Source organism: Zobellia russellii, from assembly GCF_018728565.1.
In the GTDB taxonomy this organism is placed as follows: Bacteria; Bacteroidota; Bacteroidia; order Flavobacteriales; family Flavobacteriaceae; genus Zobellia; species Zobellia russellii.
Genome location: NZ_JACSOI010000001.1, coordinates 1,036,784 through 1,094,454, shown reverse-complemented (window position 1 = coordinate 1,094,454; position 57,671 = coordinate 1,036,784). Strand labels below are relative to the sequence as shown.

The following is a 57,671-nucleotide window of genomic DNA, read 5'->3' as shown; positions in this document are numbered from 1 at the left end:
AGAGCTTATTAATCAAATTGGAAAAGGGGACTGGAAAACCGCGCAGAAAATTTTCAGATTATCCATACTTGGGGTTTTTATCCTTTCTGCAGTAGGTTTTGTATTTCTTGCCCTATTTGGCCTATGGTTTTATGGCGTATGGACCAACCATGAACTAGAAGTACCTAAAACCATGTGGTACCTCTTTATTTCTGGCATGTTATTGAACGCATTGTGGTATACCACAGAAATGGTCTTTAGAGCGGTAAACGAACCTCGTAAAATGGGCGTATACGGCCTTGTAGGGGCGTTAGTTTCTGTTGGGCTTACCTACTTGCTATCATTACAATTTGGTTTAACAGGAGCTGCAATGGGTGCTATTTCTTTAGACCTCATTTTAGTAGTGTTAGTTATGCCAGAAGGTTGCAAACTTATGCGCATGTCCTTAAAAGAATTATACACCCACGGTTTGGAAGACCTACAAACTCTTGGGGTCCAAGCAAGACATAAATTACAAAGTATTAGAGCGAAAGTTTAAAACAAAATACCCCTTTTCATAGCGAGAGGTAAAAACAGTAACATGAGCAAAGAGAACGTACATATTCTAAAACAACTAAAAAGAGGCATGCTTATAGCATTGGTTCTTGCCGTTGTGGGCGAAATGATTTTCTTTCCCAGTCTGGCCAATTTTTATGGCTGTGTTATGGCGGTTATTGCTTACGGCGTATTTACCTATTTTTTAAAAGAAGCATACATTAGATACTACCCCTTTGCCTTTCTCATGTACCTCTCTATGTTTATGTACCGGTTTTTACCGTTACTAGCAACTATTGTTGAAGGCAAGCCCATTACATTTGGTTTTGAACGACCCTACGAGACCTTCCTGTACGAGATTTTATTGTTTTTAGTTTCCTCTTTAGCCTTTTATTTAGCTTGTAGAAATCCTGAAAAAATACTTAAGAAGAAAAATAACTTTATACAACTAAGTCTTAAAAAGGTTGGATTTTTCGAAACTACCCCCCCAATACTTTGGGGAATGGGCGTTATTGGTTTTGTAATACGCATTTATAATTTTAGCGCAGGTGACGTAGAATATGGAGACGTAGGCGGTAAATTTCTACTAGGTTTAGATTACCTCATGTATGCTCCTTTATGCTTGTTCTTCCCATCCCTATTGAAGCTGAAATATGAAAATCAAAAAGCACTATTTATTTATGCTGCTCTTATTTTCATCATAAATATTGCTTCTAACAGTCGGGAAAGCATAATAACACCTATTGCTACGGTTTTCATTTTATTCTTTCTCTTTCTTGTTCTCAACAACCTCAAGCTTACTTCTTATATCTCTCCTGCCAAAATGTTATTTTCAGGAATATTTCTACTATTAGCATTAAGCCTTCTATCAAATGTCTCGTTAGCGATGTTACACACCCGTAATGTAAGAGATGATATTGACAAATTAGAATTGTTTCAAAAAACAATTGAGACAGTGCAAGATGAGGCCCTTATGGAGCGTATAAAAGCCACGAGGGAAAGAAAACGCGGAAAATTAACAACTTACCAACAAGGTTGGACCGAGTATTATGTAAATAATTTTATGCTGGCGAGATATGCAAACATGCGAATTACAGATGAGACGATATACTATGCGGAAAAAAAAGGATATGCCGATAAAGGTATGCAAGAGTTATTTAAGGAAAATATTCTGGCAATTTTCCCAACACCTTTATTGAGCTTATTTGGAGTAAATATTGACAAAAGCAAACTAGAATTCTCACGCGGAGATTTCTTACTTGGCCCATCCGCACATGGAGGGTACAGAGTGACTAGTCATATTGGAGATGGACTGGCAACCTTTAGTTTTTGGTATTTTCCTTTACAGTTCTTAACGTACTATTTAATCTTTATACTAATCAATTCTTTAATTTTTTACACAAAGAAAGGGGTCATTTATGCTCCCTTTGCCATCATGAAAATATTCTTGTATTTAGGAATGTTCCGGAATGCAAACGGCATTACAAATGACATATCATACATCATAAGAATATTTCTTCAAGGCATTGTCACCTATTTAATAATTTTTTATTCTGTCAGATTTATAGTGCGCTTTTTGAATTTTAATGATGTGAAAGCCAAAAATATTAAAATTACATAAGCCGTTTTTATATCCTTAGTTGAAGGATTAATTATAAAAATAATTAAAGTCCACCTTAATGAATAAATGTTACAAGTGAAGTTTTCTGTAAAAAGAAAACCTTTCAATAAGTAAATTCCTAATTGTAGAGTATATGAGACACATTTTATTTATTGGTTACAACTACTCACCTGAACTGACAGGTATCGGTAAATATTCTGGGGAAATGATGGAATGGCTGGCTGAACAAGGCCACCAGTGCACCGTACTCACGGCTTATCCCTATTATCCTTATTGGAAAATACAGCAACCCTACCGAAAGAATAGGTTCTGGTATAAAAACGAAGTACAACATTTTGCTTCCGGAGGTACACTTAAAGTGATGCGTTGCCCCATGTATGTACCAAACCAACCCAGTGGCCTTAAACGGATGCTGTTAGACACTTCATTTTCTATCTCTGCCTTAGCACGAATGCAACCTTTACTTTTACAAAAAAAATACGATTGGGTTATTTCAATTTCCCCCTCATTTCAATCAGGGCTTTTAGGGTCTCTTTATAAAAACCTTAGGGGAGCTAAGCATTTGCATCATATACAAGATTTGCAGATTGAGGCCGCTCAAGATTTGGGTCTTATAAAAAACCCACGTCTGCTAAAACTATTATACGCAACAGAACGGTACATCTTTAAACATAGTGATGTGGTTAGTAGTATTTCAGATGGTATGATGGATAGAATTGAAAAAAAAGCAGAAAAACCGTTGCTATTTTTTCCAAATTGGACAGATACAAATAGCTTTTACCCCATAACGGAAAATTGCGGATCCTTAAAAGAAAAATTTGGCTTTGCCCCAGACGATTGGGTAGTATTGTACTCTGGTGCCATTGGGGAAAAACAAGGCTTAGAAACCATTCTCCATACAGCAAGATCTTTAGAAGGCCATAAGCGGTTAAAGTTTGCTATTTGCGGCACAGGACCTTACAAGGAAACCTTAATAAGCTTGGCAAATGAAATGGGGTTAACAAATATGCACTTTCTCCCGCTACAACCTAAAGAAGATTTTAATGACTTTTTAAACATGGCAAACTTGCATTTAGTTATTCAAAAAGAGAAAGCCAGTGATTTGGTTATGCCCTCCAAATTAACCACTATATTATCGGTTGGTGGCTTGGCTTTAATTACGGCTAACAAGTCTTCTAGCCTACATAAAATAGTTACAAAACATAAGATGGGTCTATTAGTAAATGCTGAGGACCAACAAGCTCTAAATGATGGGGTTTTGAACGCTTTTCTGAGTAATGAAAATAATTCAATCAAAAAAGCAGCTAGAGCCTATGCAGAAGAATATTTAGCTATTGGCAAAATAATGAAATCTTTTGAGCACGAAATTAGAACATAGCTCCTACTTTTTACTCAATAAATAAAAAATTAAGCATTAAGCTCATGAATAAATATTTAAGTGAAAAACTAAAAGCTATTTCATTTTTATTAATGGTCATGGTTGTAATTTTACACTCTTACAACTTAGAAGTAAAATTAGACTCAAAAATTGTAGTGGTCGATGCAGGTCTAAACTCCTTTATTCAAAATTTCATTTGCAAAGGCATTACAACCATAGCTGTTCCTTTATTTTTTATAATTTCCGGATATTTGTTTTTTCTAAATATCAAAAATGGGTCTTTAATAGAATTCATAGCTAAATATAAAAAACGAATAAAAACCCTGGTCTTACCCTACCTTATTTGGTCTATATATGGACTCTTATTTGTTTTCATCCTTCAAACCATACCTATCTCCCGACCTTTTTTTTATAATGCATTAATATTTGATTACTCATTCTCCCAATTACTTACAACAATTTTCATTCATCCTATACCCTATCAATTATGGTTCATCAGAGATTTAATTATTATTATTTTTTTGACGCCGCTCTGGTATAGATTACTTAAGAATACAAAACACTACGTAATATTGCTATTTTTAATTACATGGTTTATTGAATTCAACTTTATTCTTTTCTCCCATGAGGCATTACTCTTTTTCCTGGCAGGTGGCTATCTAGGGCTAAATAAGATTAGTCTGCAACACTTCAACTTTAAAAAAAAGAGCTTATTATTCGTAATGGCTTGGTTCATGTTAACCTTTATTGAAACTTTGCTATTACATCTTAATTATCAACAGGAATGGGTAATAATCGCAGTTCATAAAATAGAAATTTTGACAGGGATTATAGCTTTATGGGGTATTTACGATTTTTATTTTGAAGGTGAAAAGAAAGATATTTCTAGTTACAAGGTTTATTTCTTGTTTCAATTTTCTTTTTTTCTGTATGCTTTTCATGAACCTGTTTTATCGATTTTCAGAAAGGGGTTGAACAAGCTGATTGGACATTCTGAATTTGAATCATTTACAGTATTCCTTTTAGCTCCCACACTAACAATATTGACTAGTATTATATTAGGCTATTACGTAAAAAAAATAACTCCTAAACTCTATTTTTTACTAACAGGTGGCAGATAATATTTGAAACAAAACGAGAATATGACAAAATTAATAACCAATTATATATCTAGTTTTGCTGCTGTGTTTGAAGAGTCTTTTAATCATTAGGGCACTAGCTGTTGATAAAAACGTTACTAACAACAAACTAAATAAATATAGTAGAATATTATTGTTACCATCATCAGGTAAAATTCCAATTTTCGTATATACTTTCTTAAGTACATATATTAGCCAAGGGTGCAAAAAATAAATTGCAAAACTAGTTTCAGAAATTACGTCTAAAATTTTCCACTTAAAGGTGTATTTTTCAAGTGCTACAAATAGGAAAAACACACAAATTGTTTTTTGAATCAATTGCAAATCCACACCACCATATTCAAAGAAATATTTGTTATACGCACCTTCATGCCCTAGTAGCTGTTGAATTAAAGACAACCCAATTATTACAACAAGCATAAGTAATAACTTGTTATCAAGAAATCTTTTAATGTTGGTAGAATAGAGCGACGTCAATACTCCGATTAAGTACATTGGAGTGAAATAGAAAAGCGAATGAAAAGGATTAAGGTTTAATAACGGTCTATGAACAAATAAAGCTAATACATAAAGTAAAACCAGTATACTTAACTGTTCTTTCAACTTTAATCGTATGAATGCCATATGCAAAGGGGAACACAAAAAAAGTAACATGGCAAATGGGATATACCAGTAGATTGTAGAAATGCGCCCAGTGTAATAATACTTCAATATAGTCATGAAGGTTGTATCACTAGGTTTAAAGATACCTACCTCATATAAATTAGAAAACTCTTCACTTGAAAGCTGATTTACCGGTGCAAAATAACCGTATGAGGTGATTAAAAAAAATACTACTGCAATAGTTCCTAATATTAAATAAGGTAGAGCTACATTTTTAAATTTCTTAGACATAAACTGGCGAAACCCATACCGTTTATAATAAACATGATGAAACATAAACCCTGATACAAATACGAAGAATGATGTTCCAGAACCCATTAAATTACGAACAAAAGTAGAGAGTATGTCAGCTCCACTTAGACCAAAAACATATAAATGACCCGCAACTATTAGTAATATTGCAAGTCCACGAAAGTTACTGATGGATTTTAAAAACATATGAACTATTGTAATATTCTTAACCTCTTGTGAACGACTAAAACGGTCAAATTAGTCAAGATTAATTTGATAATTTTTAGCTAAAAACTGTCTAATTTTTGTTTTATCTGAACCACAAGCTTTTTTTACCTCAAAGATTTTGGCATCCACTAAAGTGCGGTACCACCAGCCTTGTAAGAAATGCCATAAAAAACCTTCTTTACCTTGGGTAAAACCAAACTTAAAGAAATAGCGATAAACAAAATAGAGGAACGATCGCCAAAACAAGGGCATATTAGCATACTTCTTTTTCTTCTCACGTTTGGATTGTGCATCTGCAGATAGTGCATACTGCTCTGCTTGTTTGGTCTTAGGTTTTAATAATTGATATTCCAAGTCCAATAAATCAACAGCTTCCCTTATAGAATAATTATTATGCTTTTGAATCCACCAACCCAAAGGATTTAAATTATGATCTACAAAATAGCCATCAAACATTATACTTTCTCCTTCTGTGAGGATTATATGCTCATCCATCCAACGCTCTTCACAAAAACCATGACGATACTTAAACAATCGTAACATATTCATTTGCAACATACCCTTGGTCATCAATGTGTCCAGGAAGAACATTTTTCGTTCAAAAACAACACCCGAAAATTTAGGTTCTAAAGCGGGTAATTTCGTTTTGATTTCGATGATAAGGTCATCCATCAAATATTCATCGGCATCTAAACGAAAAACCCAATCTGTAGTGATGGGTAAATTTTCAAGTCCCCAATTGAATTGCTTAGCATAATTGTTTTCCCATTTATTTTGGAAAACCTTAGCTCCTAATGATTCAGCTATTGCAACTGTACGATCAGACGAAAAAGAATCGACCAAAAAAATTGCTTCTGAAAACTGCTGTGCATTTTTGATACAACGTTCAATATGTTGTTCCTCGTTATAGGTCAAAATTATAATTGAGATGCCCAAATTCATATTTTTAGTAGTTAATTCTTAATGACTCTATTTTTAATAAATTTCGCAGGATTACCACCAACCACTGTCCAAGGGGCTACGTCCTTAAAGACAGCGGCTCTTGCTCCAATAACTGCTCCTTCCCCAACAGTAACTCCAGGCCCTACAAATACATCTGCAGCAACCCAACTTTTCTCTTTTAAGACAATAGGGAATGAAATCAAAGGATGACTTTTTTCCGAGATATCATGTGTAGCTGTACATAAATATGCTCCTTGCGAAACCACACAATTCTTACCAATGATAATCTTATTCTTATTATAAATCTCAGTTCTGGGCCCAATGCAGCTGTGCTCATCCATTTCTAAATTCCATGGAGCCCAAATTTTAGCAGAAGAGTAGACCATTACCTTTAGTGGAACTTTAGCTCCAAAAGCTCTTAATATCAAATTTCGAAGTGTCCGGAGCGGTGCTCCTGGAAGCGCATAGAAAATTGTCCGATTGACTATATACCAAATAATTCTTTTAAGATGATTAGGTTTTGGTTCTCTATAATTAGATAAATCCATTTCAAGTATTTATTTTTTACTTGTTCACTAAAGCAAAAGGCTTTAGTTCTTATTCATTTTTTTAAACATGCTTTCCCATTCTGAAACAATAGTATCCAAGGAAAAATATTGAGCACGTTTATAGGCCTCCTGAGACATCTGATAACGCAATGTCTTATCCGTTATTAATATTTCAAGTTGTTTAACTGTATTGGTCTTTTGATACGGTGCGGGAGTTATAAAACCAGATTTTCCGTTTTCTATGATATCATATATAGCCGAGTAACTTCCATATACAATGGGGACCACTCCGTAAATCATACCTTCAATAACCACCAACCCAAAGCCTTCTAAATCTGAGGTTAACAACAATATGGAGGCTTGTCTATAATATTCTATTGGAGCTTCTTTTTTAAAACCTTCAAATACTACTCTTTCTATCTTATTTTTATTAACGTAGGATTCTAGATTTGATTTTTCAGGACCATCACCTACTAAAATTAACTTCCAATCCGGGTGTTTTACTGCTATCTCCTCCCATGCTTCTACAACTCTGTGAACTCTTTTATTTGCATGATCCATTCTACCAACATACAATATGGAATTCTCTTTGCCTGTTTCGTTTATACGCTCAAAACCATCAGGAGCATCTATGGTAATTGGATTAGCAATTGCCCTAATTTTGTAATTTTGTTCAACTTTTGATAATTTCAAAAATGTATTTATAAAGCTTTTTGAAAGCACTACATATTGATCACTGTGTCTATACACATATTTCAAATTCAACCCAGTTCCATAAACCATAGCCTTATGCGCTCGTTCGTAGAAGAACCTCTGTATACCGTTTTTAGAGTTATTTTTGCGATCAAGTATAGTTAACAAGCGTTTATTCTGGTCAGGCACTCCGTGTAGAGCAGAAATCAGTATGCAATTTCGGTTCTTTCTAGCCTTGTTGATAAGAGAGGTAACATAATAGGGCAAACACCATTGATTGATAATAACATCAATCTTTTTTGCATCAATAAAATCTTCTAATAACTTGGCGTTTATTTTTTTACGAAGAGGAAAACTCAATTCCAACAAGTCAATTGATGCATTTAATTCTTCGTCTTTTAATTCAGGATGAGGTTGTTCAAATGAAGCTATTGAAACCTCATGCCCTCTCCCAACAAATGCATTAGCCAATACGGTAGTTACCTTTTCGGTTCCTCCATAATTCGGATACAATCCAATTACAAAAAGTATATTCGCCATCGTACTTTATGATTTAATTCCACTTAAATATTGCTGTGCTGCTTGCTCCATAGTAAAACATGTTCGGTACACTTCTTGTGCAGCCAACGCCATCCCTTCTTTCTCGTTTTTACCTAATAAAAACCACTGTTTTAGTAAATCATAAGTGTCTTCTTGAGTATCGTTCTTAACTATACCGCCCATTCCTTTTTCAATTTCCCGCCAGATATTTATCTTATTACTGATCAAAACTGGTTTGTTGCAGGCCAGAGCTTCCACAACGGCTATTCCAAAATTCTCTTGATGACTAGACAATACAAATGCTTCGCTTTCATAAAAAGCGCCCCATTTGGCATCTCCACTTAGCATACCTGCAAATATGATATTTGGCGAAGCAGCTCCCAAGGCTTGCATTTCTTTACCATACTCATGCTCATTAGGTCCTGCAATGATTAATTGCGGCACTTCTTCTAACTCTTCTTCTAATTTACAGTAAGCATTGATGAGCATATCTACGCCTTTTTTAGGGTGTATTCTACTTAAAAATATAAGAAAGGGCTTTCCGTTCCATTGTGGCAAATGGGAGGCAAATGCCTCGCGCATCCCATCTTTATTAGCTGGCGGCGGCTGTATGCCGTACCCTACGTTTATCTCCCTTTTAGGTTTGTAATTTGGAAATGTAGTGCGAGCGAGCAACAATTCTTCTTCGCAAGTGAATAATATACCATCTGCCTCATTCACTACTTTGTTCTCTAGCACCTTCCAATACACGTCATTACGCAATGCCTTTAACTTCCGGTCTTTTGCCGTTTGAAAATAGGGGTCTAACATGCCATGCGTCATGACATAGATTTTAGGAGAAACGGCGTGGGTCTTTCTGTATGTTAACATGGCCTTTATGGCTGCATGGCTTTGGTATAACCATAACCCGTTTACCACCACCACATCATACCTACTAAAATTAGCCAGCAACCAAGGAATGAGGTCTTTGTGGTACCCCCAAAGCTTTTTGCTTTTACCCAAAGCATGAATTACAAATGAGTCTTGTCCCAAATAATCTGCTTTAGGATCGTCCAAACAAACCACTTCACTCTCAATACCCATTTTCTGAAGTTCTGGAATGGTATTACGTATGCCTTGGCAGACGCCCCCGTGTTTTGGGTCCATACTAGCTATGACTTGAAGTATTCTCATTTTGTACTCAAATTTTGATATAGTTCTAAATATTGTTTTGCTATGGTTTCTACAGAAAACCGTTTTGCATTTTCTATTCCTAAATCAATTAAATTAGTTCTATATGCATCATCTTCTATAACTTTCAAATATGCTTCCCGAATTGATTCTACATTTTTAGGGTCTACATAGGCTACGGCACCTGCGCTAACATCTATAAGCGGTTCCATTTTAGAAGTAACAACTACCCTACCCGTTTTTTGACCTTCAATGACCGGCATACCAAAACCCTCATATTCAGAAGGGAAGTTTACAATATCACATTTAATGTATTCATCCCTAATATCCTCATCAGACAAATCGCACTGGTTGGTATATTCTATTTTGTGTTTTTTGAGAAGTATTACCTGATTTTCACTTAGCTCACCTATAATCCTAAGTTCGCAGGATACACCTTCTAATGCTTCTACGGTACGCGCTAAATTCTTATTCCAACCAGTACCTATATGAAGAATAATGGGCTTGGGTTTGTTAAACGGTTTGGCTACGAAAGTAAAAATAGGATCAACGGCATTATAGATAACCGTTAGTTTATCCGTTTTTATTTTATTTAGAATACCCTCCTTAGTTTGATTTGAAATACAAACCACCTCGTCAGCAATCTTTATTGGTAAATACAACCAGAATAACCATTTATAAAATCGCTTAATAGGATTCTTCACATTATCCAAAAAAACCAAGTCATGAATCGTCAGAACAGTCTTTACTCCCCACAATGCCAAAAGTACATCGTGTATATGTCCAGTAACATGATGTATAGCTTGTTTTTCCCTACTCTGATATGTGAAAATATTATTCTTAATCACATCATGAGGCATTGAACCTCTGCAAGGGGTTTCATAAATCTTGATTTCCACAGATTTCTCAAGTTCTGCAATCAAGGTCCTAAAAACACGGTGTATAGAATAACCTATCTTGGGGTTTCGAAAAAAGTAACTGATTTTCATTTTAAAAAATTAGTTCTATTCATTTTATCCTATTTATTAAAAAAGATGATTTCATCACCTTTTTTATCCGAATTATAGCAGAACTTAAGCTAGTTCATCAGGGAATTTTGAAAACATTATTAAACACATAATCTGGCAAATATAACGTCAGACCAATCCTACTTTAAGCGGGTAAATATCAATTATTTAAGAAGTAATCTCAAACTATTCACCGATTATTTCGGGGATTAATCAAACTTTTATAGACTTGCTACTAAATGCAATTTAAATTTCCGCATTTCTTGGTAATTTGGCATGTTTAAAGAAAAAATATAAACCATATTTCTTTGGGAATAAATTCACAAAAAGAGAAATAAATAATCGCATAACTTATTATTAACCTTGTCATAAAATACCTCTAGACTATTCCTTGTCCTTAACTTTCTACAAGTTCTTTCCCATTCGCACCTAAAATCGTACTTTTCATGAACATTAGGCTTATTCCTTTGACATGAAGCAAAAACTGTTCGACGATTTTGAAAAAGTATCCGCTAAAGCGTGGAAACAAAAGATACAATACGAACTTAAAGGTGCCGATTATAACCAAAACCTGGTTTGGGAATCTCCCGAGGGCATTAAGGTAAAACCCTTTTACCATGCAGATGACCTTCAAAACCCAATTGCCCACACCACAGAAAAACAAACCCCTTGGAAAATAACCCAATCCATACCGGTCAATGATAGTTCCGAGGCCAATAAAAATGCACTTAACGCTCTAAAAGGTGGTGTGGAAAGTATCCTTTTTACCCTCCCCTCGCCTGCTATAGATTACAAAACACTTTTAGCTGAGATTGCTACGGACCAAAAGATTAATGTTCATTGTGAGTTTAAAAGTATCTCTACCGCAGATAGTATAAAACTATCGGAAACTCAACCTGCGGAAGCAGCGGCCGTCTCGTTTCAAATTGACCCTATCGGGCAGTTGGCCCGTACCGGAAACTGGTTCACGAGCATGGCCGAAGACCTGCAACTGACCCACAAGCTATTACAGGCATCCGCTTCAAAAGAACACAAGAACAGTATTAGCATAGATGCGGCACTATACCAGAACGCCGGAGGCAATAGGGTTCAACAGCTGGCCTATGCCCTGGCCCACGCCAATGAATATCTTAACTGGTACGGTTCTACTATGGAAACCATTACTTTTAAAGTGGCCGTGGGCAGCAATTATTTTTTTGAGATTGCCAAAATCAGGGCCCTACGCCGACTTTGGAAACTACTAGCCACAGAATACGGGATTACTGCCAATTGCCAAATTGAGGCCGTACCCTCCAAAAGGAACAAAACCCTTTATGACTACAATATGAATATGATCCGTACCACTACGGAATGTATGGCAGCTATTCTGGGCGGTGCCGATCGGGTGTGCAATCTTAATTACGACTTTATCTACCACAAGAACAATGCGTTCGCGGAACGAATTGCCAGGAACCAACTCCTTTTGCTCAAAGAAGAAAGTTACTTCAATGCCTTGCAAAACCCTGCGGAAGGTGCCTATTATATTGAAAGTATTACGGACCAGCTGGCAGAGAAAGCGCTGCTACTCTTTAAGGATATTGAAGCCAACGGTGGATTTCTAAAACAATTAAAATACCATATCGTCCACAAAAAACTAAAGGAGAATGCTCAAAAAGAGCAAGAGCGGTTCAACACTTCCCAAGAGATACTGGTAGGCTCCAATGCCTATATAAACGGAAGCGAACGGATGAAAGACCAACTTGAAGTCCATCCTTTTGGAAAACAACGTCCTGTAAAGACCCTAATAGAACCCATTTTGGAAAGACGTCTTTCCGAAGGTTTGGAAAAAGAGCGATTACAAACCGAAGGCTGGCAAGCACGATAATCCGTTGGGTAGTATATAAGAGCGATACATGAGAAAAGACATACAACATATTTCCTATAAAAAAACGGCACCGGATACCACTGCAATCCAACAAACGGATTTTGAGCATCTGGATTTTGCGGCCGGAATACCCCCATTTTTACGCGGACCCTACAGCACCATGTACGTACAACGCCCGTGGACCATTAGACAGTATGCGGGATTTTCCACCGCAGAGGAAAGCAATGCCTTCTACCGAAGAAACTTAAAAGGGGGCCAAAAAGGACTTTCCATTGCTTTTGACCTGGCCACACATCGCGGGTATGATAGTGACCATGAACGGGTAGTTGGTGATGTGGGCAAAGCAGGGGTTGCTATAGATACGGTAGAGGATATGAAAATTCTCTTTGATGAAATTCCTTTGGATAAAATGTCCGTTTCTATGACCATGAACGGGGCGGTACTGCCCATAATGGCGTTTTATATTGTTGCGGCGGAAGAACAGGGTGTTGCTCCAAAAGCACTCACTGGCACTATTCAGAATGATATCCTTAAGGAATTTATGGTACGGAACACCTATATCTATCCGCCTGCACCTTCCATGGCTATTATTTCTGATATTTTTAGGTACACCAGCAAACACATGCCCAAATTTAACAGTATTAGCATTTCCGGTTACCATTTGCACGAAGCAGGTGCTACGGCCGAACTGGAACTGGCGTACACTTTGGCCGACGGACTGGAATACATTAGAACCGGACTAAAAGCGGGACTTGATATAGATAGCTTTGCTCCTAGACTATCATTCTTTTGGGGCATTGGTATGGACCACTTTACTGAAATTGCCAAATTACGGGCGGGCAGGGTGCTATGGGCCAAACTCGTAAAACAGTTCAACCCCAAGAACAGTAAATCCATGTCTTTGCGTACGCATTGTCAAACCAGTGGTTGGAGCCTTACCGCACAGGACCCGTTCAACAATGTGGCCCGTACCACCATAGAGGGCTTATCCGCTGTTTTGGGCGGTACACAGAGCCTGCACACCAACGCATTGGATGAGGCCATAGCCTTGCCTACGGATTTTTCGGCACGGATTGCGCGGAACACCCAACTCTTTCTAAGGGACGAAACTAAAATCACCAAAACGGTAGACCCTTGGGCGGGCAGTTTTTATGTTGAAAAACTTACGGAAGACCTTACCCATAAAGCGTGGGAGCTTATTCAGGAAATTGAGGAAATGGGCGGGATGACCAAAGCCATTGAAGCCGGAATACCCAAATTGCGCATAGAGGAAACCGCCGCAAAAAAACAGGCCCGTATAGACAGTGGTAAGGATATTATTGTGGGCGTAAACCAATACCAAACCAACGAAGATGACGGACTTCAGATATTGGAGGTGGACAATAATGCGGTACGGAAAAAACAATTGGAACGCCTAGAGCGTATCAAACAGCAGCGGGACGATGAAAAAGTGGCCACGGCACTCCGCAAACTTACGAATGCCGCACACACCAAAATGATAACCGGAGAAAATCATACTACGGACCCATCACAATCGGGTGAAAATTTATTAGCTTTAGCTATAGAAGCCGCTAGGCACAGAGCTACTTTAGGAGAAATTAGCAGTGCACTAGAAACGGTATTTGGCAGATACAAAGCAACCATTCAATCTATTTCAGGGGTGTACTCAAAAGAAATACAGGAAGACGAGAGTTTTAAAAAGGCCTGCAGGCTTTCCGATCAGTTTGCGGAACAGGACGGGAGAAGACCCCGTATCCTCATTGCCAAAATGGGACAGGACGGGCACGATCGTGGCGCCAAGGTTATTGCTACGGGCTATGCTGATCTGGGTTTTGATGTAGATATAGGCCCACTTTTCCAGACACCTGCGGAAGTAGCCAAACAAGCGGTTGAGAACGATGTTCATATTCTAGGCATCTCTTCTTTGGCCGGCGGTCATAAGACCCTGGTTCCCGAAGTTATTGCCGAACTTAAAAACTACGGTCGCGATGATATTATGGTGGTCGTGGGCGGTGTTATTCCTAAACAGGACTATCCCTATTTATTCGATAAAGGGGCCATTGCGGTTTTCGGTCCCGGAACTAAAATTGCCGAAGCTGCCATACTCATTCTGGACATCTTATTGGACAATTCATAAAAACCACCTTTACTTTTAACAAAACACGGTCAAATAACTACTCCTAATAGTATTTTGATAATCAGCCATGTATAAAAAATCTAACAATTTCATTTAAAATTCGTAGTAAAAATACTACATTTTAACAACCCGTTAACACCGTTTTGCCTATAAATTGAACTATATTTAAGATTACTACCAAACCATTAACACCACTTTTTTCTTGAGAACACTACATTTAAAATACCGGAATACACATTAGATTATGGGAAAAAAATTGATATCCATATCCAGCGTGTTATTTTTAATTACTTGCGTAATTATATGGAACCTCTCCGTACAGCGCATTAAGCTTTTTCATAAGAATATTACCCTAGTTGAAGAAATTAAGGCAAAAAACAAGCTTAAAGATGCAGAATCACGCCTCTTTGAACTCTATAGTATCAGCAAGAAAAACGTCATTTTCTTGAGAGACCTTATAGAAATGGACCTCAAAGCAAATGCTCCATTAGAGGTTCCCCAAAAGAAGCTAAGCCAATTTCTAAAAATAGACCCAAACTACTTTCAGGCGCGCTTTATAGATTTGAAAGGCATGGAAGTCATACGGGTAGAGCATAAAGATTCGGTTATGGCCTCTACTTCGCAATTTAAAGGTAAGCGAGACTATTTTAAAAAAACCATGGAGCTGAACAAAGGAGAGTTCTATATCTCCAACATGGACCTCAACATTGAAAATGGTAAGGTTGAGGTGCCGCATAGACCCACAGTGCGCTTCTTCACCCCTATCTATATAAACAACGTGCTTAGCGGCATTGTAGGGCTTAACCTGAATGCGAAAAATTGGCTGGACACTTTTAACAACCAAGAGATTACTTTCTTGAATTCCAAAAATGAAGTTTTCCATAGTGCGGATGACGAAAAGCTATATGCACAATCTACCATAGACCTAGACAAAAAAGACCGTCATGGAAACGCTTTTTATTACCAAAGGAAAGTAAGCTTGGAAGGAAACCAGACTTGGACACTCTACACCAAACCTGATATTTTATCCATTCAGAACCAAATGGCAGAGTATAAGAAATCTACTTATATCACGGCAGCCATTCTGACCATTGGTATTGTCCTGTTCCTATGCATCATTTATATGCTCTACAAAAAGAACAGCTATATAGATACTCTAAACCAGACCATAAAGAATAGACTTAGCGAACGCGATACGCTTTTAAAAGAGATACACCATAGGGTAAAAAATAATCTACAGGTCATTACCAGTTTGCTCAGTTTGCAATCTAGTTTTATTAAGGACGAGAAAATAAAAGGGTTGTTCAGGTACAGTCAGTATCGCATCAACTCTATGGCTATTATCCATGAGATGCTTTACCGCTCCAAAGACCTTAGCCGCATTAATTATGGGGATTATGTGCACCAACTAGCCTCAAAACTTATAGCATCTATGCGAGGGTCCGAAAAAAAAATAGATCTTAAAATTGAAGCGGAAGAATTGCACCTGAACCTGGATACCTCAGTACCGTTGGGCCTTATGATCAATGAAATCATTACCAATTCTTTAAAATACGGATTTAAGAACAAGGACGAAGGCCTAATTTCCATCAAGTTTGAAAAATTAAAATACCCTAATTTCCTGTTGCGCATTGGCGATAATGGAACGGGCTTTTCGGATGAAATTGATTTTAGGAATACTAAATCGCTAGGATTGAAATTAATCCATATGCTCACCTTACAATTAAAGGGTACCGTAGAAAAAGACAACACAGAAAGTGGCACACACTATATAATAACCTTTCAAGAAATTGAACAGATATCCTAACACTATGAAACTAAAAGTCCTAATTGTAGAAGATAACCTGATCATACAAATGTTTATTGAGCATATCATTACCAATGTGGGCAGTACCCACGTTAAAACTGCGGATAACGGCACCGATGCATTAGCTGTTGTAGACCATTATATGCCAGATGTAGTTCTGTTGGATATTGGCTTGGGCGGAGACCTCAACGGAATTGAAACCGCTACCATTCTTAAGGAGAAGTATAAAATCCCTTTTGTCTACATCACCGGAAACTCGGATTTTAGCACCTTGGAAAGTGCCAAAAAAACCGAACCGTTACACATTCTAAGGAAACCTATAGACGAGCATGAGCTCAACAAGGAATTTGAGATTATATGCCAGAAATTATTGGAATCCAAACTGGAAAACTCCCAATAAGTGCCTGAACACCCCTGACTATCACCTATTTTCTGAAACGGCAAACACTTTAAAAATTAGGCTACTACGGCATTCTACGCCATTTTTTTTCACCGAAGAACAATTATTGAACCCTTGAAGCTTATTTTTCTAGGAAAATAAACTATCTTTGCACCGCTTTTGAAATGGTCGCGTAGCTCAGCTGGATAGAGCATCTGCCTTCTAAGCAGACGGTCCCAGGTTCGAATCCTGGCGCGATCACTTTAAATCAACAACCACGTCCTTAAGGCGTGGTTGTTTGTTTTATGGAATGATGCAAGACCACCGGTCTTGTAATCTTGGAATAAAATAAAGAACTAGAGCGATAGCTCGTGATTTACAATTTGCAATATTTAGCCACCTAGGAACACCAAAGGTAATCCTAGTGCCATCACTTTAAATGAGAAACCACGCCCATTATAGCGTGGTTCTTTGTTTTATGGAAAGATGCAAGACCACCAGTCATGTAAAAAAATTAAGTTAAAAAGTGTTGAACAGGTAAACCAAAACCTCAAAGCACTATAATTCATAGTATTATCTATATTTGAGCAGAAAATTATTAAAATATAGCTCAAAATTTCATTAAATTTGAGCTATAAAATGCAAAATTATAGCTCATGGGGTACAAAAATTGGAATTGGAAAACAAAAGAGTGGCCTCATTTTACTTTTAAGGAAGAGGCTCTTGAAGCGTTAGAACGCAGTTTTTTACAAAAAAACGGTGTGGCTCTAGGAGCTTTCAAGCATGTTAAACAATACGAAAAAGACCAACTTCTAGTTCAAATACTTTCCGATGAAGCCATAAAAACTTCTGAAATTGAAGGTGAATTTCTTGATAGAGCCAGTATACAGGAATCTATCAAAAAGAATTTGGGGCTTGAGTCTACTACACGAAAATTACCCCCTGCCGAATTTGGCGTTTCTGAAATGATGGTTGATCTATATAAAACCTATAATCAGCCACTTACCCATGAACAAATGTTTCAATGGCATAACATGTTAACTAGTGGCAGAAGGGATTTGGTAGATGTAGGACGGTATCGCACCCATGACGACCCTATGCAAATTGTCTCAGGCCGGCTAGATAAACCCACTGTACACTTTGAGGCACCGCCTTCCAAAGTAATGAGCTCTGAGATGGATAAATTTGTTACGTGGTTCAACAGAGTTCATGATGTAGAAAACAAAACAATATCGCCTTTAGCAAAAGCTGGTATTGCACATTTTTATTTTATAACGATTCACCCTTTTGAAGATGGTAATGGCCGTATTGGACGTGCAATAGCCGAAAAATCCATTTCTCAAAGTATACAACGCCCTGCTTTAATTTCACTATCCCAAATGATAGAGGCTAAGAAAAAGGAGTATTATGGCACTTTAGAAAAACACAATCACACCTGTGAGTTAACGGATTGGCTTGTTTATTTTGGTCAAACCATTTTAGATGCTCAAGAGAACACCTTAAAAATTATTGACTTTTTGATTCAAAAAGCACACTATTTTGACCGCTTTTTAAACCAAATGAATGAGCGTCAAATGAAAGTAATACGTCGTGTTTTTGAAGAAGGCCATAAGGGGTTCAAAGGGGGCTTAAGTGCCAAAAACTATACTCGCATTGCCGGAACCTCTGCTTCTACATCTACAAGGGATTTAAAAAATTTAATCGATATGGGTGCTTTGTATAAAACAGGAGCGTTAAAAAGTACGCGATACTATCTTAAATTAAGTGAAGATTGATGATTTTCTAACCTTGCAAAAAACCAAAAAACCAGAGAAGCTAGCTTCTCTGGTTTGATATTTATTATTTAAAAACTGTCAACCTATTTTAGGACGACTCACTATTACTCAAGTTAACCGCAGTGGTATAGATTGCAAACGTTTTCCCGTGAGCCTGCGTACAGCATTGGCGATAGCCGCACCTATGGGACCCATTGGAGGTTCGCCCACCGCACCGGGTTTATCCGTACCCTGAAGCAACACTACATCTATTTCTTTTGGAGCGTGTTTCATTAGCGCCATTTCATACGGGCCATAGATGGTTGGGGTCAACGAACCATCTACCACTTTCATCTGTTCAAAAAGCACGGCACTCATCCCCATAATCACACAGCCTTCGCACTGCGCTTTTATCTGATCCGGATTTACGGCCAGACCGGGGTCCAACACTACCGTTACTTTGTGAACCTTAATACGGTCATCCGTGACCGAAACCTCAACTACATGCGCACAGGGCGTACCCGCATCTACCGATGCTGCAATACCCATGGCCCTATTATTTTTTACTTCTTCGGTATATCCTGATTTTTCGCCTGCGGTACGTATGACTTCCTTTAAACGTTTTCCGGCAGCATCATCGTGAATATGTGCCAAGCGGAATTCTACGGCATTCGTTTTCGCTTTAATTGCCATTTCGTCCATAAAGCTTTCAATGGCAAAAGTATTGGCCAACAACCCTAAACTGCGCCACCAACTTGTGGCAAAAGGCAAAGTTACATGCCAATACACCGAACGATGATTGGGCACGCCCGAATACTGTATAAACCCACCTCTGATCGCCCCAATATCCGCACCAATAACGGTGGGAACCATATTGGGTATCAATGCTGAATTATTTCCTACATCACCACTCACAAAATGATGCTCCAAGCCGGTAAGCTTACCAGCATCATTTAACCGCCCCTTTAAAATATGATGGGTGGGCGGGCGAAACATATCATGCTGAAACTCTTCTTCCCGACTAAAAATATATTTTACAGGCTTGCCTACCGCTTTGGACATGACTGCCGCCTGTACCGCATGCGGCGTATGCAAGCGTCTGCCAAAACCACCTCCCAAATAAGTGGGGATTACATTTACCTGCTCCTCGTCCCAACCCAAACGGCTAGACACTTCCTTACGGGTAATTCCAATTACCTGGGTAGAGATCATAATGGTTGCTTTCTCCCCTTCCACCAGAGCCACTACCCCATTGGGTTCTATCTGGGCGTGCGCACCAATGGGACTCCTAAATTCCATCTGCTCTACCGCATCGCCTTCAAGGGCTTCCCCTTCTTTTTGTATTATAGAAGATTTTCCATTACCTACGGTCATCATGGCCACTATGGCCTCTTGTTGTAAATCTTCCGGGGCTTCCCAAACCACCTCAATGGCCTGCTTGGCATTTTCCGCTTGGATATAGGTTTCGGCTACGACACCCACAAAATCGTCCTCACTTACAATTTTTATAACGCCGGGCATTTTTTCGGCCTTATCCGTTGTAGCACTTACAAACTTGGCTCCAATTCTTGAAGGTCGCACCACGGCTCCGTAAACCATATTGGGCATTATGGCATCTATCCCGAACATGGGCGCCCCATATACTTTATCCGCCAAATCTACTCTAGCCAAGGGTTTCCCCACGAACTTATACGTACTTATATCCTTTAAAACGGGTGCATCCGGAACCGTCCAATCCGTTACACCTTCCGATATTTCCGAAAAGGACAGGCTTTTTCCGTTTCCTGAAACAACACCCTCCTTTACGGAAAGTTCAGAGACGGGAACGCCTAATTGCTTTGCTGCTTCTAGCTTGATCATCTCGCGAAAGGTAGCTGCCAATTCCCGCAGCGGTTGCCACAGGCCGGAAATAGAGGTACTCCCTCCCGTGCTCACGCTATCTATATTACCCGTGGCCGTAGAGGCATGCACCACTTTGATATTTTCCATGGGTATTTCCAATTCATCCGCTGCCATTTGTGCCATACCAGTAAAGGTACCTTGGCCCATTTCCACTTTAGGCGAGTGTAAGGTGATGATATTATCCTTACCCAGTTCAAACCAGAGCATAGGGTTGTCCGTACTGCCCATATAGTCCAGGTCCATTTCATTTACCTTTTCCAACACGGCCCTTCTAATGGGATTCCGCAATATATAGGTACCTACGGCTAGCACGCCCAAGGTTCCAAAGCCCCCACGGACTAAGAATTTTCGTCTGGATATTTTCTTTTTTGAAGAATCGTTATCTGCCATTACTTCATGTTTGTGGGTTGGTTCATTGGGGTATTCTCTTGTTGTTTCTCCGCCGCCCTATGAATGGCTTTTCGCATTCTATAGTAGGTTCCACACCTACACACGTTGATAATGTTATCATCAATTTCCTCGTCCGTTGGATTGGGGATTTTGTTCAATAAAGCCACCGTAGCCATCATAAACCCAGGTTGGCAATATCCACACTGGGGCACCACTTCTTCTATCCAGGCCGTTTGTACAGGATGTGGATTTTCCGCATCTCCCAAACCTTCTATGGTAGTGATTTGTTTTCCCTCCGCAAATTTTACGGGATAGGAACAGGAACGTACAGCTTCTCCGTCTACATGTAGGGTACAGGCTCCACAAGCTGCCTTTCCGCAACCAAACTTAGTACCTTTTAAACCCAGCATATCGCGAATTACCCAAAGTAGGGGCGTAAGCTCATCGGCAAGCTCAACGCTACGCGATTCGCCATTGACAATCATTGAAATTTTCATGGTCAGTCTATTTTTTTATTGGGATGGAATGGTATGGCCGTTTGAAAACCACTCTTCTACCGCACTGATAAATTCTTCTTTTGATACCGGTGGAAGTTCACGCGGCTCTCCTTTTACATTCGTGCCCGGCTCCCAAGCCCAAAGTACCAAATCATCTTCCGTTAAATGTTTTCTGATTTCCTCCGGGGAACGACCACCGTTACGCTCTGTATCCATCATGGATTTTGCGATTTCAAACCGATTTAAACCTTGCCACCGCATGGAGTGTGGTGCCAAAGACCAATGCGGTGCTCCCGGAGCCCCGGAATACGGATTGTTTTCAGATTGATGACAGGTAGCACATTTGGTAGCTTTAAAACCTTTATCATTTTCTCCCCTGGCCATATCAAAATGATGGGGGTGACTATCCTCTCCCTGTTTGGGAATATTATCGCTTGGGTGACAATTCAAACACCGTGGGTGTGTTAACACATCCATCATCTTATGAAAAGCTATATCCGATGCAGGTTTGTTATTATCTTTACTAACCGGTACAGACTCATAATTGGTTTCCGCAGGTGTATACACTGAAGCCAACACCAAGCCCACCATCAATAAAAAGAAAAGGAATACGTATTTTTTTAAATTCATAGCTGAAGTAGGCCTAATTGCCTATAGCTATAAAGTTACTCATTAATTGTAGAAATCCTGAAGTCCTGTGCTATTGCGTTAGCATATCTACCAAAAAGACTATTTTGTTGCCGTTATAGAGTCCGTTGCCACGAAAAAAGCTTCAATTTCCGGGGCAATGCCATAGTTTACTTGCAGCCCCTTGTTTGTATCCTGTAACTCCTGAATCGCATTTTTAGAGATTCCGGTTTTATAGACATACAGTTTTTTTAGGTCCGTCATATTCTTAAAAACAGCCAAGCTCTTATCCGTAATGTCGGTTTCGTACACTTTTAAAAGTTTGAGTTTTTTTAAGTTCGATAGTTTTTCCATCTCGGTATCGGAAACGGGCGTTTTATCGATTTCCAGCCATTCCAAATTCTGGCATTTGGCTACCACCTCTATTTCTTGGGCACCTAGCGGAAGTCCGCTTAGGTCTAATTCCACAATATTGTTCGCAATGCGTTGCAACGCCAAGATAGGTTTTACATCATACTCCGGCGGCAAATACATATCTATGCTAAGTGCATTGGAATTGCTCGCCACGCGTTCTATGGTAAGATAATCGGAAGCAAGTTTCTGCAACGTACTATCGGCCACAAAAGGCAGTTCCGCCCATTTGGACATAGGGTCCGGTTCCATCAACCCCTTAACGAGGACGGCCAAAGGTTCACTTTTAGGCAATTGATCCAAACGCAAGGTATCCGAAGCTCCCAACGCTACCCAACGTTCCAAAATTTCAATTTCACTTGGTGTCAAGGGCGTTTTTCCTTCCGGTGGCATGTGTTCCTCATTTTCCACGGGCAAATGCAATCTACTGATCAATTCACTTTTAAGCGGGTCTCCCGGAACTAGGGTATTCCCGCTTTCACCGCCTTTCAACAATTCAGAAAAATTGGTCAAGAGTAACTCTCCCTTTTTCTTATTGGAGTTATGGCAGGACACACATTTATCGTCTAAAATTGTGGCTACCACATCCGCATAGATTATTGGGTTCTCCGGAAGTTCCTTTTCTTTTTTTGAAGTTGGCAAAGCCAGAAATTCTTCGCCATGCGTAACCATTCCCCCATAATGACCGGTAAGTGCTACCAGAACCACCACAACCACTTGAAGGCCTTTTACATAGATTTTACTGCCCAGACCTTTATTGGCCAAAGCATACCAGAGGGCTGCAATAAGGGCCACGGCCCCACCCATCCATTGGTGCCACAAGAGCAAATCTCCCTTTACCGGGGTTTCCTTCCCCAGAAAGAAACCTAATATAGCGGTTACCAAAGCTGATAATACCCCAATTACCAAAAGTTCATGCGGTACCTTTTTTCCGGTCAAACCCAGAAAAACGGCAATTAGCAAAAGTACGATCGGAAAGTGAAGCACCAAGGGATGCCAACGCCCCAACCACGCTACCAAATTAGGCAACACGATACTGGAATCGAAAACCAAACAAAAAATAAGAAAAACGGATAGGCCTAAAACACTATACTCTACCCAACGGCTTTTTAAAAAATTGGTCATTGGTTATGCTAAAAGGTCATTGATTACATTTCCGGCTACATCGGTCAGTCTAAATCGGCGTCCTTGATATTTATAGGTTAATTGCTCATGATCTATTCCCATGGCATGCATTAAGGTGGCGTGGAAATCGTTTACATGTACCGGGTTTTCAATAACATTGTATCCAAACTCATCGGTCTTACCATAATTGAGACCGGGTTTAATTCCTCCACCGGCCATCCAAATGCTAAATGCCCTTGGGTGGTGATCCCTACCAAAGTTTTCCGGATTAAAATTACCCTGACAATAATTCGTCCTACCAAATTCACCGCCCCAAACTACCAAGGTATCCTCTAACATACCACGTTGTTTTAAATCCTGAACGAGTGCCGCCGATGCTTGATCAACGTCTTTTGCTTGGCCTGCCATAGCATTGGGCAGATTGCCGTGTTGGTCCCAACCTTGATGATACAGTTGGATGAAGCGCACACCATTTTCCGCCAATCTGCGGGCCTGCAACGCATTTGCCGCATAGGTTCCGGGCACCTGACAGTCTTCACCATACAGTTTAACAATAGACTCCGGTTCTTTTGAAATATCCATAACGTCCGGCACCGACATTTGCATACGGTACGCCATTTCATATTGGGCAATACGGGATTCTATTTCATCATCGCCCGTTTCTACATGGTGCATTTTGTTCAGCTGGGAAACCTCGTTCAACAAATGCCGTTTGTCCGATCTGGAAAGTCCGTCCGGGTCGTTCAAATATAGTACAGGGTCCTTTCCGGACCGCAACAGCACACCTTGATGCTTGGAATCCAAAAAGCCACTGGACCATAGTTTGGAGTACAACCCTTGACTATTTCCTTTTCCACGTGAAGTAAGCACTACAAAAGAAGGCAGGTTCTTGTTCTCACTGCCCAACCCGTAACTCATCCACGAACCCATACTGGGGCGCCCAGAAATCTGACTTCCCGTTTGAAAGAAGGTAATGGCCGGGTCGTGGTTAATGGCCTCCGTATGCATACTGCGCACTACGGTAATATCATCGGCAATTTTAGCGATATGTGGGAAGTAATCACTGATCCATGTTCCACTTTGTCCATATTGCTTAAAGTTAGTAGCCGCGGGCATCAATGGAAATTTATCCTGCCCAGAAGTCATTCCTGTTAACCGTTGTCCATTTCGAATGGAATCCGGTAAATCCTCGCCCATACGTTTTCGCAACGTAGGCTTATAGTCAAAACTTTCAAATTGAGAAGGTGCGCCCGCTTGAAAAAGATAAATGACCCTTTTGGCCTTTGGAGCAAAATGCGGAATACCCAATGGTTGGGTTACAGGTGGTGCCCCGCCTCCTTTCAACAGATCGGGAATTAATAATGACCCTAGTGCCAACGAACCAATACCCACACTCAATTGTGAAAAAAAATGCCGTCTGTTTACTTTTAACGGATCCTCCTTTTTGTTTTTGTCTTCTTTCATGGCCTATTCTTTTGTAATGGTTTCGTCTAAATTGTAAATAACCTGTGCCGTAAGCATCAACGCCGCTGTTTTCACGGGACTGACCTGCAACTGCTCAAAATCGCCAACGGCAACTAATTTTTCAGCGCTTTCCAAATCATCTTTATATTGCTCCAAAGCATCATGATAATAATTGTTCAATGCCAATAGTTCTTCTTTTCGCGGACTACGTACCAAAATGCGTTTGAAAAGAGTAGCTACTAAATTAGGATTGTCCGGATCGGCTTCTATACTTCTTTGTGCCAACACCCTTGCTGCTTCCAACACCTGTACATCATTCTGGAGCACCAATGCCTGTAGGGGCGTATTTGTTTTTTGCCTACGTACTTCCGAAAAATCTCTCGTAGGCGCATCAAAAATGGTCATATTGGGTGGCGGTAACGTACGTTTCCAAAACGTGTACAACGAACGTCTGTACAAATCCGCTCCTTGATCGGGAACATATTTCGTAAGGATACCACGGTTACCCCCGGCATTGGTTTCTTCCCATAGACCTGCAGGTTGATAGGGCTTTACACTAGGGCCTCCCAACTCGGGATTAAGGAGACCACTTGTGGCAAGAATATAATCCCTGATCATTTCACCACTCATTCTAAAGCGCGGTGCACGGGCCAACAGTTTATTTTCCGGGTCCGCCTTTTTTAGCTCCGGGCGCATTTCCGATTTTTGCTGATATGTGGCCGAAAGCATGATTTTCTTCAGGAGGTATTTGATATCCCAGTTGTGCTCCATAAAATCTACCGCCAACCAGTCCAGTAATTGAGGGTGTGTAGGCAGGCTGCCCTGAACTCCAAAATCCTCGGAAGTCTCTACCAACCCCTTACCGAACAACATGGCCCAAATACGGTTTACATATACTCTTGCCGTGAGCGGATTGTTCTTGTCTACCAACCACTGCGCCAGCCCTAAACGGTTCTTGGGCAAGTCTTCCGAAAAGGCAAAAATGGCCTCGGGTGTTTTTGGCAATACTGAATCTGCAGGTTGATCATACTGACCTCTATCTAAAATATAGGTAGTTCTAGGCGCCGAATCGTTCATGACCATTACATTAATAGTTGGCAGACTATCCATATGGACAAAAGACAATACGTCTTCCGTTTCCTCTTTAGAAATGGTCAGGAAAGGTGGGTCTGCAAAGAATTTTCTTTTTCCCGCCTGAACCGCATCCATTTGAAGCCCCCTTTCTTTGACTTGATTAAAAAAAGCGAACATCTCAAAATAATTGGCTTGGGAAATGGCATCATATTTATGGTCATGGCACTGCGCGCATTCTAGCGTAATCCCTAAAATTCCCTTACCCACAGTATTGGTACGGTCCAAAACGTAGTTGGTACGGTACTCTTCCTGAATTACCCCACCTTCCTGTGTAATGGGATGGTTACGGTTAAAGCCCGTAGCAAGAATTTGTTCTTTAGTAGCATTGGGCAACAAGTCTCCCGCCAACTGCCAAGTTAGAAATTGGTCATACGGCAAATTTTTATTGAACGCATGAATCACCCAATCGCGCCAGGGCCACATGGTACGGTAACTATCATCTTGATACCCGTGGGAATCCGCATAGCGGGCCACATCCAACCAAGACTGCGTCATACGTTCGCCATAGGCCGGAGAACTCAAAAATGTTTCTATAATTTGCTCCACATCGCCATTGGCGGTAAGTTCTTCCAACTGTTCCAATTGAGGTGGGAGACCGGTTAAATCCAAACTTATCCTGCGTATTAGAGTTTCTTTGGCCGCCTTTTCCGAAGGGCTCAATCCCTTTTCCTCCAGCTTCTCCAAAATAAAACCATCAATTTCATTTTGTGCCCATTGTGTATTTTCCGTTTGCGGGGCAGTCGTCTTTTTAGGTGAAATATAGGCCCAATGTTTTTCGAATTTAGCCCCTTGTTGAATCCATTTTTTTATGAGCTTTTTTTCATAGGAATTCAAGTGCAATTTTGAATCTGCCGGTGGCATGATAACATCTTTATCTTCAGAAATGATTGCCTGATAGGCGATACTTTTTCTTAGGTTTTTGGAGACCAAAGCATAATTACCCGGATTTTCGGGAAGTTCGGAAAATGCCCCTTCTTCCAAATCCAAACGCAGACCTGCCTTTCTTTTATTGGCATCCGGACCGTGACAGGTATAGCAATTATCGGAAAGGATAGGTTTGATATGAAAATTGTAATCTACCGTTTCCGGTAATTTCATATCGGCATATTCATCGTTAGCAGAATCGAATATTCCCTTCTTATACAAAAAAAGAAAACCGATCAAACTGGCCAAAACTACCGCAACTATTATCTTATACTTCATTTTTTGGAATGGTACATTACACACTTAATGTTATTCCATAAAACTAGCAGTTCTAGGCTATAGCCACAATTCAATCAGTTGCACTTTTTCGTCATTTATTATCACTTTTTGAATACATCGCCCGTATTTAAGCCATGTCAACAAATACAACCAGGTTTGACTATGAATATGAAACCAAAATACAGATTACGCTGAAAGTGTTCTTAGGGCCAGCCATGCCATTAACCCGCCCCCTAGTTCCAAAGCAGATTCATCAATATTAAAAGTAGGTGTATGCAGACCGGATGTAATGTTCTCTTGCGTATTTCCCACCCCTAGCATATAAAAACATGCGGGGTTGTGCTGAGTGTAGTATGCGAAATCTTCCGCTGCCATCCATTGGTCCAATTCCTCAACATTTTCTTCGCCTAAATAGTCCTTTGCCTGGATTCTTAGGTTTTCGGTCAAGGTGGAATCATTTTTTAAATGTGGGTACCCATGATTGATTTTCAGTTCGCAACTGCCCCCCATGGCTTCAGCCATTGTAGCGACCAATTTCTTCAGCTTTTCCAAAGCTGTTTTCCGCCAATCTTCATCCATAGTCCTAAAAGTACCCTCAATGGAAACTTCATTGGGAATAACGTTGATCGCACCATTGGCGATTACCTTACCGAACGAAAGTACGGACGGAATTTTAGGGTCCGCAACACGACTGACCAATTGCTGAGCGGCAACTATAATGTGAGAGGCGATCAGAACCGGGTCAATAATTTTTTCAGGCATTGCGGCATGACCTCCTTTTCCTTTTACGGTTAAAAAGAGTTCGTCCATACTGGCCATGAACTTTCCGGAGCGAAAACCTACTTTCCCCACAGGAATATCTGGCCGTACGTGCTGCCCTATATGGGGAATACTGCCTAAAACAGTATATGCTTTTTCCTTAATAACGCTTACCGCCCCTCCCGGACTAAGCTCTTCCGCAGGCTGAAAAAGTAATTTTACACTTCCCTGAAAATCACCTTTCAGTTCCATTAAAATTTTAGCACAAAGTAAAAGGGAAGCACTATGGGCATCATGACCGCAGGCATGCATAACGCCATCTGTGGTGGAAGCGTAAGCTATAGTATTTTGCTCCTGAATCGGTAAGGCATCAATATCCGCTCTAAGCAGCACCGTTTTTCCTTTTTCACGACCGTTAATGGTAGCCAACAAACCTGTTCTGGCAACCGATTCAATGTCCGTAATACCCAACGCCAGCAGTTGTTCCTTTAAAAAGGAACAGGTATTGTATTCTTGAAAAGAGAGTTCCGGGTGTTGGTGCAAATGCCTACGGACCTCCACAAACTCCGGAGCGTATTTTGCCGCAAGACTCTTAATTTTTGCACGATTCTCCATTAAAAAAGATTTTAAAGCAGATTACCCCCTTGAACCGAAATGCTTACTTCTTTGAAAAAAGTAAATCAAAATTAACGGTAACCTCATCCCCTACTACTATCTGGCCAAACATGGCCGTTGGGGGTTCCATACCGTAATCTTGCAGCACCAACTTCTTTTGTCCTTTAATTTTAAGTCCTTCCGATGCCGTTTCCATAGTTACTGGAATCTCTACCGTTTTCTCCGCTCCGGCAATGTTCAAAGACCCCACTAAAGTAGATGTATCCTTTACCTCCTTAAGTTTAAAAATAACCTTGGGATGCGCCTCTTTTTTTAAGGCCTCGTGCATTTTTTTGTCCATTGCCGCACCTCTTTCACTTTTAATATCGTCTACGGGAACCTCTAAATCAATTTCTTTGGGTGCAGTACCGTCATAAGTAAGGGTTGCGGACACCGAATTTGCGGCCACTTCCCATTCATGAACGGTAGAAGTCCCGTTTATGGTCAATGTACTAGTATCCGAAAGCGTATATTCATCCTGAGCCCGACCTACAAAGGTAAAAGCCACTAGAAGTACTAATAGAAATGTATTTTTCATGGTATTTAAATTGGCCAAAACATTAATGGCATTTTATATTCAATTTTCTATTCATCCAAAACGGTCTGCCAGAACTTCTTTTGTTCTTCCTCGGTAGGTTGAACTTTTGGACTTACCAATCTAAAACCTACATAGTTGGAATCTGTAAACCACCAAAAACTCTTTGGAATCTGTGGATCACGCTTCTGCTGTTTTAAACTTGAAGCCGTTCTGGCCGATGAACGTAATTTATCCGCATCATCATCCCAAGAACCACCCCTATACGAGCGTGGGTGTATTACTGTTGGAGTTACCCAAGGATTTTTCTTGTCCATTGTGGCATAGGCATCTGCCTTGTATTCATCCAACGTCCATTCCGCCGCATTCCCATGCATATCATACAAGCCCCAAGGATTTGGTTTTTTGGACCCCACCTTGGCATATTTACTTTCCGAATTCTTGTAGTATACCGCATACTCGTCTATCTGAGCTACATCATCCCCAAAACTATAAGCACTTTGTGTACCTGCCTTAGCAGCGTATTCCCATTCGGCCTCCGTGGGCAATCGGTAAAATTTTCCGGTAACGGCACTTAGCCATTTGCAATATACCAATGCCGAATATGCGGACATGCTTACCGCAGGAAACCCGTCTTTACCCATACCATACGATGGATCCTCATACGGCGGACTGGGACGTGTAATGGCATCAATTTTAATTACACGGTCATCATCCAATTTTACAAAAAGTTCTTTGTTCTGTTTGAAGAAAAGTTCAAACAAGTCCCATGTCAATTCATGCTTCGCCATATAAAAAGCGTCTAGCTCTACCTCCTTTTGAGGACCTTCATCGGCCTTTCTGTTCGCTTCCGATTCCGGACTACCCATGGTAAAGGTTCCACTAGGAATCAACACCATATCAAAACTCTTATCGGTTTCGGGAACGGTTTCGGTATAACCGTTAGAAGCCTCTACGGGTACTTTTTCCATTACTTTTTCTTCCGTTTTTTCCACCGCGGTTTCCTGGGTGGCCGTAACGGCTTGTGTAGATTTACAAGATTGTAGGACCGCCCCTATGAGACAGGCAGACAAGGTAATTTTGGTTAACTGAATTTTCATTGGTAAAATGGTTTTGCTAAAAATAGTTTTTTTTATCTACAATGGTCAAGCTCTACCCATTTTAAACCTTACCAACCCCAACCTCTTAACAACAGCTGTACTATTTGTTTAAAAACTAGCAAACACAATGCTCCACACCCCTTGCTATTGCCCTACAACTACCCAAAATAGCCTATATTTGTGCGAACGCTATAAATTATAAAAATGAAAAAACTACTATGCATAGCAGTGACCCTATTTGTTTCGGCAGGGGTTTTCGCACAAAAGGAAAACACAAAAGAATTAGAGAAGTTTACGGAGCTTAAAGTATATGACCGCATCGTGGTAAGCTTGGTAAAAAGTAACGAGAACAAACTTGTTATTACAGGAGACGATAAGGATGAAGTAAACATCTCCAACAAAAATGGACTCCTAAAAATAAAAATGGAGTTCGATAATTTTTTAGATGGGAACGAGGCCAAAGCCACTTTATACTATACAGAAGAGCTTGCCCTATTAGATGCCAACGAAAATGCAAAAATACGTTCGGACGAGACCATTAAAGGCGACCGCGTAGAAATCAAAACCCAAGAAGGTGGTAAAATAGATTTAAAAATAAACATCAAAGACCTCTACACTAAATCTATCTCAGGAGGGGAAGTTACCCTTACCGGTTCTGCGGACAAACAAGAGGTAATGGTGAATACGGGAGGAAAGACGTATAACAAACAACTAGACACCAATGAGACTACCGTAGTAGTCAATGCCGGAGGAAGGGCAGATGTAAAAGCTACCGATAAAGTAACGGCCAAAGTACGCGCCGGCGGTTCTATCTACATCTATGGTAATCCTAAGAGTATTGAAAAGGACAAAGTTTTTGGCGGCAAGATCAAAGAAATGGATTAGGGCTACTGCTCTATATCCACAGCTTCAAAAGCTACGAGTTCATTATCTTGAAATTGCGGGGTTACCTCAATAGGGTTGCAACATACCTCGCAATCTTCCACATAGGTTTGTTTTGAAACCGAGGGATCCATTAACATGGAAATTTCTTCCCAACAATAGGGGCATTGAAAAAAGTGTTCGTACATATAGACCTTTTAAAGTTGCACCTGTTTTTTACTTTTGGACGATCGATAGATGGCATTTATTAAAGCGACCGATTTCCGCGCCTCTGCACCATCCACCATAGGTTTCCGGTTTTCCCTGATAGCGTTTACCATATCCTGAAGAACCACTTTATGATTGTGATGCCCAATGGCCGTAGGGTCTGCCGCGCCGCTTCCCTGTTCTTTTGAAGTTAATTTCGGAGCATCTTCTCCTTTTACATTCCATGCAATGATTTTCCCGCCTTCCATAATAATGCTTCCTTTCTCACCATATACCTCAACGCGTTCCGGGTAGCCTGGAAAAAGGGCCGTACCTGCCGTAATCGTTCCCATGGCCCCATTCTCATAATTTACCAATACCGCACCAACATCTTCCCCTTCTATTTCATGTACTCTAGTTTGTACATTGGCAAAGACCGAAACTGCAGGCCCCATAAGGTTCTGCAATAAATCTACGGTATGAATACCTTGGTTGATAAAAGCGGCGCCACCATCTAATTTCTTGGTTCCTCTCCACTTGCTATTGGCGTAATACGCCTGTGAACGGTACCAGTTGATACTGGCATTGCCCATAAGCAATTTTCCAAGCTTACCGGACTTTATCGCATTTTCTACCTGTTTGTAATCCGTGCTACATCTGTTTTGAAGTACACAGCCCAAAAGTACCTTTCGCTCTTCGCATAGGGCAATCAACCCATCTATTTTTTCAGTAGTTACCTCAAGGGGCTTTTCACTTAGGATATGTTTGCCCGCCTTAGCGGCAGCTTCTATTGCTATACTATGTTTTCCACTTTCATTACAAACACAGACCAAATCTATTTCTGGGTGCTGTACGAAAGTATTAAGGTCACTATAGATGGGCAATCCAAAATCAGCTTTCAGCTGCTCTACCCTATCCGCAGATTTTGTACAAAGCCCTACTATCCGGACGCCTTCCAGCTCCGAAAGACATTTTACATAGGTATGTACGATTGAACCCGTGCCAATAATTCCAACGCCAATATGAGACATATGATAGTTCTATTTTTGTAAAACTATACTACGAAGAAATTATTTGAAAGGCAAAGAATCCGTGCATTTACGGATGCCTTTTCAGTACGGTTTTAGACGATACGATTAAAATTCAACGTTAAGAAGTTGCCCGGTAAGCTGAAGCAATTGAAGTTCCGCAAGCTTGGCATCATACTTGGCCAAGTTCTTATTGGTCTGCGCATTCAAAAGGTTAATTTGCGCCTGCCGGAACTCTATGGACGTAATCCTCCCCAATTGAAACTGCTCTTTTGAACGTTCAAAATTATTTTGGTTGGTAATTACATTCTGTTCCTGAATCTGATAAATGGTCAATCGGTTTTCGTAGCTCGCCAGAGCATTAAGAATATCACGATCCACTTCTAATGTTACTTGCTCTTGCAACAACTCTTGGTTTTCATAGGCAATTTTGGAATTCTGCACCAAGGTAGTTGTTCTTCCGCCATCAAAAAGGTTCCAAGTAAGACTGGCCCCTAAGCCCAATGTAAGGCTGGTTCTGTTGCTCCCGGGAATAATTTGGCCCGGCAAAAAGGAATTGGGTGCACTTTGGTTCAAATTCCAACCGTACGAGCCCGTAAGCCCAATAGTAGGAAGGTAACCGGAACGATTCACCTTAATATCATACGCATTAATGGCCAAATTACGCTCGGCCTGCAGTATGGTTACGTTGTTCTGCTTGGCCTCGCCTATGAGCTCATCCAATTGCAATCTGGGCACAAAACGAACAATAGTATCCACTTGAAAATCCTCGGTCAAGCTTTGATTGACAATAACATTCAAATCCCTTTTAACATTGGCCAATTGCTGTTTGGTGTTCAATAGGTTAATACTATCATTGGTAACATCTACCTGAGCATTTAGAATGTCCAGTTTGGTATTCTGGCCGTATTCAAAAGCGTACTCCGCCCGTGTAATACGGTCCGTAGAAATTTCCAAAGCCTGTTTCAGCACATTTTCGTTCTCCGTAAGCCTAGCTACTTCAAAATAAATACTGAACAATTGCAACAATGTGTTCTCTATGGTCTCCCTGGCTTGTAATTCCGTAAGTTGATACTGCTCTTTTAGTCTTTTGTAATTGTAGAGCCTTCCTAAACCATCAAACAACGTATAGTTCAAGTTCAATCCGCCATTGAAGGATTGCGATTCCGCATGGTTTATTTCCAGATCAGGTCTGGGCTCGCCGGAGCTTTCAAATTGTCCCGGATATTCCGTATTGCTATTTAAATCATTGTAATTGGCGCCTGCCGTACCCGTAAGACTCGGTAAATAGCCAGAATTGAGTATACCCTGATTGTTATCGGCAATTTCTACTTGATTACCCGCTACCTTAATTCCAAAGTTGTTTTCCAATGTTAAGCGTACCGCTTCTTCTTTGGATAAACGCTTCTCTTGAGCTGTAACTCCTAGGCTGATAAAAAGAAAAATTAAGGGGACTATAACTTGTTTGATCATTCCTATTCTGGTTTCTTAATATTGCTGTTAGATGAGGCACTATTGCTTACTTCCGAACCTTTCATTACATCATGGGAAGTTCCGTTTAACGGCAGCCCAGGCTGCTCCGCCATATGTGCTTCTTCCTTCTGCTCCTTTATAGCACGTTCTACCTCTTCCTTAGTGATATCATCACCGGTTTTCAACCATTTTGTAGTTACTTTAATACGGTTACTGAACGCTAAGAACAGCGGCAATAATAACAAGGTCAGAACAGTGGCAAAAGCAATACCATAGGCAATGGATATAGCCATGGGCTTTAAAAACTGGGCTTGCCTACTGCGCTCCAACAAAAGCGGAGCCAGACCTGCAATAGTAGTTATCGACGTCAAAAATATAGCCCTAAAACGTGAGCGGCCCGCCTCAAAAATGGCATCGTCAAATTTCATTCCACCACGCAAATTGCCATTAAACTTACTTATGAGTACCAAACCATCATTCACCATAATGCCTATTAAGGCGATAATACCCAATAACGATAGAATATTGACCGGAAAGTCATGAATCCAATGCCCCCATGCTACTGCAGTTAAACTAAACGGTACCAGCAAAATAAGTAACAACGGCTGACTGAAACTTCTAAACGTAAACGCTATAGTGATGTATATTAACAATAAAACCGATAGACCCACCACAGTTATGGAATCGGACATTTTTTTGGCCTCCCTGTTCTGACCTTCGTACGATGCCGTTACCGTTGGATATCTGGACTGTATTTCCGGCATTACGGTGGTACGGATTTCGTTCATGATATCCGTGGCACTTGTTGTTTTTTCATTTTTAATGTCCGCCGAAACCTGAATTTCCCGTTGTCCTTCCAAGTGGTTTATGGCCACGTCTCCCCTTTCAATGATATAGGTTGCTATTTCCTTTAACGGAACTTTATTTCCGTTTGGAGTGGTGATTCGCATTTCATCCAAATCCGTAATGGAAGAGCGGTTCTCCCTATCGTAACGTACCCAAACCTTAATTTCATCTTGCCCTCTTTGAAAACGTTGCGCTTGAGACCCAAAAAAGCCCGCACGTACCTGATTCATTACCGTACGCAAGTCAAGCCCCAATAAATACGCATTCTCTTTAAGTTCAAGTCTTATTTCCTTTATACCTGCGGGGTCATTATCCGCAACATCTTTTAGCAGGGCATTGTTTTCCAGCACGGCCTTTAGCTCTTTTTTGGCAGCCTTTAGTTCGGTGATATTATTCCCCAAAAGCGAAACCGATACCGGATTACCGCCAAAGTTTCCTCCTGAGCCATAAATAAGGCTTTCAACCCCTAATACAGGCCCCATTAACTCCTGCAATCTATTGGTTACCATATCCGAACTAATGGCATCCGGACGTTCCTCACCTGGTAAAAGGTTAATATCCAAAGAAGCGGCAGAGGTACCCGGACCAATTCTCTTAATTGTATTTTCAAAAAGGACTTTATCCGTTCCCTTTAAGTACTTCTCAGTTAGCTCCTGGTTTACAATTTTAGACTTCTCCTCTATCAAAGAAATAATAGAATCCGTGATTTTTTCATTGGTTCCGTTGGGCATCAATAAATCTACGGAAACCCTGTCACTGGCAACTCTTGGGAAAAAGGCCGTTCTAACGATTCCGCCACCCACAGACCCCAATGTAAGTATCAAAGCCATAACAAAGAATGCGAACATCAGTACTTTATAGCGCAGACCAAAACGTAAAGCAGGGCTGTAAATCTTATCGCGCATCCAAACCATGAAACGGTCTCCCATTTCATTAATGACCCTTAATTTGGCAAAAGCTCTCCCTATTGCCGTTTTTGGTTTCTTTTCTATGACCGTAAGTGCTTTTGAATGGGCCAAATGCGCAGGAAGAATTATTAGGGCCTCTACCAAGGAGACTACCAAGGTGAGGATTACGATTACGGATACCTCACTAAAGAATTCACCTATTCTACCATCTAAAAATAGGAAGATAGAAAAGGCCAATATGGTAGTGATAATTGCCGAAATAATGGGTGGTATTACCTCCATGGTACCATCAATAGCGGCTTGTATTGGACTTTTTCCTTTTTCGTAATGCTGATAAATGTTTTCCGCAATCACGATTCCGTCATCTACCAGAATACCGATTACGATAATCATACCAAAAAGCGATAACACGTTAATGGTAACATCAAAATATCCTGCAAATACGAACATTCCCAAAAAGGAGATAGGTAGACCGAATGCCACCCAAAAAGCCAAACGTGTATTTAAGAACAACGAGAGGAATATGAGTACCAAGATCATACCCACAATAGCATTCTCCGTCAACAACTCCGTACGTTGGTTCAAGGTAATACTACGATCACTGACCACGCTTAACTTTATGTTGTTGTGCTTTTGGTTAAAGTCCTCTATATATTCCTTTACCTTTTCGGCAGAACCCAAAAGGTCTTCTGTATTGGTACTCGTGATGGAAGCACTAACGGAAAGGTTCCCATCAAAATAAGAAGCATTGGGCGATTCTTCAAAACGGTCACGAATGATGGCCACATCTTTTAACCGCACCGCACTACCCGAAGCATCCGCACGGATAATCATATTAGACAGCTCATCTCCGTAATAAGACCTATTGTTGGCCCTGATCAAATATTCTTCGGAGTCGGTTTTAATATTACCTCCAGTAACCAAAATATTGGCATTGGCCACCGCCTGAGATACTTCATTAAAAGATATATTGTAAGCCAACAAACTATTTTCGTTTACGGCTATCTCTATTTCCTCCAATGGATAACCACTCATCTCTATTTGAGAAATGCCATCTATGGTACGTAGTTCGTTCTCTACCTGTCTCCCTACTTGTTTTAAAGTAGCCAACGGAATCTGTTCCCCACTTATGGCAAACGTTATGGTCTCTCTAACGGCTTCTAGTTTGGAGACAATTAAAGGCTCCATTCCGGTAGGAAAAGAGGGCACCCTATCTACGGCATTCTTTACCTCCAATAGCATGAAATCTATATCGCGCCCTTTTTCGATTTCCACATTAATAACTCCACTGTTCTCCCTTGCGGTGGAGGTAACCCGGTCTACACCTTCAAGACCTTTTAAGTTATCTTCTATCTTAAGAACAATACCCTCTTCTACCTCTTGCGGTGAAGCGCCGGGATAGGTTATGTTTATTGATATATTCTTAGAATCCGAAAGCGGAAAATAGCTGGATTTTAACGAAAGAGCGCCGGCAATACCAAACACCATAAACGCCAGTACAAAGACATCTACGGCAACGTGATACTTTATGAAATAAGAGATTATGTTTCTCATTAGTCTTGGGTTTTTGTGTTACTCTCGTCAAAAACCTTAACTAGCATACCGGCATAAGCTCCTACTACCGGTTTTGAAACAATGGTTAATCCATCAGGTACATTTTTTAGGACCACCTTTCTATCGGAAAAATATACCGGCTTTACATCAACCACATCTAAAATGGTGTCTCGTACCACAAAAATTTGGTCATTTTCAAGTAAAAGCCCCCTGTCTATTTCAATAGCATTTTCCTCCTGTCTGGCATCTAGATTGGCCTCCAAGTACATTCCTTCCCTAAGATTTTCATCTTTAACATCTATATAGGCCCTTATGGTCTGTGATGCCAAATCTACACTCCCGTTAATACGGGCAACTTTTCCTGTATACGTTTTAGTTCCATTAAGATTGATAAGCTCTACGCTTTCGCCCACTTTTAAAAGATCACTATAGTCCTTGCCAATCGCGACCTCCAACTCATACACGTCTGTATTAATGAATTCTCCCAATTTTTGACCGGACCTTACCAAAGTTCCCTCTGTAACCAAAGCCTCGGTTAGGATACCACTAAACGGAGCCGAAATTCGATACTTAGAAAGACGTTGCTCTAAATTCTTTACATTATAGTAATTGGTAAGAATACCACGACCGGAAATAAAATACTTCTCCTTTTCATCTGTCATTTCAGGTAAAGCAGGAGTCGTGTTCCCCATATTAAAATCGCTGAGATATTTTTGCCATTTAGGGAATATCTCAGGATAATCCAACCTTAAATCCGGCATTATGGAAGTAATTAGATTGTAAAGGTTGCTTTTTGCCGATTGTACACTTGCCGAATATTCCGCAGCATCTATACGGATAATGGTTTCACCGGCCCGGTAGGTCTGTCCCGCTTTAAAAAGCTTGTTCCCTTTTCTAAACACTCCCTGCACCTCTGAGTAGAGTTCTACCCTTTGTTTAGCGCTTAAATTACCATTTGCAGGAATTACTATGGGGATACTTCCGTTTTTAACCGTATCTACAAAGACAGTCTTAATTACTTTTTCAGGTTTTGGTCTAGGGGTTCTTTTACTGTTTACAATTGATATTGCTGCGTAAACCGAAACAATAATCAGCAAAACACCTAGTACGGTCAAGAGGATCTTTCGTGTATTCATAAGTTAGTTGGGCTATATAACCAGATGGTTGGACTACAAAGCTATCTAATAGTTTAAGGGAGCTTTGTTAAATGTATCTTAAATGTATTTTTTTTGAAATACCCGAAAAAAAAGGGACGCATAACTGCGTCCCTTTAACCAAACTAACTAATAAATTATGGAAATCTATTTTCTATTCTTCGTCTTCAAACTTTGTATCGGCCATTCTAGTTCTGCCGTATTCAACATTTTTGAAATCGATTTTATCATCTTCCTTATCATAATCAAAAACCAAGAACTGCTTTTCATCCATTGAATGAAGGCTTTTGAACGAATCAAATTTGTTATTCTGAAGCTGTAACACCTCTAAGCTAGCCAATTGACCAAACTCTTCCGGAAGCTCACCTCCCAATTGGTTATTCGCCAAAACAAGTTCCTTAAGCTTTGTAAGTCCACCTATTTCCGAAGGAATACTTCCTTCCAACGTATTTTCAAAAAGACCCAAACTTTCCAATTGGGCCAATCCGCCAACAGATTTAGGTATATTTCCTTTTAGACTATTACTGGACAGGTTTAAAATTTTCAGATTTTTTATTTCCCCAATACTTTCAGGAATGCTTCCGGTTATAAAGTTGTTGAAAGCCGTTAGCTCCATTAAACTTCTCATTCTACCCAATTCCAAAGGAAGTTCTCCTTTAATACGGTTCATTTCTATCTTCAGCACGCGTAGTCTCGTAAGTTGTGCAATCTCTTTAGGAAGCTCTCCTGTAATGCCGTTAAACGCCAAGTTTAAAGATTCCAGTTTTTCCAAGTCACCAATACTACTTGGAATAACCCCTTGAAGGTTGTTATTAAAAAGATTGATTTCTACAACGTGGTTGTTTCTGACCGTTACACCTTGCCATGTAGAGATTTCTGCATTCAGGTTCCATTTTCTTTGCCATTCATCACCCTTCATTGCGTTGTACAACTCAATGAGCGATTCTTTTTCTTTCTTCGGAACGTCGGCCATAACCGTATGCACCGTAATGCACAAAAGCACTAAGTAACTTAATAGACTTTTCATACGAATACTATTTTTTTTGGTTGACAGTAAGGTTGGGCGTAATTCAAAGCGAATTACCCTACAAAAATAAGCCTTAATGTGGATGAAAAACAAAAATTATCGTTTAACGGCCCTATAATGTTGTGAAAGCCAGATATTTTGTTGTGAGCACTTTGTTCAAATGGTCAATTACGGCAGCTCACTAGTAATTTTCTAGCTCTAAGGTAATTTCTTCCCACTTGGTCATCATTTGTTCCAACTGCTTTTTCTTCTTTTGATAGCCGTCAAAAAAATTGGGAACAGCAATAGTCTTGTCGTAATCCATTAACAATTTATGGTCTATCTCGCCTATCTCCTTTTCCAGTCTTGCAATGTCCGACTCCACTGAGCTAAGTCGGTTTTTAAGTGATTTTATTTTTTTCTGTTCCTTAAAGTCGGTCGCACTAGATTTTGGCGTGTCGCTTTTTTTTTGAACGTCCTGTTTTTTTTCTATCGCCCTAAAATCTTCAACCTTACGCTGATCAAGATAGTAATCTATATCGCCTAAATACTCTTTAATTTTCTTGTCCTTAAACTCATACACCTTATTGGTCAGCCCTTGTAGAAAATCCCTATCGTGAGAAACAAGAACCAGGGTTCCGTCAAAATTCTGCAAGGCCTGTTTTAAAACGTTCTTAGATTGAATATCCAAGTGGTTGGTAGGTTCATCCATTACCAACACGTTAAAAGGCTGCAAAAGCATCTTGGCCAAGGCCAAACGGTTTCGCTCTCCACCGGAAAGCACTTTTACGTATTTTTCCACCTCATCTCCCTTGAATAAAAATGAGCCCAGAATATCTCTTACCTTACTTCTATTCTTTTCGTTGGCCGCATCTATCATGGTATCTAATATGGTTTTGTTACCATCTAAGTATTCGGCCTGGTTTTGGGCAAAATATCCAATTTGTACGTTATGCCCCAACTTTAATTTGCCTTCGTAGTCCAAATCACCCACCATTATCTTGGCCAATGTAGATTTTCCTTGACCGTTCTGACCCACAAAGGCCGTTTTACTATCGCGCTCCAAAAGTAGATTTATACCAGAAAGTACATCTTTCTCCCCGTAGCTTTTGGAAAGTTCCTCTATTTCCGCAATAACCTTACCCGGAGTTATGGAGACCGGAAAACGGAGGTTCATTACGGCATTATCATCCTGATCTACTTCAATACGCTCCATTTTATCCAATTTCTTGATCAACGACTGTGCCATTGAAGCCTTGGAGCTTTTGGCTCGGAACTTCTCGATCAAGCGTTCTGCTTGCTGAATTTCCTTTTCCTGATTCTTTAGGGCGTTCATCTGCTGTTCCTTTATTTCGCCTCTAAGCAAAAGAAACTGGGAATAGGGCTTTCCGTAGTCATAAATACGGCCCAAGGAGATTTCTATGGTACGGTTGGTAACGTTATCCAAAAACATTTTATCGTGAGAAACAATAACAACAGCGCCCGCGTACCCTTTCAAAAATTGCTCCAACCAGATAATAGACTCAATATCCAAGTGGTTGGTGGGCTCATCCAGAAGTAACACATCATTGCTCTGGAGCAAGAGTTTTGCCAATTCTATCCGCATTCTCCATCCGCCGGAAAACGTGTCGGTTTTCTTATCAAAATCCTCTCGTTTAAAACCAAGGCCCAATAGTATTTTTTCGGTTTCGCCTTGGTAATTATACCCACCTAATATTTCATAGCGATGGGTAAGATCGCTCAAGTCTACCATAAGTTGATGATAGATTTCACTCTCATAATCCGTTCGCTCTGCTAGTTGGTGGTTAATTTCATCCAACTTAAGCTCCAATGCCTTTATTTCTTCAAAAGCCTGATAGGACTCTTCCAAAACGGTACGCCCCAAAACAAAATCTATATCCTGACGAAGAAAACCAATCTTAATATTTTTCTCCATGGCGATAGTACCCGAATCAATAGGCATATCTTTGGACAACATTTTTAAAAGTGTTGATTTACCCGCTCCGTTCTTACCGATCAGACCCACACGATCACCACCATTTAAACGAAAGGATATTTCCTCAAAAAGATATTCTCCGCCAAAAGAAACGGAAAGGTTATGGATATTCAACATACTTTAAAAATTCTAGATTCAGACAGGCATCATGCCCATAAGGTGGTTTAATTATTTTTGAAAAAACATTACTATTTGTAATGATAGTTACATTGAAAGAAAAGCCAAAGTTGTACTTTTATTCAAAGTTTTGCAAATGTTAAAAAAAGGAAACAAACTATACAGCATTTTAACAGGAAGTTGTCCCAAATGCCACGAAGAGAGCATGTATGAAGATAAAAACCCGTATCATCTGGGCAAAATCTTTGATATGCACGAACGTTGCTCTACCTGTGGCACCAAGTACAAGATTGAACCTTCTTTCTTTTATGGCGCCATGTATGTAAGTTATGCCGTTGGAATTGCTTTTGCCGTAGCAGCATTTGTCATCAGCTTTTTGTTCATTGGCGCAACTTTGACTACTTCATTTATTGCCATTGTTGCCACCATGATAATTTTCATGCCACTAATTATTAGATTGTCCCGAAACATTTGGATCAATTTCTTTATCCACTTTGATTCTGAAGCAGGCACAAAATTCAGGAAAAAGACTGCTGAAAGTATTTCTGAGTAAAACGTGCAATGTCCAATTCCGAATCTAACTCCTGACCGTCTTCTGCGAACATGTACAGTTGTTTTGCAGCAGACGGGCCTATAAGAACCCCCCTTGAACCAAATCCGTTAAGGATATGCAAGCTTTTAAACTTAGGGTGCCTACCTACCAGCGGTTTTCTATCTACCACGGTCGGTCTTACCCCAGCTACTTGGTCTACCACTTTAAAACCGCACTTAAGCACCGTTCTTAATTTAGCCAATAGTCCTTCTCTGGCACTTTCTGTTGGCAGATTGGTTTTGTCATGGCGTTCGTAATTAGCACCTACCCTATAGATATTATTCCCTTGGGGAATAATGAACACCGAAGACTTTATGGCTTTATCCTCTTTTAGATCGGGAGCTTCAATAAATACGTACTCCCCTTTGGAACCTTGCAAAGGCAAATAATTAAAAAACGGATTTTCCTTTAACCCAAAACCTTCTGCAAACACAATTTTCCGGGCAGAAAGAGCGTCGTATTCTATTGTATCATCAGAATACTGCAAACGGTTGTAATTAAAGGTTTCTTCAATCACTAAGTCTTTCTCCTGGAGGTATTTCTTGTACGAAGAGACTAATTTTTCTGTATCTATTCTTCCTGTATGGCGTACTTCCCCATAACCGAACGGAGCATCTATATGAACATTGGTATTTGCATGAACAGATGTATTCAAAAACTTATCCAATCCTTTTTTATCGGAAGCTTCAAACCACAAGTTTTGTTCTTCAACAGAATGAAACCTTCTGTATACCGACAGCTCATAATTTAACTTAACTCCTAACTTGCGTTCCAAATGCGCATAAAAAGCCGATGCTGTTTTCATCTGTTCCTCTGCCTGCCACGCCAACGTAAACCGTTTTAGAATAACTGGGTTATATAGGCCTCCGGCCACTACCGAAGAGGTCTGGGAACTATCTGCAATCACCCTAAAGGTTTTGTTATTCTTCTCTAGCTGCTCACAGAATGAAATACCTGCTAGGCCAAGCCCTACAATTAAATAATCTATCATACGCCAAAGGTAGAAAATTGGCAATCAAAAAAAGCGCCCCGACAAAAACTGTCAGGGCGCTCAATACTATTTGAATTGGAATATTCTTGGCTCTAGTAAGCCCACATATCTTGCTCTCTATCTCTAATGACCTCTTGGATTCTACCTGCTTCCAACAACTGGAACAGAGCATTATCTGTAATGTAATCATTTACTTTACGGTCACCATGAACATTGTCTTCTCTATAGATTACACCATTAAACCTTCTTGCGTTCAACAACATATCAAAAGAGATAGGTTGTGCAGAGTTTCTTTGGTTAAAGACTTTGGCCTCGTGCAAGATGTTTCGTGCATCTGGATACCATACCCAGAATAACTCAACCTTTGCATCACTTGGATCCATAGAGTCATCATCTATAAAGTTAACGTCAGGAGCTACCGGGGCAATACCTAACAAACGATACTTTAATTCGCCTTGACGCTTATCAAAATACCACATTCCTTTTATACGGTATTCCTCAATATCGGCCGCAGTTAGGTTTCTTCTCATCACATACTCAGGAGAAAGTTCTTCGCCTGCATTGATCTGTTCGTAACCATAATCAGTAGTATCTACTTTTTGCAACGTACTTTGAAGGTCGCTAAACTTACGCTTATCCGTAAAATAAGAATCTGCATAAACATCTTTTAGCTTACCGTTCTTGATATTTTTCAAAAGAACATCGTATAACGATCTTCTATCATTTCCTATATCAATGGTATCTGTAGGATAATATAAAGGGAAGTTTACCCTTTCATCAAGATCAATAACTTCCCAAACGGTCTTAGACCAAAGAATGTCACGATCATCTACATACCCATACTCAAGGGGAGCATCATTGTCCAAAGCTTTTTGAGCTTCGGTCTTAATGCCTATTTCCTCAGGCTTTTTGGCGTTCAAGATGTTCGCCTGGGCCATCATGGAAACTGGCAACAATGTTACTGCACCAATTACTAAAGCATTTTTCCAATTCATGTTTGTAAAATTTTAAATTACCGAGCGATCAAAAGACCGCCCGGTTTTACTAGTTGTTATTAGTTTGTGATCTCCACTACAACCGGAGATACCTTCTTCAATTTATAACTCTTGTTATTTGTAATGTAAGCTTGGATATCAAATATCTGAACAGCATCACCTCTTTTAGCTCTCTTAAGGGCAGATTTGGCGTTAGCGTTCAATTTGCTTCCGTTAACACTTACGGTAGGCTGACCAGGAACTTTGAACTTAAATCCGCTTACAGCAAGGTTCAAGTCAAAATCAAAATCTTCCAACATTGCTCCAATAGTAGCAATTTCCATGTTAGCTCTAGGCATTTTAGCACTACCTGTTTGCTTACTTACAGAACCCGCAGGTCTTGGAATATCCTTAATTCTAAACTCAGATTTAGAAGATACGGTCTGACCATCAGGTAATTTACCAGAAGCTGTAATAGTAACTGTTCTACCTGTTCCAGGATTCATAATATACTTGCTACCGTTAACAGATTTTAAACCTGGAGCAGAAGCATTTACTTTGTTATTAGGTATGCCTGGGATAGATATAGACATTGGGTTAGCAACGCCACGGTAAACAACATTCATCTTATCAGCCGCAATTAAAGCAGCGTTAGGCTTGCTAATTGTAGCAAAGCTGTTCTTTACAGGTACAGGAATCTCCTCTCCATCTTGCTTAAAGTACAATGTACCTTCTACAGTGTGATCACCGGCAGAACCTGCTCCGATCAACATCTTAACACCACCAGCCTCTAGTTTATAGTCAGTACCTTCAGAAAGTTTTCTTCCGTCTAACGTTAACTCAGCTTTTACAGGAGTAGAAGAGTTATCAGTTTTACTAATGATAATCTTACCGTCATACTTCTCACCGGAGTAAAAAGCAGATTTACTAGCCTGTAATGATGTTGCAAAATTCTTAAGCGATACTTGGCTTGTTAACTCACCTTCCAACATTCTTTTAAGAGCGTCTTCTTCTGTAGCTTTAACATCTGCCTGAAGAGCAGTAATCTTGGCCAAAGAAGCTACTAAAGGATATCCTTCGTAGTGGTAGTTGATCCAATCTTGCTTAGAACCGTCTCTTTTAGTTTCTTTACCGTTCTCATCTCCAGTCTGGAAGCGAGCGTTTACAGATTCTTTCAAATCTTTTGGTACGATAGCCGATACTTGTGTACGGTAGTCATTAATTCTACTCATGAATTCCTTTCCACCTTCCGATAGATTGTCTCCTTGAAAGAATTTTTGATCCAAGAAATCAGAATTATCCATTCTTGCATAGTCCTTGGCATCTTCCAAACCTTCTGTCATGCCTTGCTTAAGGCCTTCTAGATAGTCATAATACTCCTGTGACATCTGCTTGATTTTCTGTGCATCTTTATAAAGCTTTCCGTATTTCTCAGAATCTTCGGAAGCTTTAGTCTCTAGACCACTCAAGAAAGCTAGGTTACTTTCTGTAGTCTTCGCGTTAGAAGCTTCCATCTTTTCGTTCATAATACCGAAAGCTGCAAGTACTTCTTTACTCATGTTTAACGCCAGCATAGCGATGAAGATCAAATACATAAGATTGATCATCTTCTGACGTGGTGTTGCTTTTCCTCCTGCCATGTTTTTTTAATTAGATTTGATTAATTATTTGATTTGGGGTTAACTAATCTCTAATTAGTTTCTGTTCATAGCGGTTAACATACCACCGTATACTCCGTTCAATGAAGAAAGGTTAGTTGCCAAAGATTCCATTTGGTCTTTAAGAGCAGATGCATTCTGTACAACTTCTTCATTAACTGAAGCTTGTTTGCTAGCACTCTCTAATTGTACTTTGTATAAGCTGTTCAACGACTCCATTTGAGCGGCAGCCTGAACCATTTCATCAGAATACTTTCTTGTAGACTCCATAGCGTCAACAGTTGGGGCAATACCCTTAGCTGCACCTTCAAAGTTACGGATGCTAGTTCCAAGGCTTTCCATTAGGTTAGCGTCAACTCCTGCTTCTTTCAATAATTCGTCTAATTTACCAGATAACGAAGCTTCTGCTTCTTTGATTTCTTGAGCTTCGTTGCTTCTTGCAACTCCTGTTGAAGCACCACCGGCCAATTCTGGGTATACTAAAGACCAATCGTATTCATCATCTACTGGTTCAAATGCACTGATCGCAAAAATAAGTGCTTCTGTAATAAGACCTATTGCTAAAAGAAGACCACCTGTTAAAGGTCCGAACTCCCAGTGAAGAATCTTGAACAACGCACCGATAATTACTACAGATGCTCCAAGGCCGTAGGCCATGTTGAATAATTTCTTTGTTGATTTTGACTGTGCCATAATTTAAGGTTTAATTTGAAAATTAATGTTAATAAAAGATTTGGTTTACTGTTTGATTTGTTTATCGTCTTCCTCTATGGCTAGAAGAATCAGATGGTGTATTTGTATTTGTGTATTTGAAAATAACTATAATCCTAATATTACTTTTTTATTGTGTTGAATCTTCTTCTCCCATATAATCCTGTACGGTTCTAAAGCCGATGTAACTACGAGCAGAATCTGCATACTCATAATCTCTGGTGCTTACCTGTAGGAAATAAGCAACGTCTTTCCAAGAACCTCCACGAATTACTTTTCTTGCATTTGCCCCATCGCCACCGTTAGGGTTCATTGTAGAAACAAATTCGTAAGAATTAGGGTCATAGCTAGAGTTGGTCCATTCAGACACGTTACCGGCCATGTTGTAAAGATTAAAATCATTTGGCTCATATGATTTTGCTTCTACAGTGTATAAAGCTGCATCTGCGGCATAATCACCTCTTTGTGGTTTAAAGTTTGCCATAAAGCAACCTGTATCACTAATTACATAAGGTCCGCCCCATGGATAAGTTCCTCCTTCAATACCACCTCTGGCAGCATATTCCCATTCAGCTTCAGTAGGTAACCTGAATTGGTTTACAAATTGCTTGCCTTTACTTTTCTGATCATCATTCTTAAACTTGGTTCTCCAGTTACAGAAAGCTCTTGCCTGTGCCCAAGAAACACCAACTACAGGGTATTCACTATAGGCATCGTGCCAGAAATAATCATTATGCATTGGTTCGTTGTACGAATATTCAAAATCACGGATCCAAACGGTAGTGTCAGGATAGATTTCAAGTTCTTCTTGACGGATAAAATCTTTTCTGCTTCCGGTTCTAGAACGAGCTGCAGCTTCAATATCCATCCAGCTATACTTGTACTTCAATTTTGTAACATCAATAGTACGCTGACCGTTATAAGACTCCTCTTCAGGAATATACAAAGAATCCATTACCTCTGTATAATACTCATCTGGATACTCAGAGATATCCCAAATAAGGTCTTGGTCCTTGTTCAAGGCACGGCCTTCAAAACCAGTTTCGCCCATACCGGCATAATTATCCAGCATGTACTTGTCATAAGCAGATAGTTTAGTGGTATCTGCGTCTTTAAACGCATACTCACCAATACCTTCATCCTCAGGCCCTAGACCCAATTCATCTGCCAATACGGCTAAACGTGTTCTGGTAATGGAATCCTGTACCCATTCTACAAACTGGCGATACTCGCTATTCGTAATCTCGGTGTCATCCATATAGAACGATCTGACCGTCACGGTCTTTGTTGGTGCGTTCAGAACTTTAGCCTGGTCCTCTTCGGATTTACCCATGATATAAGAACCTCGTGGAATGAGCTCCATCCCATAAGGTTTCTCAGGATACCACTTCTTTCCTTGGGCCCCGACTAGCTCTCCCTTTGTCTTTGATCCGCAACTGCTGAGCAAAAAAACAAACGCTATAGATGATAACAATAGCTTTTTCATACTTTAGGTTAAATTTCGATTCTGGTTATAAACTGCAAATACTATGATTTAATTCTACACTCTAAAACTGTGATTTCATCAAATTATTGTATCAATGGCAATTATACTATATTTTTTTTCAACTCAATTAAAACCTTTTTTATAGGCCTTGAACCACCGTTCAGGAATGTTTTGGTCGCACGCTTCCAAATAGTCCTTTTTAGTGCATGGTAATAACGCCGATGAATTTGATTTAGTATGCGGCGTTAGTATAGATGGAACCTCTACCCACCACCTATTAGTAAGGTGACTCTTGTGAAAGGTAAGTTCTTCGGTATCTGTAGGAACTATATACTTTGTAAAGTTTTCGCTACTTTCAAAAGGCGATTCGTTTATTCTAAAGTTATAACCCTCGATGAAATACCAAATTATCTGGGCCATTAACTGACAGGATTGATTGGTGTTTTCCATTTCATAGACCCCAAAAATACTTACTTTGTCACTAATTCCCGAATATCTGGCTATGGCACAAATCTCTCTTCCCGTAAACCCATTTGGCGAAAAATCATCGGATAATCCTATTTCACTGGCCCTAACGGCACGGGCATCCATACTAATCATATGTGCGTTACGCAGTACAGGTTCTGCCAAGGAAATATCCGAACCCAGCTCTCCCAAACGGTAAGCATCAAAGAAAAGACGCTCCATTAAATCTATTTCCTCCTGTGCATTAAAGTAACTCTGATATCCTATATTGGAGAAATTAAAGAGATTATTGGGCTTATCCGTAATAATCTTACTCATATAGGAATGCGATGAAATAAGCTCATCATCCATACCAAAATCAAACCTGCTATCTACCGCTACCAAGTTTACCAAGTCTACAATACCATCAAAAGACCGGTACGCAGGATAGGTTATATCTTGTGTAGCACCTATTATTATGGGCACTATCTTTTTCTCCAAAAGTGCGGAAAGTGTATTCTTTACAACAAAATAGGTATCCTCAACCGTTGCTCCTTCTTCAATATTGCCCATATCCGCCAATGTTGAGTTCCAATTACCCAACAACAACTTGTACAACTGAATCCGTATAGCGGCAATATCTAGCTTTTCGGTTTTCTTTTCAAAGGCGTTTCTGGACTCCCTAACCCCGATAATAGCGATTGAAACATTTTCTAGGTCCGGAAGACCATCTCTTTTTGTATGTATTCTTGTATGCTTTCCCAGAGATTGGGCAGCAAACAGTTCGCAGTGGGCCATTACTTTATCTTCTACTGGAACCAGAAAATCAAATGCCATTTATTTTGAAAGATTATATGTGTTTAAATTATAGAGACGCACGTTATGCGTCTCTTTATCTATCTTTACTACAATTGGCAATAACCAATACCACTATACTCAAACCTATTACTTTTTTGCTTTGGGTTTGGCTTTGGGCTTGGCCTTTGCCTTTGTTTTCTTCTTTGGTGTTTTTTGCTCAATAAGTTTTTGGGCCTCTTCCAATGATATTTTGGTAGCGTCTACCGTTTTGGCCAACTCCACCTTTATTTTACCCTTTATAATATTGTGCCTACCCCACCTTGCTTTCTCTATTCGGATTCCTTCTTCTGTCCAATTTTGGACCACCTTATCTATCTCTTTCTGTTTTTTAGTCTCGATCAATTCAATAAGGTCTGCCTCAGAAAGATTATCAAAATCGTATTTTTTATTAACGTTGATGAACATACCGTCCCACTTAATAAACGGCCCAAATCTACCGGTTCCTTTGGTTACCTCTTTATCTTCATAGTGATAAATAGGGGCATCGGCCTTTTGTTTTTCTTTTATCAACTCTACCGCACGTGCAAAATCGACATCAAAGGCGCTTTCTCCTTTTTCCAACGAAACAAACTTTTTACCAAAACGCACATAAGGACCAAAACGCCCTACGTTTGCCTCTACTTCCTCCCCTTCGTAAACCCCTAATTTTCTAGGAAGTTTAAAAAGCTCCATAGCCTCCTCATAGGTAATGGTGGTTAAGGATTGGTCCGGTAAAAGGCTCGCAAACTTTGGCTTTTCCTCATCATCTACAGTACCCATTTGCACCATAGGCCCAAAACGGCCCAAACGTACGGAAACCTGACGCCCTGTTTTTGGGTCCTCTCCCAAAATACGTTCGCCACTGGCACGGTCTGCATTCTCCTGAACATCCAATACATTAGGGTGAAAGTCTTTATAGAAGTCTTTCATGACTTTCTGCCAATCTTCATCACCCTCGGCTATCTCATCAAAATCCTCCTCTACTTTAGCTGTAAAGTTATAATCTAGAATGGTTGCAAAATGACTTACCAAGAAATCGTTTACAATCATACCTATATCCGTAGGAACAAGCTTTCCTTTGTCCGAACCTACCATTTCCGATAGTTTCTTCTCTTGAACGGCACCCGCCTCTAACAATAATTGTACGTAATGTCTTTCCGTGCCTTCTACGGTTCCTTTTTCTACATATCCCCTATTCTGAATGGTAGATATAGTTGGCGCGTAGGTTGACGGTCTTCCTATTCCCAGTTCTTCCAATTTCTTAACCAAAGATGCTTCCGTAAAACGGTATGGCGGTCTTGAAAAACGTTCGGTTGCGGTAATGTAATTGTTTTTTAAGGATTCCCCCACTTTCATGGCAGGAAGCATTCCTTCCTGTTCTTCGGCTACATCCTCTTCATCAAGCCCCTCCATATATACTTTAAGGAAACCATCAAACTTTATTACCTCTCCATTGGCCGTAAATTGCTCTGAATGGGTACTTGCCTGAATTTTTACATTGGTACGTTCCAATTGCGCATCACTCATTTGCGATGCAATGGTACGTTTCCAAATCAACTCGTACAATTTAGACTGGTCACGCTCCAATGATGGAGACTGGTTGGTTATATCCGTAGGCCTAATGGCTTCGTGAGCTTCTTGTGCTCCTTTGGATTTTCCTTTAAAGTTACGAACCGTACTATATTTTTCGCCATAATTATCTATAATGGCATCTTTTGCTGCCGATATGGCCTCACTGGAAAGATTAACACTATCCGTTCTCATGTAGGTAATAAGTCCCGCTTCATATAAGCGCTGCGCCACTTGCATGGTCCTACCTACTGAAAAATATAGCTTTCTTGAAGCTTCCTGTTGTAATGTTGAAGTTGTAAAAGGTGCCGAAGGCGATTTTTTAGCCGGCTTCTTATCTAAATTACCAACCGAAAAATCCGCTCCTATATTTTCGTTCAAAAATACCTGAGCCTCTTCCTTTGAAGGGAACGTCTTGTTCAATTTTGCCGTGAACACACTACCTTCTAGCGTTTTGAATTCTGCCGATATCCTAAAAGAAGCTTCTGCGGTAAAGGCTTCAATATCTCTTTCTCGCTCAACAATAAGCCGAACCGCTACAGATTGAACCCTACCTGCGGAAAGCCCTGGCTTAATTTTTTTCCATAAAACAGGAGAAAGCTCATAACCCACCAAACGGTCTAAAACCCGTCTAGCCTGTTGGGCATTAACCAAGTTATAGTTTATTTCGCGCGGATTTTCAATCGCTTTTTGAATGGCCGCCTTGGTAATGGAGTTAAAAACTATACGCTTGGTCTTATCCTTATCCAACCCTAAAGTTTCCGCTAAATGCCAAGAAATAGCCTCTCCCTCGCGGTCTTCATCACTCGCTAGCCATATAGTTTCAGCTTTTTTGGCAAGATCACCCAGTTTTTTAACTAGGGCTTTCTTATCCTTATCCACTATATATTTTGGCGCAAAATCATTCTCTACATCCACACCCAGTTCTTTGGAAGGCAAATCGGCAATGTGCCCAAAACTGGACTCTACCTTAAAATCCTTTCCTAAAAACTTTTCTATCGTTTTTGCCTTCGCGGGTGACTCTACTATTACTAAATTCTTAGCCATTCATGGTTTGTTTGATAAAACAAAAGTAATTGATTTTTTTAATTAGCTGTCATACCATATATATAAGGTATAAAAAAACACCCCTATTTTCAGGGGTGTTTTCATTTCTTAAAATTTATTTTACTTTAAGCTGAAGGTACTTAACAACCGTAGGTCATTGTTTAAGTACTTGTATTGATAGAGTACTTTATCGCCTATCATGAGCAAAGAATCTTCCAAAGGAATAACATCATAAGTAACAACATCCTTAAAATGACTTATTAACTTTAAATCATTAACATTGGTCTTATCATATACCTTTAAACCGGAAGCACCATCGCAAACAAAAAGGTTGTCGCCTTTAAAACCGATACCATAAGGACCGTCCAAAGGATAAAACTTTTCCAGCTCTGGACTGGCCAGATTGGACACGTTAACGATATATAGTCCGCTTTCCGTATTGCCACAAGAGTTTTCCCCACGAAGGGTTACAAAAGCATAATTACCATCTACAACTACCGGGTCACAGGCTGTGCCATGAACAAACTCCGATATAAATTCTGGCTTATCCGGTGATGATATATCATATATATACATGCCTTGTGTACCACCTATGAACAAAATATCTCCCTGGTTGTATATGGTCTCAATTGTACCATTTACGTATACATCTTCCAAAACCTTAGGGCTATCCAAGTTGGAAATATCAAAAACACTAATGCTTGACCATTCTACCGCATACAGATAATCATCTACAATTTTAAACCGAGCCAATGACCCGCCTTGCCCCGTACCACCAGTTCTTGGAGTTATCTCCGACACTGCATCGTTCAAAGCAAAATCTATAGTGGGATCTCCACCAACACCATATTTATCCCTAAGCTCATCTTCCGAAAGGCGTTGCGTCTTTACTTCCCAACCCACTATAGCCTCTTTGGAAGCATCAAAACCCTCATAATCATAAAAATCCGCCTCCGGCCAATCCACATCAAAACCAACGGTACACCAAAATTGCTGATAAATAGCACCTTCTATGCGCTGCACCATTTTAATATCATTGATATTAGATATATCCATAATAACCAAATCTCCATAGCTATCCGCATACAAACGGTCGTCCTTTATGGAAATATCATAATTACCTTCGAGCTTTATAAATGAAATAGCACTGGGACTTGACGGATTACTGTTATCCAAAACATGAAAGCCTCTATGCACATCGTTAACGAAAACATAATCTTGGTATGCATAAATTTTACCGGATTCTATCATTGGAACAGGTTCCGTAACATCTACGGCTTCTTCCTTAAATTCAGAAAGATTCGCAATCAAAGGTGTTGCAACACGGTACTCCTTACCCGCAACATCATCTTTATCATCACTACAGGAAACTAAAGTAACAATAGCAGTTAGCAATATAAAACACAGGTTCTTCTTCATAGTTTGGTCTTTATGTTTATTGAGGCAACCTTTACACCCTATACCTTAATAAGATACACAACAATAGAATCCGTTGCGTATGGGCAGAGAGATTTTTAAATTTTCCAATTACCTTACAATCCCATACTGATCACAAAAACATCTTGGAGCAGACTATGGACCCACAATACGTTATTTGCATTATTAGCTCTGGCTATAGAATTCAGGAAAACAGACGAACTACTATCTAGGGAGTTGTAAAATAATATTAAATTTTACTGTCAATTTGTCACAAACCTGTTTTAAGCCCTATATTTGCTGCCCGTTATATTAGAAAGGCAACAATAGATATGGAGAAAATTATAGACGAATCGCTTCAGGGTTCTGCCCTAGCACTTGGCAAGAAAAATTCCAACAGCAAAAAACTTTATATAGAAAGCTATGGTTGCCAGATGAATTTTTCGGACAGTGAAATCGTCGCGTCCATTTTAGTCAATGAAGGCTTTAACACCACCCAAAACCTTACCGAAGCAGATTTGGTATTGGTGAATACCTGCTCCATTCGCGAGAAAGCGGAACTTACTGTTCGTAAACGTCTGGAAAAGTTTAGCGCCATTAAAAGAGACCGCCCCCATATGAAGGTGGGTGTACTTGGTTGTATGGCCGAACGCTTAAAACATCAATTTTTAGAAGAGGAAAAAATAGTGGATATGGTCGTGGGACCGGATGCCTACAAAGACCTACCCAATCTGATACAAGAAATAGAAGAGGGCCGTAATGCCGTAAACGTTATTCTTTCCAAGGACGAAACTTACGGAGACATTTCCCCCGTGCGGTTGAACACCAATGGAGTAACGGCTTACGTATCCATCACCAGAGGTTGCGATAATATGTGCACTTTCTGCGTAGTTCCTTTTACTAGAGGTCGCGAACGTAGCCGCGACCCACAATCTATCATAGACGAAGTAAACGACCTATGGAACAGAGGCTTTAAAGAGATTACCCTTTTAGGCCAAAATGTTGATAGTTACCTATGGTATGGTGGCGGATTGAAAAAAGATTTTAGCAAAGCCTCGGATATGGAAAAGGCCACCGCGGTGAACTTTTCGCAATTGTTGGAAAAAGCGGCATTGGCCCAACCCAAAATGCGTATTCGGTTTTCTACTTCCAATCCACAGGACATGACCTTAGATGTTATCCACACCATGGCCAAATACAAGAACATCTGTAATTCCATTCACCTTCCGGTACAAAGTGGCAGTGATCGCATATTAAAAGAAATGAACCGTTTGCATACCCGCGAGGAGTATTTTGAACTTATTGATAATATTCGCCAAATTATTCCCGATTGTTCCATTTCACAGGATATGATCATTGGTTTCCCAACTGAAACCGAAGATGACCATAAAGACACCTTATCTTTAATGGAGTATGTAAAGTATGATTTTGGTTATATGTTCTCCTATTCCGAAAGACCCGGAACTTTGGCCGAACGAAAAATGGAGGATGATGTTCCCGAAGAAACAAAGAAGCGAAGACTATCTGAAGTTATCGCCCTTCAAAGAGAACACTGCCAAGAGCGCACACAAAGACACTTGGGCAAGGTTCAGGAAATTTTAATTGAAGGCACTTCAAAAAAATCGAACGAACATTTCATGGGACGCAACTCACAAAATACCGTTGCCGTCTTCCCAAGAGAGGATTACAAGATCGGTGAGTTTGTTATGGTACGAATGGATGACTGTACTTCTGCCACTTTAATTGGTGAAGCCGTAGGATATTCAGACAACAACTAGAAACCAATACCCCCGAACCACAAAGAACCATGGAAAACGTACAAGCCATAAAACAACGATTTGAGATAATTGGCAATGACCCAAAACTCAACCGTGCTATAGAAAAAGCCATACAAGTAGCCCCTACGGACATTTCTGTTCTTGTAACAGGTGAAAGCGGTGTGGGTAAAGAGGCCATTCCTAAAATAATCCATTCCCTATCCCATAGAAAACATGCCAAATATATTGCCGTAAACTGTGGGGCCATTCCGGAAGGCACTATAGATAGTGAGCTTTTTGGTCATGAAAAGGGCGCTTTTACCGGAGCCACACAAACCCGAAGCGGTTATTTTGAAGTTGCTGATGGCGGAACCATTTTTTTGGATGAAGTAGGAGAATTGCCCCTTACCACCCAGGTTAGATTATTAAGGGTTCTTGAAAACGGTGAATTTCTAAAAGTGGGTTCATCCCAAGTACAAAAGACCAATGTGCGCATTGTAGCGGCAACAAACGTAAACATGTTCGATGCCATTAAAAAAGAAAAATTCAGGGAAGACCTTTATTATAGGCTAAGTACAGTAGAAATTAATATTCCACCGCTACGGGAAAGACAAGGAGACATACATTTACTCTTTAGAAAATTTGCTTCGGATTTTGGACAGAAGTACAAGATGCCTACTATTCGTTTAGATGATGATGCGGTTGACCTTTTGTTAAAATACAGGTGGCCTGGCAACATTCGTCAATTACGGAACATTGCCGAACAAGTTTCCGTCCTAGAAGAAAGTAGAAGTGTATCTTGGTCTACCCTAAACGGTTACCTTCCAAATTCCAACAACACTAATTTACCTGCCGTTATTGGTCAAAAAAAGGCAGAAAGCGATTTCAGTAATGAAAGGGAGATTCTTTACAAGGTTCTTTTTGACATGAAAAGCGACCTAAACGATTTAAAGAAACTCACCTTAGAGTTAATGAAGAACAATGATGGTGAAAAAGTTCAGGAAGAGAACGAAGGCCTGATCAGAAAAATTTATGGCGACCATGACGAAGCGGTAGAAGAAGAGGAGCGTACGCCATTAGAAGTGTTACACCTTCCCGAACCACGGATAGAAAAGCCCGTTAGCAAACCTACCGTAGAGGACAAGTACCATTTTGCCGAAGAAATTCAAGAAGAAGAAACCTTATCTTTACAGGAAAAGGAAGTAGAACTCATAAAAAAATCCTTGGAACGCAACCGTGGTAAAAGAAAAGCCGCAGCAGCAGAACTAGGAATTTCGGAGCGAACGCTTTACCGTAAAATAAAACAGTACGATTTATAACAGACCTAGAACACCACATTAGTGTTTTATGCCGTAACAACTTTAATATACATAGTACTTTGAAAAAGAATTTATACTTAGCCTTCAGCCTCATTCTGATCCTTTCGCTTAATGGATGTGGTGTTTACAATTTTACAGGAGGCAATGTAGGTACCGCCACTACATTTACGGTACCTAGGTTTCAAAATTACGCTACCCAAAACCCCGGTTCTACTTTTGAACCCGGACTGGAAAGAGATTTTACTTTGGCGCTCCAAGATCGTATTTTAAACCAAACCAGTCTTGACTTGACCTCCTCAAACGGCGATTTGCTGTATGAAGGCGAAATAGTTGAATTCCGCATATCTCCAATGAGTGCAACAGCACAACAAACTGCGGCGCAGAACCGGTTATCCATGGCGGTTAAAGTCCGGTTTTATAATAAAACAAAGCAAGATGCAGATTTTGACCAGCGCTTTTCATTTTTCTATGATTACCCCGCAAACTCACAGCTGTCCGCCGTAAAGACCGAAGCCTTAGAAGTTATTTTTGAACGGATAACCCAAGATATATTCAACGCTTCCTTGGCAGATTGGTAAAAGGTTTTCTAACTTATAGGTCCAAAAAAACAAGAATACGCAGTATTACCCGTAACCCAACACAATGAACGTACAAGATTTTACATACCTTTTACAGCACCCGGACAAAGTGGTATCTCCACTTCAGACCAAACAACTGGAAGAGGTTTTGGAAGATTATCCGTACTTTCAAGCCGCACGTGCATTACAACTAAAGGGGCTAAAAAACCTGAACAGTTTTAAATACAACAATGCACTAAAAATAACCGCCGCATATACTACGGATCGCGATGTTCTTTTTGACTTTATTACTTCTGAGGAATTTTTACAGAATACCATTGCCGATAAAATTTCGGGCAAAGCCACAACACTAGTGGAAACTGAAATTATTTCGGAGGAAATAGAGACCGCCAAAAACGAAAGTAGCCCTGTAGAAATCCCTATTCCGCTAACATCCGCAGATGCCGACAAATTATTGGACCCCAAACTCTTTCAATCTAAAGACCCTAAGATTGATGAAGAAATAGCGGAAGCCAAAAGAAAAGCTTCGGAAAAATTGGAATTGGGAGAACCCCTACCCTTTACCAAAAGGGAAAAATACTCGTTCGCAGAATGGCTTCAGCTTACCACCTTTACATCTGTTAAAAGAGAAGAACAAAATACACCTGCAGAAAAAACCATTGAAGAAGAACCTGAACCTATTGCATTTCCCTTAGAAGAGGAAATCCTTAAAAGGAAAAAGTTTGAC

The 57,671-nt window shown here is 40.0% G+C and carries 45 protein-coding genes and 1 tRNA gene (2 of these 46 running past the window's edge); 16 read left to right on the top strand and 30 right to left on the bottom strand.

Going from position 1 to position 57,671, the window contains the following annotated elements; genetic code table 11:
- The 4 genes from H9565_RS04545 to H9565_RS04530 all read left to right on the top strand — a co-directional run.
- Positions 1-517, top strand: partial view of a lipopolysaccharide biosynthesis protein gene (locus H9565_RS04545; protein WP_215437997.1) — the 3' end only. Its footprint begins 863 nt before the window's first position; only the last 517 of its 1,380 coding nucleotides appear in the window; its start codon lies off the left edge, out of view; its stop codon occupies positions 515-517.
- Between the two features lie 42 nt (positions 518-559).
- Complete coding sequence (locus H9565_RS04540) at positions 560-2,134, top strand: hypothetical protein (protein WP_215437996.1); 1,575 nt, start codon at positions 560-562, stop codon at positions 2,132-2,134.
- A 133-nt stretch (positions 2,135-2,267) separates the two neighbouring features.
- Complete coding sequence (locus tag H9565_RS04535) at positions 2,268-3,512, top strand: WcaI family glycosyltransferase (RefSeq protein WP_215437995.1); 1,245 nt, start codon at positions 2,268-2,270, stop codon at positions 3,510-3,512.
- Between the two features lie 44 nt (positions 3,513-3,556).
- Positions 3,557-4,633 (top strand): acyltransferase family protein, encoded by a 1,077-nt coding sequence (locus H9565_RS04530; RefSeq protein ID WP_215437994.1) that lies wholly within the window; start codon positions 3,557-3,559, stop codon positions 4,631-4,633.
- Between the two features lie 30 nt (positions 4,634-4,663).
- On the opposite strand, the gene H9565_RS04525 is transcribed toward H9565_RS04530, so the two are convergent.
- The 6 genes from H9565_RS04525 to H9565_RS04500 are packed head-to-tail and all read right to left on the bottom strand — an operon-like array spanning position 4,664 to position 10,655.
- On the bottom strand, positions 4,664-5,752 hold the full coding sequence (locus H9565_RS04525; protein ID WP_215437993.1) for an acyltransferase family protein: 1,089 nt from the start codon (positions 5,750-5,752) through the stop codon (positions 4,664-4,666).
- 51 nt (positions 5,753-5,803) lie between these two features.
- Positions 5,804-6,715: a glycosyltransferase family 2 protein gene (locus H9565_RS04520; protein WP_215437992.1), complete on the bottom strand. Its 912-nt coding sequence runs from the start codon at positions 6,713-6,715 to the stop codon at positions 5,804-5,806.
- A gap of 11 nt (positions 6,716-6,726) precedes the next feature.
- The gene (locus tag H9565_RS20290) at positions 6,727-7,263 is read right to left on the bottom strand and encodes an LbetaH domain-containing protein (RefSeq protein WP_215437991.1); all 537 of its coding nucleotides are present in this window, start codon (positions 7,261-7,263) and stop codon (positions 6,727-6,729) included.
- A gap of 42 nt (positions 7,264-7,305) precedes the next feature.
- Positions 7,306-8,496 (bottom strand): glycosyltransferase, encoded by a 1,191-nt coding sequence (locus tag H9565_RS04510; protein WP_215437990.1) that lies wholly within the window; start codon positions 8,494-8,496, stop codon positions 7,306-7,308.
- 6 nt (positions 8,497-8,502) lie between these two features.
- Entirely contained in the window at positions 8,503-9,669 is a 1,167-nt protein-coding gene (locus H9565_RS04505; RefSeq protein WP_215437989.1) for a glycosyltransferase, read from the bottom strand.
- Positions 9,666-10,655 (bottom strand): glycosyltransferase, encoded by a 990-nt coding sequence (locus H9565_RS04500; RefSeq protein WP_215437988.1) that lies wholly within the window; start codon positions 10,653-10,655, stop codon positions 9,666-9,668. The genes H9565_RS04505 and H9565_RS04500 overlap by 4 nt, the downstream gene beginning before the upstream one ends.
- Positions 10,656-11,145: 490 nt before the next feature.
- Here H9565_RS04500 and H9565_RS04495 point away from each other — a divergent pair, with 490 nt between their 5' ends.
- The 6 genes from H9565_RS04495 (at position 11,146) to H9565_RS04470 (ending at position 18,635) form a co-directional block, all read left to right on the top strand.
- The gene (locus H9565_RS04495; protein WP_215437987.1) at positions 11,146-12,537 is read left to right on the top strand and encodes a methylmalonyl-CoA mutase subunit beta; all 1,392 of its coding nucleotides are present in this window, start codon (positions 11,146-11,148) and stop codon (positions 12,535-12,537) included.
- A 28-nt stretch (positions 12,538-12,565) separates the two neighbouring features.
- Positions 12,566-14,674 (top strand): methylmalonyl-CoA mutase, encoded by a 2,109-nt coding sequence (gene scpA / locus H9565_RS04490; RefSeq protein ID WP_215437986.1) that lies wholly within the window; start codon positions 12,566-12,568, stop codon positions 14,672-14,674.
- A gap of 244 nt (positions 14,675-14,918) precedes the next feature.
- Complete coding sequence (locus H9565_RS04485; RefSeq protein WP_215437985.1) at positions 14,919-16,481, top strand: sensor histidine kinase; 1,563 nt, start codon at positions 14,919-14,921, stop codon at positions 16,479-16,481.
- 4 nt (positions 16,482-16,485) lie between these two features.
- Positions 16,486-16,881 (top strand): response regulator, encoded by a 396-nt coding sequence (locus H9565_RS04480; RefSeq protein WP_215437984.1) that lies wholly within the window; start codon positions 16,486-16,488, stop codon positions 16,879-16,881.
- 166 nt (positions 16,882-17,047) lie between these two features.
- A tRNA-Arg gene (locus H9565_RS04475) sits at positions 17,048-17,121 on the top strand.
- 395 nt (positions 17,122-17,516) lie between these two features.
- Positions 17,517-18,635, top strand: a complete 1,119-nt coding sequence (locus H9565_RS04470) for a Fic family protein (RefSeq protein WP_215437983.1) — start codon at positions 17,517-17,519, stop codon at positions 18,633-18,635.
- A gap of 108 nt (positions 18,636-18,743) precedes the next feature.
- On the opposite strand, the gene H9565_RS04465 is transcribed toward H9565_RS04470, so the two are convergent.
- The 9 genes from H9565_RS04465 to H9565_RS04425 form a co-directional block, all read right to left on the bottom strand.
- Complete coding sequence (locus H9565_RS04465; RefSeq protein WP_215437982.1) at positions 18,744-20,906, bottom strand: xanthine dehydrogenase family protein molybdopterin-binding subunit; 2,163 nt, start codon at positions 20,904-20,906, stop codon at positions 18,744-18,746.
- On the bottom strand, positions 20,906-21,403 hold the full coding sequence (locus tag H9565_RS04460; protein ID WP_215437981.1) for a (2Fe-2S)-binding protein: 498 nt from the start codon (positions 21,401-21,403) through the stop codon (positions 20,906-20,908). Before H9565_RS04460 ends, H9565_RS04465 begins: the two co-directional genes overlap by 1 nt.
- A 15-nt stretch (positions 21,404-21,418) precedes the next feature.
- Positions 21,419-22,033, bottom strand: a complete 615-nt coding sequence (locus tag H9565_RS04455) for a hypothetical protein (RefSeq protein WP_215437980.1) — start codon at positions 22,031-22,033, stop codon at positions 21,419-21,421.
- A 99-nt stretch (positions 22,034-22,132) separates the two neighbouring features.
- Positions 22,133-23,566: a c-type cytochrome domain-containing protein gene (locus tag H9565_RS04450; RefSeq protein ID WP_215437979.1), complete on the bottom strand. Its 1,434-nt coding sequence runs from the start codon at positions 23,564-23,566 to the stop codon at positions 22,133-22,135.
- Between the two features lie 3 nt (positions 23,567-23,569).
- Positions 23,570-25,030 carry a DUF1501 domain-containing protein gene (locus tag H9565_RS04445; RefSeq protein WP_215437978.1) on the bottom strand — a complete coding sequence of 487 codons (1,461 nt, stop codon included), beginning with the start codon at positions 25,028-25,030 and terminating at the stop codon, positions 23,570-23,572.
- A gap of 3 nt (positions 25,031-25,033) precedes the next feature.
- Complete coding sequence (locus H9565_RS04440; protein WP_215437977.1) at positions 25,034-27,367, bottom strand: PSD1 and planctomycete cytochrome C domain-containing protein; 2,334 nt, start codon at positions 27,365-27,367, stop codon at positions 25,034-25,036.
- A gap of 186 nt (positions 27,368-27,553) precedes the next feature.
- Entirely contained in the window at positions 27,554-28,741 is a 1,188-nt protein-coding gene (locus H9565_RS04435) for a M20 metallopeptidase family protein (protein ID WP_215437976.1), read from the bottom strand.
- Positions 28,742-28,784: 43 nt separating this feature from the next.
- A complete protein-coding gene (locus H9565_RS04430; RefSeq protein ID WP_215437975.1) occupies positions 28,785-29,318 on the bottom strand; it encodes a YceI family protein in 534 nt (177 codons plus the stop codon).
- 47 nt (positions 29,319-29,365) lie between these two features.
- Positions 29,366-30,415: a formylglycine-generating enzyme family protein gene (locus tag H9565_RS04425; protein WP_246560287.1), complete on the bottom strand. Its 1,050-nt coding sequence runs from the start codon at positions 30,413-30,415 to the stop codon at positions 29,366-29,368.
- A gap of 204 nt (positions 30,416-30,619) precedes the next feature.
- On the opposite strand from H9565_RS04425, the gene H9565_RS04420 reads away from it, so the two are divergent.
- Positions 30,620-31,300 (top strand): head GIN domain-containing protein, encoded by a 681-nt coding sequence (locus H9565_RS04420; RefSeq protein ID WP_215437974.1) that lies wholly within the window; start codon positions 30,620-30,622, stop codon positions 31,298-31,300.
- A gap of 2 nt (positions 31,301-31,302) precedes the next feature.
- Here H9565_RS04420 and H9565_RS04415 read toward each other — a convergent pair whose 3' ends face one another.
- The 7 genes from H9565_RS04415 to H9565_RS04385 all read right to left on the bottom strand — a co-directional run bounded on the left by H9565_RS04415 (position 31,303) and on the right by H9565_RS04385 (position 41,565).
- On the bottom strand, positions 31,303-31,485 hold the full coding sequence (locus H9565_RS04415; RefSeq protein WP_215437972.1) for a CPXCG motif-containing cysteine-rich protein: 183 nt from the start codon (positions 31,483-31,485) through the stop codon (positions 31,303-31,305).
- A gap of 9 nt (positions 31,486-31,494) precedes the next feature.
- Positions 31,495-32,514, bottom strand: coding sequence for a Gfo/Idh/MocA family protein (locus H9565_RS04410; protein ID WP_215437970.1), 1,020 nt, complete (start codon positions 32,512-32,514; stop codon positions 31,495-31,497).
- Between the two features lie 105 nt (positions 32,515-32,619).
- Positions 32,620-33,984 carry a TolC family protein gene (locus H9565_RS04405; RefSeq protein WP_215437969.1) on the bottom strand — a complete coding sequence of 455 codons (1,365 nt, stop codon included), beginning with the start codon at positions 33,982-33,984 and terminating at the stop codon, positions 32,620-32,622.
- Positions 33,985-33,986: 2 nt separating this feature from the next.
- Positions 33,987-37,292: an efflux RND transporter permease subunit gene (locus tag H9565_RS04400; RefSeq protein WP_215437968.1), complete on the bottom strand. Its 3,306-nt coding sequence runs from the start codon at positions 37,290-37,292 to the stop codon at positions 33,987-33,989.
- Entirely contained in the window at positions 37,292-38,428 is a 1,137-nt protein-coding gene (locus H9565_RS04395) for an efflux RND transporter periplasmic adaptor subunit (RefSeq protein WP_215437967.1), read from the bottom strand. The genes H9565_RS04400 and H9565_RS04395 overlap by 1 nt, the downstream gene beginning before the upstream one ends.
- Before the next feature lie 172 nt (positions 38,429-38,600).
- Positions 38,601-39,473 carry a leucine-rich repeat domain-containing protein gene (locus H9565_RS04390; RefSeq protein WP_215437965.1) on the bottom strand — a complete coding sequence of 291 codons (873 nt, stop codon included), beginning with the start codon at positions 39,471-39,473 and terminating at the stop codon, positions 38,601-38,603.
- A gap of 181 nt (positions 39,474-39,654) precedes the next feature.
- Entirely contained in the window at positions 39,655-41,565 is a 1,911-nt protein-coding gene (locus H9565_RS04385; protein ID WP_215437963.1) for an ABC-F family ATP-binding cassette domain-containing protein, read from the bottom strand.
- 136 nt (positions 41,566-41,701) lie between these two features.
- Here H9565_RS04385 and H9565_RS04380 point away from each other — a divergent pair, with 136 nt between their 5' ends.
- Positions 41,702-42,118 (top strand): DUF983 domain-containing protein, encoded by a 417-nt coding sequence (locus tag H9565_RS04380; protein WP_215437960.1) that lies wholly within the window; start codon positions 41,702-41,704, stop codon positions 42,116-42,118.
- Here the strand turns inward: H9565_RS04380 and H9565_RS04375 are convergent.
- The 8 genes from H9565_RS04375 to H9565_RS04340 all read right to left on the bottom strand — a co-directional run bounded on the left by H9565_RS04375 (position 42,084) and on the right by H9565_RS04340 (position 53,293).
- Entirely contained in the window at positions 42,084-43,148 is a 1,065-nt protein-coding gene (locus tag H9565_RS04375; RefSeq protein WP_215437957.1) for an NAD(P)/FAD-dependent oxidoreductase, read from the bottom strand. The genes H9565_RS04380 and H9565_RS04375 overlap by 35 nt on opposite strands.
- Positions 43,149-43,240: 92 nt before the next feature.
- Positions 43,241-44,143 carry a type IX secretion system ring subunit PorN/GldN gene (gene porN, locus H9565_RS04370; protein WP_215437954.1) on the bottom strand — a complete coding sequence of 301 codons (903 nt, stop codon included), beginning with the start codon at positions 44,141-44,143 and terminating at the stop codon, positions 43,241-43,243.
- 59 nt (positions 44,144-44,202) lie between these two features.
- Entirely contained in the window at positions 44,203-45,762 is a 1,560-nt protein-coding gene (gene porM / locus H9565_RS04365; RefSeq protein WP_215437951.1) for a type IX secretion system motor protein PorM/GldM, read from the bottom strand.
- A 54-nt stretch (positions 45,763-45,816) separates the two neighbouring features.
- Positions 45,817-46,473: a type IX secretion system motor protein PorL/GldL gene (gene porL, locus H9565_RS04360; RefSeq protein WP_215437948.1), complete on the bottom strand. Its 657-nt coding sequence runs from the start codon at positions 46,471-46,473 to the stop codon at positions 45,817-45,819.
- 148 nt (positions 46,474-46,621) lie between these two features.
- On the bottom strand, positions 46,622-47,977 hold the full coding sequence (porK, locus tag H9565_RS04355; protein WP_215437945.1) for a T9SS ring complex lipoprotein PorK/GldK: 1,356 nt from the start codon (positions 47,975-47,977) through the stop codon (positions 46,622-46,624).
- 123 nt (positions 47,978-48,100) lie between these two features.
- The gene (locus tag H9565_RS04350) at positions 48,101-49,258 is read right to left on the bottom strand and encodes a formimidoylglutamase (protein ID WP_215437942.1); all 1,158 of its coding nucleotides are present in this window, start codon (positions 49,256-49,258) and stop codon (positions 48,101-48,103) included.
- A 108-nt stretch (positions 49,259-49,366) separates the two neighbouring features.
- Positions 49,367-51,874, bottom strand: coding sequence for a type I DNA topoisomerase (gene topA / locus H9565_RS04345; protein WP_215437939.1), 2,508 nt, complete (start codon positions 51,872-51,874; stop codon positions 49,367-49,369).
- Positions 51,875-51,994: 120 nt separating this feature from the next.
- On the bottom strand, positions 51,995-53,293 hold the full coding sequence (locus H9565_RS04340; protein WP_215437936.1) for an LVIVD repeat-containing protein: 1,299 nt from the start codon (positions 53,291-53,293) through the stop codon (positions 51,995-51,997).
- A gap of 329 nt (positions 53,294-53,622) precedes the next feature.
- Between H9565_RS04340 and miaB the strand changes: the two genes are divergently transcribed.
- From miaB to H9565_RS04320, 4 genes are all read left to right on the top strand, one after another.
- Positions 53,623-55,068: a tRNA (N6-isopentenyl adenosine(37)-C2)-methylthiotransferase MiaB gene (gene miaB / locus H9565_RS04335; RefSeq protein ID WP_215437933.1), complete on the top strand. Its 1,446-nt coding sequence runs from the start codon at positions 53,623-53,625 to the stop codon at positions 55,066-55,068.
- Positions 55,069-55,097: 29 nt separating this feature from the next.
- The gene (locus tag H9565_RS04330; protein ID WP_215437930.1) at positions 55,098-56,366 is read left to right on the top strand and encodes a sigma 54-interacting transcriptional regulator; all 1,269 of its coding nucleotides are present in this window, start codon (positions 55,098-55,100) and stop codon (positions 56,364-56,366) included.
- Positions 56,367-56,425: 59 nt separating this feature from the next.
- On the top strand, positions 56,426-56,944 hold the full coding sequence (gene lptE, locus H9565_RS04325; RefSeq protein WP_215437926.1) for an LPS assembly lipoprotein LptE: 519 nt from the start codon (positions 56,426-56,428) through the stop codon (positions 56,942-56,944).
- A 64-nt stretch (positions 56,945-57,008) separates the two neighbouring features.
- Positions 57,009-57,671, top strand: partial view of a hypothetical protein gene (locus tag H9565_RS04320; protein WP_215437923.1) — the 5' portion only. The gene runs 258 nt beyond the window's last position; the window shows 663 of its 921 coding nt (coding positions 1-663); its start codon is at positions 57,009-57,011; its stop codon lies beyond the right edge, outside the window.

Excerpts from the sequence above, each read along its gene's own strand:
- H9565_RS04540 (WP_215437996.1), top strand. The coding sequence starts at position 560 with ATGAGCAAAGAGAACGTACATATTCTAAAACAACTAAAAAGAGGCATG.
- H9565_RS04535 (WP_215437995.1), top strand. The coding sequence starts at position 2,268 with ATGAGACACATTTTATTTATTGGTTACAACTACTCACCTGAACTGACA.
- H9565_RS04530 (WP_215437994.1), top strand. The coding sequence starts at position 3,557 with ATGAATAAATATTTAAGTGAAAAACTAAAAGCTATTTCATTTTTATTA.
- H9565_RS04525 (WP_215437993.1), bottom strand. The coding sequence starts at position 5,752 with ATGTTTTTAAAATCCATCAGTAACTTTCGTGGACTTGCAATATTACTA.
- H9565_RS04520 (WP_215437992.1), bottom strand. The coding sequence starts at position 6,715 with ATGAATTTGGGCATCTCAATTATAATTTTGACCTATAACGAGGAACAA.
- H9565_RS20290 (WP_215437991.1), bottom strand. The coding sequence starts at position 7,263 with ATGGATTTATCTAATTATAGAGAACCAAAACCTAATCATCTTAAAAGA.
- H9565_RS04510 (WP_215437990.1), bottom strand. The coding sequence starts at position 8,496 with ATGGCGAATATACTTTTTGTAATTGGATTGTATCCGAATTATGGAGGA.
- H9565_RS04505 (WP_215437989.1), bottom strand. The coding sequence starts at position 9,669 with ATGAGAATACTTCAAGTCATAGCTAGTATGGACCCAAAACACGGGGGC.
- H9565_RS04500 (WP_215437988.1), bottom strand. The coding sequence starts at position 10,655 with ATGAAAATCAGTTACTTTTTTCGAAACCCCAAGATAGGTTATTCTATA.
- H9565_RS04495 (WP_215437987.1), top strand. The coding sequence starts at position 11,146 with ATGAAGCAAAAACTGTTCGACGATTTTGAAAAAGTATCCGCTAAAGCG.
- scpA (WP_215437986.1), top strand. The coding sequence starts at position 12,566 with ATGAGAAAAGACATACAACATATTTCCTATAAAAAAACGGCACCGGAT.
- H9565_RS04485 (WP_215437985.1), top strand. The coding sequence starts at position 14,919 with ATGGGAAAAAAATTGATATCCATATCCAGCGTGTTATTTTTAATTACT.
- H9565_RS04480 (WP_215437984.1), top strand. The coding sequence starts at position 16,486 with ATGAAACTAAAAGTCCTAATTGTAGAAGATAACCTGATCATACAAATG.
- H9565_RS04470 (WP_215437983.1), top strand. The coding sequence starts at position 17,517 with ATGGGGTACAAAAATTGGAATTGGAAAACAAAAGAGTGGCCTCATTTT.
- H9565_RS04465 (WP_215437982.1), bottom strand. The coding sequence starts at position 20,906 with ATGGCAGATAACGATTCTTCAAAAAAGAAAATATCCAGACGAAAATTC.
- H9565_RS04460 (WP_215437981.1), bottom strand. The coding sequence starts at position 21,403 with ATGAAAATTTCAATGATTGTCAATGGCGAATCGCGTAGCGTTGAGCTT.
- H9565_RS04455 (WP_215437980.1), bottom strand. The coding sequence starts at position 22,033 with ATGAATTTAAAAAAATACGTATTCCTTTTCTTTTTATTGATGGTGGGC.
- H9565_RS04450 (WP_215437979.1), bottom strand. The coding sequence starts at position 23,566 with ATGACCAATTTTTTAAAAAGCCGTTGGGTAGAGTATAGTGTTTTAGGC.
- H9565_RS04445 (WP_215437978.1), bottom strand. The coding sequence starts at position 25,030 with ATGAAAGAAGACAAAAACAAAAAGGAGGATCCGTTAAAAGTAAACAGA.
- H9565_RS04440 (WP_215437977.1), bottom strand. The coding sequence starts at position 27,367 with ATGAAGTATAAGATAATAGTTGCGGTAGTTTTGGCCAGTTTGATCGGT.
- H9565_RS04435 (WP_215437976.1), bottom strand. The coding sequence starts at position 28,741 with ATGGAGAATCGTGCAAAAATTAAGAGTCTTGCGGCAAAATACGCTCCG.
- H9565_RS04430 (WP_215437975.1), bottom strand. The coding sequence starts at position 29,318 with ATGAAAAATACATTTCTATTAGTACTTCTAGTGGCTTTTACCTTTGTA.
- H9565_RS04425 (WP_246560287.1), bottom strand. The coding sequence starts at position 30,415 with ATGAAAATTCAGTTAACCAAAATTACCTTGTCTGCCTGTCTCATAGGG.
- H9565_RS04420 (WP_215437974.1), top strand. The coding sequence starts at position 30,620 with ATGAAAAAACTACTATGCATAGCAGTGACCCTATTTGTTTCGGCAGGG.
- H9565_RS04415 (WP_215437972.1), bottom strand. The coding sequence starts at position 31,485 with ATGTACGAACACTTTTTTCAATGCCCCTATTGTTGGGAAGAAATTTCC.
- H9565_RS04410 (WP_215437970.1), bottom strand. The coding sequence starts at position 32,514 with ATGTCTCATATTGGCGTTGGAATTATTGGCACGGGTTCAATCGTACAT.
- H9565_RS04405 (WP_215437969.1), bottom strand. The coding sequence starts at position 33,984 with ATGATCAAACAAGTTATAGTCCCCTTAATTTTTCTTTTTATCAGCCTA.
- H9565_RS04400 (WP_215437968.1), bottom strand. The coding sequence starts at position 37,292 with ATGAGAAACATAATCTCTTATTTCATAAAGTATCACGTTGCCGTAGAT.
- H9565_RS04395 (WP_215437967.1), bottom strand. The coding sequence starts at position 38,428 with ATGAATACACGAAAGATCCTCTTGACCGTACTAGGTGTTTTGCTGATT.
- H9565_RS04390 (WP_215437965.1), bottom strand. The coding sequence starts at position 39,473 with ATGAAAAGTCTATTAAGTTACTTAGTGCTTTTGTGCATTACGGTGCAT.
- H9565_RS04385 (WP_215437963.1), bottom strand. The coding sequence starts at position 41,565 with ATGTTGAATATCCATAACCTTTCCGTTTCTTTTGGCGGAGAATATCTT.
- H9565_RS04380 (WP_215437960.1), top strand. The coding sequence starts at position 41,702 with ATGTTAAAAAAAGGAAACAAACTATACAGCATTTTAACAGGAAGTTGT.
- H9565_RS04375 (WP_215437957.1), bottom strand. The coding sequence starts at position 43,148 with ATGATAGATTATTTAATTGTAGGGCTTGGCCTAGCAGGTATTTCATTC.
- porN (WP_215437954.1), bottom strand. The coding sequence starts at position 44,143 with ATGAATTGGAAAAATGCTTTAGTAATTGGTGCAGTAACATTGTTGCCA.
- porM (WP_215437951.1), bottom strand. The coding sequence starts at position 45,762 with ATGGCAGGAGGAAAAGCAACACCACGTCAGAAGATGATCAATCTTATG.
- porL (WP_215437948.1), bottom strand. The coding sequence starts at position 46,473 with ATGGCACAGTCAAAATCAACAAAGAAATTATTCAACATGGCCTACGGC.
- porK (WP_215437945.1), bottom strand. The coding sequence starts at position 47,977 with ATGAAAAAGCTATTGTTATCATCTATAGCGTTTGTTTTTTTGCTCAGC.
- H9565_RS04350 (WP_215437942.1), bottom strand. The coding sequence starts at position 49,258 with ATGGCATTTGATTTTCTGGTTCCAGTAGAAGATAAAGTAATGGCCCAC.
- topA (WP_215437939.1), bottom strand. The coding sequence starts at position 51,874 with ATGGCTAAGAATTTAGTAATAGTAGAGTCACCCGCGAAGGCAAAAACG.
- H9565_RS04340 (WP_215437936.1), bottom strand. The coding sequence starts at position 53,293 with ATGAAGAAGAACCTGTGTTTTATATTGCTAACTGCTATTGTTACTTTA.
- miaB (WP_215437933.1), top strand. The coding sequence starts at position 53,623 with ATGGAGAAAATTATAGACGAATCGCTTCAGGGTTCTGCCCTAGCACTT.
- H9565_RS04330 (WP_215437930.1), top strand. The coding sequence starts at position 55,098 with ATGGAAAACGTACAAGCCATAAAACAACGATTTGAGATAATTGGCAAT.